Here is a 57671-nt window from a genome sequence, read left to right on the forward strand (position 1 = left end):
AGGCTTTCGCCCATTGTGCAATATTCCCCACTGCTGCCTCCCGTAGGAGTCTGGGCCGTGTCTCAGTCCCAGTGTGGCCGGTCGCCCTCTCAGGCCGGCTACCCGTCGTCGCCTTGGTGAGCCGTTACCTCACCAACAAGCTGATAGGCCGCGGGCTCATCCCTCACCGCCGGAGCTTTTAACCCCCACCCATGCGAGTGGAAGTGTTATCCGGTATTAGACCCCGTTTCCAGGGCTTGTCCCGGAGTGAAGGGCAGATTGCCCACGTGTTACTCACCCGTTCGCCACTAATCCCCACCGAAGTGGTTCATCGTTCGACTTGCATGTGTTAAGCACGCCGCCAGCGTTCGTCCTGAGCCAGGATCAAACTCTCCGTGAATGTTTTCCCGTGATCGGGAGAGCACACACGAGAGCGGAACGGTCGGGCGGAATGGGCCCGGCCGTTCACAGCGTCCTCGCTGTGTTTGTTTCAAAGGAACCTCGTCCCGGCCGAACGGCCGGAGACGGGGTATCAACATATCTGGCGTTGATTTTTGGCACGCTGTTGAGTTCTCAAGGAACGGACGCTTCCTTCGTACTCACCCTCTCGGGCTTTCCTCCGGGCGCTTCCCTTCGGTGTCTCCAACACTACCAGTGTTTCTCCGGCCCCCTGACCACCGTCCTGCGAGCACGCAGAAGATGACCCCGGGATAGGATCTGCAAGTTGGATTTACTGCGGGACAGTGACGTGAGATCACGTCGTTCGGCCCCAGGCAGGTCCTCGACTGTACAGGGGGCCGCGCGGCGGGTGCAAATCAGCAAGAAGATGTGGTCTAGACCTCTAATCGGGCCTCTCGCACGGAACCGGTACTACCGGTGACATACGCTGCATCACAGTGCGCCGTCCGAGACCGACAGTGACGGGCCCCTATGAATCTCCGCCCCTGGGAGGCTTCCCATGACCACCGTGACGTCCCCGCTCGCAGGACGGGCGATCGGACTCGACTCCGTGCCCGATCCCGTCTTCTCCGGGGCCATGGTCGGCCCGGGTGTGGCGATCGACCCCGTACGGGAGCCGTCCACGGCTGTCTCACCCGTCGACGGTGTCGTCGTCTCTCTGCACCCGCACGCGTTCGTCGTGGTCGACGAGAACGGGCACGGCGTGCTCACCCATCTCGGCATCGACACCGTGCAGCTCAACGGTGACGGCTTCGAACTGCTCGTCCACAAGGGCGACACCGTGACCCGCGGTCAGGGCATCGTGCGCTGGGACCCTGCCGCAGTCGAGGCCTCCGGTAAGTCCCCGGTGTGCCCGGTCGTGGCCCTGGACGCCATGGTGGAGGCCCTCTCCGAACTGCGCGACGACAGCGAGGTGAAGGCCGGCGAACGCCTCTTCCTCTGGAAGTAACACCGATGCCGTCTCCCGACGGCCGGCAGGGCAACCCACACAGCGGCGGAAACGTCGCACTACCGGAGACAGTGAGATGGAGACAACGCTGCAAGGCGTCGGCGTGAGCCATGGTGTGGCGATCGGCGAGGTTCGGCACATGGGAACGGCGGTGCTCGAGCCGCCGGCCAGGCAGATCCCGACTGAGGAGGCGGAGCGTGAGCAGGGGCGCGCCCGCAAGGCCGTGGAGGCGGTGGCGGCCGATCTGATGGCGCGCGGCAACCTCGCGGGCGGAGAAGCCCAGGCGGTGCTCGAGGCCCAGGCCATGATGGCCCAGGACCCCGAGCTGATGACGGACGTGGAACGTCGCATCGCCGAAGGCAGCACCGCCGAGCGTGCGGTGTACGACGCGTTCGCCGCCTACCGTGACCTGCTGGCCGCTGCCGGTGAGTATCTGGCGGGCCGTGTGGCCGACCTCGACGACGTGCGGAACCGCATCGTCGCCCGGCTGCTCGGCGTGCCGATGCCGGGTGTCCCGGACAGCGACAAGCCCTACGTTCTGGTGGCCCGTGACCTCGCGCCGGCGGACACGGCGCTGCTGGACCCGGCCCTGGTGCTCGGTTTCGTGACCGAGGAAGGGGGGCCCACCAGTCACAGCGCGATCCTGGCCCGGGCGCTCGGTGTGCCTGCCGTGGTGGCCCTGCCCGGTGCCGGTGAACTCCCCGAGGGGACGCTGATCGCCGTCGACGGCAGTACCGGTGAGATCTTCGTGAACCCGAGCGAGGAGAAGAAGGGGCAGCTCGAGGCCGCTGCGGCCGAGCGCCGGGCGGCGCTCGGCGCGTCGACCGGCCCCGGTGTGACCGCGGACGGTCACACGGTGCCGCTGCTGGCGAACATCGGCGGTCCGGCGGACGTGCCGGCCGCGGTCGAGGCGGGCGCGGAGGGTGTCGGTCTCTTCCGTACCGAGTTCCTCTTTCTGGACGACAGCAGGAACGCTCCCTCCGAGGAGAAGCAGGTCTCGGCCTACCGTCAGGTGCTCGAAGCGTTCCCCGAGGGCCGTGTGGTCGTGCGGGTGCTGGATGCGGGCGCGGACAAACCTCTGGACTTCCTCACCCCGTCGGACGAGCCCAACCCGGCACTGGGCGTACGCGGTCTGCGGTCGCTGCTCGACCACCCCGAGGTGCTGCGCACCCAGCTTTCGGCCCTGGTCAAGGCCTCGGAGGGGCTGCCCGTCCACCTTGAGGTGATGGCCCCGATGGTGGCGGACCGCGCGGACGCCAAGGCCTTCGCCGACGCGTGCCGTGAGGCGGGCCTGCACGCGAAGTTCGGCGCGATGGTCGAGATTCCGTCGGCCGCGCTGCGGGCGCGCTCGATCCTGCGGGAGGTGGAGTTCCTGTCGCTGGGGACGAACGACCTCGCGCAGTACACGTTCGCCGCGGACCGTCAGGTGGGTGCGGTGTCCCGGCTGCAGGATCCGTGGCAGCCCGCGCTGCTCGACCTGATCGCGCTGTCGGCGGAGGCCGCGAAGGCCGAGGGCAAGAGCTGTGGTGTCTGCGGCGAGGCCGCGTCCGACCCGCTGCTCGCCTCGGTGCTGACCGGTCTGGGTGTCACCTCCCTCTCCATGGGGGCGGCGTCCATTCCCTATGTGCGGGCGGCGCTGGCGAAGTTCACTCTGGCGCAGTGCGAGCGGGCCGCGGCGGCGGCCCGTGCGACGGACAGCGCCGAGGAGGCCCGTAGAGCTGCTCAGGCCGTACTGTCGGGCGAGTAGCGGGCAAGCAGGATGCGTCGGGCGGACCGACGACCGCCGCTGCTGTTCCCGGAGGGGCGCTCCGCTCAAGGGGCGCCCCTTTCCGTGGCCCCGCCACCCGCTACCCGCTCAGGGTTCAGTGGCGGTGGCTCGGAGGCGGGCCTTCCCCGAGGTCGGGTGGCTCGCAGTAGTCGACGTTGGACTCCGGCGAGATGAGGTCTCCCGATTCGACGTCGGTGCAGTAGGCGTCGAACACCTCGCCCGCGGTGAGGGGTTCGAGACCCTGGACGCGCAACCGCCAGCCGTGAACGCGGTCGGGGGCGCCCGGGGCGGTGGTCCGCATGACGAGCCCGCCCGGGCTGTCGGTGGCAAGGCCGACGGCCAGCACCGTGGTGAATTCGAGGATCTCGGCGTCGTCCAGTTCGAGATGCCCGCCGTTGTCGTCGGCGTGGAGGACTGCGACCAGGGTCTCGGGGGGTCCGGCGACGCTGCAGACGAGGTGCCGACTTCCAGGACCTGCCGTTTCGAGGATGCGGACGACCAGCTGGGAGGCGCGGGCGAAGGCCTCGCCTCCCAGGTCCTCTCCGCACGTGGGGCAGGCGCCGAGACGGGCGAGCAGCATGGCCGCGTACTCCCAGGTCGCCTGGCGGACGCCCTCGTCGACGAGGGCGGGCAGGAGGTCGGTCAGGGGCTGTCCCTCGTAGGAGACGGTGGGGCCGGTGGCCGCCAGTTCGGCCGTGAAGCGGGTGCGGCTGGCGTGGCTGTCCGGGTCGAGGCCGCGTTGTGCGCAGAACTCCGCGTACTCCTCGGGGTCGAAGAGGGCCAGTGTGGTGTGGCTGCCCTGCAGGGCACGGGACCTGAGGAGGGCCTCCATGTGCTCGAGATACGTACGGTGGTCGTCGAAGGTGAAGCTCCGGTAGTGCCGCATGGCGCGGAAGTCGTGTTCGTCGGTGAGCAGCCCGATGGTGCCCGCGATTTCGCGGCGCAGGACGCGTCGCATGGTTCGGTGGTCGGCGTACGTCATGTCTCCCCCTGCACGGTCGATCAATGCTCACTCACAGTAATCGGGGGTACTGACAACGGCGTCGGGGACCCGGCGGCCGGGGTGGGTTCAGGCTCGTTCGCGGGCCAGGTCCTCGTAGAAGGTGAGCAGATCCAGATTGTCGACGGAGCCGGCGTTGACCGCCTTCTCCAGCGGGGTGCCCTGGAGAAGGCGTTTGACCGGGACCTCGATGCGTTTGCCCGTCAGGGTGTGCGGGACGCCGGGCACCTCGATGATCTCGTCGGGGACGTGGCGTGGGGACAGCTCCTCACGGATGGTTTGCCGGATGCGGCCCGCCAGGTCCTCGTCAAGTACGGCTCCCGGTGCCAGGTGGACGAACAGGGGCATCCAGTAGCCGCCGTCGGGCTGTTCGATGCCGATGACGAGGGATTCCTTGATCTCGGGAAGGCGCTCGACGGCCTCGTAGATGTCCGCCGACCCCATGCGGACGCCCTGGCGGTTGAGCGTGGAATCGGAGCGGCCGTGAATGACGACGGACCCCCGGGAGGTGAGGGTGGTCCAGTCGCCGTGGCGCCAGACGCCGGGGTAGGTGTCGAAGTAGCTGTCGTGGTAGCGGCTGCCGTCGGGGTCGTTCCAGAAGCGGATCGGCATGGACGGCATCGGGTTGGTGACAACGAGCTCGCCGACCTCGTCGGTCAGGGACCTGCCGCCCGGGTCCCAGGACTGCAGGTCGGTGCCGAGACAGGGTGCCTGCAGCTCGCCGACATGGACGGGAAGGGTGGGTACGGCACCGGCGAAGCAGGAGCACACGTCCGTACCACCGCTGACGGAGGCGATCCACAGGTCGTCACGCACCTCGTCGTGCAGCCAGCGGAAACCGTCGGGCGGCAGGGGGGAGCCGGTGGTGGCGACGCACTGCACCGCTGAGAGGTCGAAGTCGCGCGAGGGGTGCACGCCCGCCTTGCGGCAGGCCATGACGTATGCGGCGGAGGTGCCGTAGAGGGTGGCGCCGGTGCGTTCGGCGATCCGCCACTGGGCACCCGTGTCCGGGTAGCCGGGGCTGCCGTCGTACAGGACGACCGTCGTTCCGGTGAGCAGGCCGGAGACGAGGAAGTTCCACATCATCCAGCCGGTCGACGTGTACCAGAAGAAGCGGTCCTCGGGGCCCAGGTCGCAGTGGAGTCCGAGCTGCTTGAGGTGTTCGACCAGGATGCCGCCCTGGGACTGGACGATCGCCTTCGGCAGCCCGGTGGTGCCGGAGGAGTAGAGCACCCAGAGGGGGTGCTCGAAGGGCACCTGCTCGAAGACCGGTTCGGTGTCCGCGGAGGTCAGGGCCTGCCAGTCGAGTGTGCCGTCGGGGGCGTCCGTGCCGAGCAGGGGGATGTGCACGACGGCGCGCAGGGTGGGCAGTTCTCGGCGCAGTTCGGCGACGACGTCCCGGCGGTCGTGCTCCTTGCCCCCGTAGCGGTAGCCGTCGACGGTGAACAGGACGACCGGCTCGACCTGCTGGAAGCGGTCGAGCACGCTGCGGGCGCCGAAGTCGGGCGCACAGGAGGTCCACACGCCGCCCACGGCCGCGGTGGCCAGGAAGGCGACTACGGCCTGCGGGATGTTGGGCAGGTAGCCGCTGACGCGGTCGCCGGGACGTACGCCGAGGGCGCGCAGTCGGGCGGCGAGGGAGCCGACCTGGCGGCGCAGTTCGGTCCAGGTGACAGGTTTCGGGTCGTGGGTCTCGTCGACGTGGAGGAGCGCCGGCTCCTCTGCGCGGGCCGCGGCCGCGCGGAGGGCGTGTTCGGCGTAGTTGAGGGTGGCACCGGGGAACCACTGGGCGCCGGGCATCGAGCGGTCGCCCAGCACGCGCGTGTAGGGGGTCGAGAAGCGGACGTCGAACCACTCCGTGACGGCCTTCCAGAAGGTTTCCGGCTCGTCCACGGACCAGCGGTGCAGTTCCGCGTAGCCGCCCTCGGCGGGCGCGCCGTGGTGCTCGGCCGCCCATGTGTGGAACCGGGTGATCCGGGCACGGGCGATGCGTTCCGGATCTGGCTGCCAGAGCGGCTGGGGGTTCACGGTCGACATGGGCGGCTCCCGGACTGTGCGCGTCGTGTGCGTCCCGCGCGCACGGGCTGGGGTGTGCGCGTGACGCGGCTGACAGGGACGATGCCACGTGATCGTCTTCCGTACCAGAGGACGGCCCACACGGTCCCGGTCGTGAAGATGTGGTCCGATCATGGGTGAACGGCAGTTGAACGACACTCCCGCGAGGTGCCGGCAGTGGCAGGGTGAGCACCATGGACGGTCGTGACCTGGTGCGTTCGGTGAAATCGGTGGGCTCGGTGGGGACGGCGCAGGGTTTGCGTACCGTACGGGCAGCGTGGCGCAGGCGGCGGGCCGATGCCACCGGGCTGCCGCCCCGCGGTGCGGAGCGCGCGCGTGTTCCCGGGCCGGTGCGGGAGGTGGAGCCCGGGCCCGGAGGGGGTGTCGTCCGGTTCGGCCGTGCCGAGCTGCGGATCCGGGTCGCCGTGAACGGGGCCGTCTTCTGGGGCTGGGACGGGGCGGCTCCGGAGCCGTCGTACGCACTGGCCGGGCGCTGTCCCGAACCGGATCCGCGAGCGGTGCTGGAGCCGGACACCGACGGCGGCTGGCGGGTGGTCGCCGAGCGGGTGACGGTCGCCGTCTCGAGGCACGGCGCGGTGGAGGTACTCACTCCGGGAGGCGTGGTGCTGCGTCGGGAGCTGCCACCGCGGTGGTGGGAGCCGGTGGCAGGAGGCCCGCCACGCTGGATGCAGCGGTCCGAGGTACGTGCCGACGCACGGTTCTTCGGGCTCGGTGGGCGGGCCTCGGGGCCGTGGCTGCGGGACGGTACCTACCGGCTGTGGAACACGGGTCCCGGTCTCGGTTTCGGGCCTGGCGACGCTCCGCCGCCCGTCACGATGCCGGTGCAGCTGGTGGTGGCCGACGCGGGCACGCATCTCGCGTTCCACGACAGTTCGTGGGACGGCACCGTCACGTTGCGGGAGGGAGAGGAGGGCTCCGGTTCCGGGCACGACCGGGCGGGGACCAGCGAGCTGCGGATGGACGGAGGGCCGCTGCGCTGCTGGGTGGTGGTGGGCACTCCCGCGCGGGTGCTGCTCGCCTGGGCGTCACTGACCGGTGCTCCCGCGCTGCCGCCCGCGTGGGCCCTCGGACATCATCACGCGCGGTGGGGCGACGACGGTGAGCAGGAGGTGCGGCGGACCGTCGCCGGCCACCAGGAGCACGGGCTGCCGCTCGACGCCGTCCACCTCGGCAGCGGCCACCACGACGCCCACCAGGGGTTCACCGTGGACCAGGAGCGGTTTCCCAAGCTGTCGGCGCTGGCCGACGAGCTGCGGCGGGACGGGATCCGGCTGGTGTCGGTCGTCGGCCCTGCGGTCCCTGCCGGGGACGGCCGTGCCGTGTACGACGCGGGGGCGGCCCGGGACGCGTTCGTGCGCGACGCGTCGGGAGACGTCGTCCAGGGTGTGTCCCGGCCCGGGGACGTGGTCTTCCCCGACTTCACCCACCCGCGCGTGCGCGCGTGGTGGGGCGATCTGTACGCGGAGCGGCTGGAGCAGGGGTTCGCGGGCTTCTGGCACGACATGAACGAGCCGATGTCGTTCACCGCGTTCGGGGAGCCGACGCTCCCCCGCTCGGCCCGTCACGCCCTGGACGGACGGGACGGTGATCACCGCGAGGCGCACAACGTGTACGCACTGTGCATGGCCAGGGCGGCTCACGAGGGCCTGCGGGCGCTGCTGCCCGAGGAGCGGCCGTTCCTGTTCTCGCGCTCGGGCTGGGCCGGCATGCAGCGCTACGGCGGGATCCTGTCGGGGGAAGTGGCCACGGGCTGGCCCGGTCTGCGGGCCTCGCTGGCCCTGGTGCTGGGGCTCGGGCTGTGCGGGGTCCCTTACACGGGGCCGGACGTCGGCGGCACCGGCGGACATCCGTCTCCCGAGCTGTATCTGCGGTGGCTCCAGCTGGGCGCCCATCTGCCGCTGTTCCGCACCCGCGCGGGGACGGGTACAGGACACAGGGAGCCGTGGGAGTCCGGTACCGAGGTGCTGGCGCACGCGCGCGCGGTCCTCGTCGAGCGCCGGCGGCTGCAACCGTACTTCGTGACTCTGGCGCATCTGGCCCGGCGTACCGGGGCTCCCTATGTGCGGCCGCTGTGGTGGTCGGCGCCGGAGGACCGGGGGCTGCGCGACTGCGAGGACGCCTTCCTGCTGGGCGACAGCCTGCTGGTGGCACCGGTGCTGGATCCGGGTGTGGAGCGGCGTACGGTACGGCTGCCCGGCGGGCGCTGGTACGAGACGGCGACGGGCCGGGCGTTCGACGGGCCTGCTCAGGTGGTGGTCGATGCGCCCCTGGACCGCGCTCCGGTGTTCGCCCGCGCGGGCTCCGTCATTCCCGTGTGCGGGGAGGACGGGGGGCTGGAACTGGAGGTGTGGGCGCCCGTCAGGGGGCGGACCGGCGGCGGGACGGTCGTCGCGGACGCCGGCGACGGCTGGGAGGAGCCGGACCTCGAGCGGTACACCGCCCGCCGGGCGGGCTCCCGGATCGTGGTCGAGCGGGAGAGCGAGAACGGCACCGGCCGCTTCCCCCACCCGGTGCGCGTCCGTGGGCTGGGGCCCGACTGATCGGGGCGGGGCACGGCCCGCCTCCCGGCCGGGCCTGCGGACGGCGGGACCGAGGCGCGGCGTCGCGTCAGATGTACCGTCCCTCGAACCAGGCCCGCACGGCACGCGTGTGCAGCGGGAAGGCGAGTTCCTCCGCGCGCCGCAGCAGGCGCCGGCCCTCCGTCTCGTCCGTGGCGTCCGGCGGCGGCAGCCCTTCCGCGGGACGTTCCGGGAGCAGCCCGAACAGCAGCAGGTGTCCGTCGGGCGAGCTCATGGCGTCGGCAAGTCGTACCTCCCGGCTCGCCACGTCGATGCCGGTCTCCTCCCGGAGTTCGCGGACGACGGCCTGGCGCCAGTCCTCCCGGTCGTCGATGTAACCGCCGGGCAGGGCCGTGCCTCCGCGCGCGGGGGCGATGGTCCGGGTGACGACGACGAGGGCGGTGCCCTTCGGGTCGTACACGGGCTGGAGGGCGACCGCGACCGGCAGCGGGTTGCGATAGGTGGCGGTGCCGCATGCCGGGCAGGTGCGGGGCCAGCCCGAGACGCCCTCGCCGAAGGGCGTGCCGCAGCTCGAGCAGTGGGAGTCCGGCACGGGATCAGGGCCGGGGGTCTGGGTTCTGGGCACGCGCGGACTGTAGCCGATCGGGGCGGAGGCGTCTCCGGGGAGTGTCCGGGGGCTGTTCAGCGGTGGCCGGTGAGCGGCCCCCGGGACACCGGAGAGCGGCGGAGAGTCGTGTCATGTCTTCTGCGTCCATCAGGCTGCGGGGTCTGCGGGGAAGCGTCCTGCCCTTGCCCGCTCGGTCATGGCACGCTCCTGACGACCCGTCGGGAGTTCTGGTCGGGGTGCCGGTGTCAAAGCTGTGCCCCGTGGAGGTGCTGTGACACGTGAGCGCACACCGGTGACCGCGGGATGGTCCGCCGAGGACGAGGGCGGATTCCGGCTCCTCGGCACCCGCTGTTCGGGCTGCGCCCGGGTCTTCTTCCCACGAGGGGAAGGCCGTTGCCGCAATGCGTGATGCCGGGAAGGCGGCCTGGTGGAGGCGTCGTCATGCTCCCGTGCGCTCCTGGACGGGCGGCCTTCGCTTCACCCTCCCGCCGGTGGCCGACCTGACGACCGGCGGGGCGGCGGGCCTGGAGACACGCGCCCGTCCGGAGGCAGGCGAGGGCCTGGCCCGTGCCTGCTGCCCCCGAGCAGCGGTCCGCAGGAGACGCTGTCTCCCCTTCACGTCAACGTGTTCGCCGGCACCCCCGCCGGCCTCGGTGGGCCGGCCGCACTGTACGACGCCGCGTGCGCGAGGCGGACGCTGTGCGACGAGTCGGGGCGGTGCCCGCCGCGGAGGGCGTGGAGACGAAGAGCCAGTACGCGGCAGCGCCGGCGCACGGTGCCCGGTTGACGCGGGGCGAGCTGTTCGCGCCGTCCGCGCGGCTGTCCGTACCCGTCCGGTCCCGCACGGTACGGAGAGGGCCGTGGCACTGGCCGGAGAAGGTCCGGGACCGCCTCCGGTTCAGGTGGTGACGGCCTGGCGGCGCTGCGCCGCCTGTGCCATGGCGTGCTGGACGACGCCGACGAGGACGGTCTTGACCGACTCGCGGTCCCGGGCGTCACCCATCAGGAGCGGTACGTCCGGGTCGAGATCGAGCGCCCGGCGGACGTCCTCGGCCGGGTAACGCGCTGCTCCCTCGAAGCAGTTGACGCCGACGAGGAACGGTATGGAGCGCCGCTCGAAGTAGTCGACGGCCGCGAAGCAGTCCTCCAGCCGCCGGGTGTCGGCGAGGACGACGGCGCCGAGGGCGCCCTCGGCGAGCTCGTCCCACATGAACCAGAACCGCTCCTGGCCGGGCGTGCCGAAGAGGTACAGCACCAGATCCTCGCGGAGCGTGATGCGTCCGAAGTCCATGGCCACCGTGGTGGTGTTCTTGGCCTCCACCCCGCTGAGGTCGTCGACCGGGCGCCCTGCCTCGGTGAGCAGTTCCTCGGTGCGCAGCGGCCTGATCTCACTGACCGCGCCGACGAGCGTGGTCTTGCCCACGCCGAAGCCGCCGGCCACCAGGATCTTGAGTGTGACGGGCTCGACCGGTGGCTTGCCGCGCTCAGAACGCCCGAAGATCATCGTACTTTTCTCCTGCTCGGTGAAGGTCCCGCGGTGGACCGTAGCCGCCACCGCCGGGGGTTTCGACGACGAGCACGTCGCCGGGGTGGACGTCCGCCGAATCGCTGCCGTCGAGTGGGGTGACGCAACCGTCCGCGCGGTCGATCCGGTTGGCGCCGAGCGCCCCGGGGGCGCCGCCCGCCATGCCGTACGGGGGGACCCTGCGGTGCTGGGACAACGTGGAAACGGTCATGGGTTCCAGGAACCGGATGCGGCGGACCGCGCCGTCCCCGCCGCGCCACCGGCCTGCTCCGCCGCTGCCCGCGCGCACGGCGAACGCGTCGACGCGGACGGGCAGTCGCCACTCCAGGACCTCGGGGTCGGTGAGGCGCGAGTTGGTCATGTGGGTCTGCACGACGGAGGATCCGGGAAAACCGTCCCCCGCGCCCGAGCCGGAGGCGACGGTCTCGTAGTACTGGTGGCGGTCGTTGCCGAAGGTGACGTTGTTCATGGTGCCGGAGCCCTCGGCCTGGATGCCGAGCGCCGCGTAGAGAGCGCCGGTGATGCTCTGGGAGGTCTCCACGTTGCCCGCGACGACGGCGGCGGGTGACCGGGGGGCCAGCATGGAGCCGGGCGGCACGATGATCCGCAGCGGCCGCAGGCAGCCGTCGTTGAGCGGGATGTCGTCGCCGACCAGGGTGCGGAAGACGTACAGGACTGCCGCGTTGACGACCGAGAAGGGAGCGTTGAAGTTGGTGGGCAACTGCGCTGTGGTGCCCGTGAAGTCGATGGTGGCGGAGCGGTCCGCGCGGTCCACGCGCACGCTCACGCGGATGACGGCGCCGGAGTCGGTCTCGTAGGCGTACTCGCCGTCCCCGAGGGTGTCGATGACGCGGCGTACCGAGTCCTCGGCGTGGTCCTGGACGTGCCGCATGTACGCCTGGACCACGTCGAGGCCGAAGTTCTCGATCATCCGGCCGACCTCGTCGACGCCCTTCCGATTGGCGGCGATCTGGGCGCGCAGGTCGGCGAGGTTGGTCTGCGGGTTGCGGGAGGGGTACCGGGCGTCGGTCAGGAGGCCGAGGGTCTCCTCCTCGCGGAACCGGCCGTTCTCGGCGAGCAGCCAGTTGTCGAAGAGGACGCCTTCCTCGTCGATGCTGCGGCTGCCGGCGGGCATGGACCCCGGGGCGATGCCGCCGATCTCGGCGTGATGGCCGCGGGAGGCGACGTGGAAGAGGACCTTCCTGTCACCCCGCGTGGTGCCGACGGGCCCGGTGCCGAAGACCGGGGTGATCACGGTGACGTCGGGGAGATGGGTGCCGCCGTGATACGGGTCGTTCACGGCGTAGGTGTCACCCGGGCGCATGGTGGAGCCGCGCCGCCGGATGACCTCCTTGACGCCGGTGCCCATCGAGCCCAGGTGGACGGGGATGTGGGGGGCGTTGGCCACCAGGTTTCCGTCCGGGTCGAAGAGGGCGCAGGAGAAGTCCAGGCGCTCCTTGATGTTGACGGACTGGGCGGTGGACTCGAGGCGGGCGCCCATCTGTTCGGCGATGGACATGAAGAGGTTGTTGAAGATCTCAAGCATCACCGGGTCGACTTCCGGGGCGGCCCCCCTGTCCGTTTCCGTGCCCGGACCGGAACTCCGCGTCATCTCGACGCGTTCCATGACCAGATGCCCGTCCTGGTTCGGAGCGGCCCGCCAGCCTTCGTCGACGACGGTCGTGGCGCCGGCCTCGGTGATGATCGCCGGGCCGGTGACCGCCTCGCCGGGCGGAAGGTCCTCGCGGCGGTGGAGGGGGACGTCGCGCCAGGTGCCGCCGGTGTGGAGGCGGACGGGGCGCGCAACGGCGGGGCGGCCTTCGTAGGGGGCGAGGGCGGAGAGATCGGGGGGCTCGGTGATGCCCGTGGCTTCGACGGAGAGGGCTTCGACGACGATCGGGCGGTCGAGCGTGAAGGAGTAGGTGGCGCGATGACGTTCTTCGAAGGCGCGGCGCATGACGGTGGGGTCGGTCAGTTCGACCGTGAGGGTGGTGTCGGTGCCGTCGTAGCAGAGCTGTGCGCGCCGGGTGGCCTCGATCCGGTCCTCGGGGACGTCCTCGGCAAGGAGTTCGGCGCGGGCCGCCGCTTCCAGGTCGTCGGCGATCCGGTGGATGCCGGGCATCTCGGCGGGTTCCAGGGGTGCCTCGACGGAGTGTTCGCGCATGGCCGTGGTGTCGGCCAGACCGATGCCGAGCGCGGAGAGGACACCCGCCATGGGCGGCACCAGGACGGTACGGACACCGAGGGAGTCGGCGACTTTGCACGCGTGCTGTCCGCCCGCACCGCCGAAGGTGGTGAGGGTGTAACGGGTGATGTCGTGGCCCTTCTGGACGGAGATCCGCTTCACCGCGACGGCGATGTCGGCGACGGCGATCCGCAGGTAGCCCTCGGCGACCTGCTCCGGGGTGCGGTCGTCGCCGGTCCGTTCGCGGATCTCGCGCGCGAGGATGGTGAAGCGGTCGCGGACGAGTCCGGCGTCGAGGGGCTGGTCGCCGTTCGGGCCGAACACCGCGGGGAAGTGGGCGGGCTGGATGCGTCCGAGCATGACGTTGGCGTCGGTGACGGCGAGCGGTCCGCCGGCCCGGTAGCAGGCGGGGCCGGGGTCGGCGCCGGCCGAGTCCGGGCCCACGCGGTAGCGGGAGCCGTCGAAGTGGAGGACCGAGCCGCCGCCTGCGGCGACGGTGTGGATGTCCAGCATGGGAGCGCGCAGCCGGACACCGGAGATCTGTGTGGTGAAGACGCGTTCGTAGTCCCCGGCGAAGTGGGAGACGTCGGTGGAGGTGCCGCCCATGTCGAAGCCGATGACCCGGTCGAAGCCGGCGAGCTGCGACATGCGGGCCATCCCGACGATGCCGCCGGCCGGACCGGACAGGACAGCGTCCTTGCCGCGGAACTGGGCGGCTTCGGCGAGGCCGCCGTTGGACTGCATGAACATCAGCCGTACGCCGTCGAGTGCGTCGGCCACCTGCCGGACGTGGCGGCGCAGCACGGGCGAGAGGTAGGCGTCGACGACGGCCGTGTCCCCGCGCGGGACGAGTCGCATCAGCGGGCTGACCTCGCTGGACAGCGAGATCTGCGGGAAGCCGATGCGGGCGGCGAGTTCCCCGACCGCCTGTTCGTGGGCAGGGTGGAGGTGACTGTGCATGCAGACCACGGCGACGGCGCGGATGCCGTCGGCGTGGGCCCGCTGCAACGGCCCGCCGAGGGCGGCGAGGTCGGGGGCGCGCAGGACGGTGCCGTCGGCGGCGACACGTTCGTCCACTTCGACGACCCGTTCGTACAGCAGCTCGGGCAGTTCGATGCGGCGGGCGAAGATGGCGGGGCGGTCCTGGTAGGCGATGCGCAGGGCGTCGCGGAAGCCGCGGGTGACGACCAGGAGGGTGCGTTCGCCGGTGCGCTCCAGGAGGGCGTTGGTGGCGACCGTGGTTCCCATGCGTACGGACTCGACAGGATCGCGGGAGCCGGCCAGCAGTTCGCGGACGCCCGCGACCGCCGCGTCGGCGGCGGGTTGCGCCTCGCCGGGGGGAGGTCCGGGCCGGTCGGGGGCCGGGTTGTCCGACAGCAGTTTGCGGGTGAGGAGCCGCCCGTCGGGGCGGCGGGCGACAATGTCGGTGAAGGTGCCGCCCCGGTCGACCCAGAACTGCCAGCCTGTCACGTCAGTACCTCGCTTCCGTGCCGCTCACAGCGCCCGGAGGCCGTTGATCACGTCGCGCAGAATACTCTCGTCCGGCAGTTCGGCAGGGGGGACGGGCCGGTTCACGTGGACGGTTTCCAGGTCGACGAGATCACCGACGAGGACGCGTACCACTCCGATCGGCAGGTCCAGTTCCGCCGCGAGTTCCGCGACCGTCTGCGGAGTGGCACGGCACAGTTCGACGATGTCGACGTGTTCCGGGGAGAGTGTGGGGTCCGTCTCCGGATCGTCGGCGTCGGGTTCGGTGACGACCACTGCGATCAGGTCGAGGCGGTGCTGGGCCGCACTCGAGGTGCGGCCCCGCGTCATGGCATACGGACGGACGACCGGTCCGGCCTCGTCGTCGAACCAGTGGCTTCTTCCCTCGCCGTCAGCGCTCATGCCGTCCCACTACCCACCCGGGGGCAGATCGGTACGCGGTTCGGAATCCAGATGCGGCCCGACCCGCTTCACCAGGAGGGTCATCTCGTAGGCGACCTGCCCGACGTCCGAGTCGGCGTCGGCGAATACGGCGAGACAGCTGCCGTCTCCGGCGGCGGTGACGAACAGGAACGCCTCGTCGAGTTCGACGATGGTCTGGCGGACGCTGCCTGCCTCGAAGTGGCGGCCCACCCCCTTGGCGAGGCTGTGGAATCCGGAGGCGACGGCGGCCAGATGTTCGCTGTCCTCGCGGGTGAGGTCCTGGGAGGCCCCTGTGGCGAGGCCGTCGCCGGAGAGCACGACGGCCTTTCGGATACTCGCGACGCGGGCCACGAGGTCGTCGAGGAGCCAGTTGAGCTCCCCCTTGCCGTCGCCGGCGTGGCCGGTCGTGTGCGGTGCGGTCATCGACCGTCCCCCTTAGCCGTTCCTGGTCGGTTCTGGTCGGTTCTGGTCGTTTCTCGTGGGACTGCCCCGCCGGAGGTGTTGTCGCGCGTGGCGTTCTCCTCACGGCCGCGCTGCCAGCCGCGCTGGAGCGAGGCCATGCGGCTGCGCACTTCCTCCGCATCCCGTTCGACGGGCTGGGATCTCTCCTCGTTCCGTCGTGGCGCGCTCCGTTTGAGCTGAGTAGAGAGGCTGGCCTGCCGTACGCGCCGGGGCAGCGAGGCGGGGCCGGCCGGGCCTCCGGTGCCTGTGTCCTGCGGGGCGCTGCCCGAGCCCGGATCCGCCGCGGAGTGTTCCTGGCGGGGGTCGGCCGCGACCGCGGGGCGTGCGGGACCGTCCGGGAAGTCACCGGCGGCCGGGGCGACGGGGCCGTGGGGCGCCCGGTCCGCGGGACGGTCTCCGGCGTGTGCGCCGATGCGGGGACGGGACGCCGCCCCCCGCCGACGGGCGGGCAGGGGCGGCGGCTTCTCGCCCTCGGAGGGCCCCGGATCCCGGTTCGGGGAGGGTTGCTCACCTCGGCGGCGGGCCGGCAGTACGGGCGCCGGTTCCTGCTCCGGGCGGGCGGACGGGGTGCCGGTGTCCTGGTCCGTCCGTTCCCGGCGGGCGTGCTCGTCGCCGACGGGGCGTCCGTGGGAGCTGACCAGCTTGGGCGTTCCCCTGCGGAACGGGGCCTCCGTCCGTCCTTCCGTGTCCAGGTCCGCTCCGACGCCGTTGCCCTTGCCGGGGGCCTGCTGCTGGGGCTCGTGGCGGTGGCCCGGCCGGTCCTCCTTGGTGCGGGACGGGAAGCGGCGGCGCCCGAACAGGCCGCCGTGCTCGTCGTCCTCGTCCGCGGGCGCGTCCGGGTAGTCGTCGAGGGCGTCCAGACCGACGGGTGCCTCGAGTTCGACCGGGCCGTCCAGGAGCGCGGCGGGCAGTCCCGGCGGTTGGGCGGGCACCTGGGAGAGCGCGAGGCGGCGGCTGTCCTCCGGCTGCCGGTCCTTGGCGCGCCGGGGCCGGTCGAGACGGAAGCCGACGCCGTTGGTGTCGGGGACGTCGTCGGTGAGGAGCGCGTCCGGGATGAAGACGACCGCGGTGGTGCCGCCGTAGGGAGACGGCTGCAGCGAGACCCGGACGTTCTGCCGCTGTGCGAGACGGCTGACCACGAACAGTCCGAGCCGGTCGGTGTCGGAGAGCTCGAACTCCGGTGTCTCGGCGAGCCGCAGGTTGGCGTCGAGCAGCGCCTCGGCGGCCATGCCGAGACCCCGGTCGTGGATCTCCAGGGTGAAGCCGTTGGCCACGCGCTCCCCCAGGACCTGGACTGCGGTGTGCGGCGGGGAGAACACCGTCGCGTTCTCCAGGAGTTCGGCCACCAGATGGGTCAGGTCGGCGACGGCGGGGCCGGTGACGGCGACCCGCGGCAGCCGGCGGACCTCGATGCGCTCGTAGTCCTCGACCTCGGCGACGGCGGCGCGCACGACGTCCATGAGCTGGACGGGCTTGCGCCACTGCCGGGAGGGCGCGGCGCCGGACAGGATCACCAGACCCTCGGCGTGCCGGCGCATACGGGTGGTGAGGTGGTCCAGGCGGAACAGGTCGGCGAGTTCCTCGGTGTCGTCGGTCCTGCGCTCCATGGTGTCGAGGAGGGTGAGCTGCTTGTGCAGCAGGACCTGGCTGCGACGGGCGAGGTTGACGAAGACCTCCGAAACGCCCGCGCGCAGTTCGGACTGCTTGACGGCCGCCTCCACGGCGGCGCGCTGCAGGGTGTTGAGGGCCTGGCCCACCTCGCCGATCTCGTTCCTGTCGTACTCCAGGCGGGGTACCTCGGTCTCGACGTCCACCTGTTCGCCCGCGGAGAGGCGGCGCATCACACCGGGCAGTCGCACCCCGGACGCCTCGTGGGCCTCCAGACGCAGGTGCCGCAGGTCGCGGATGAGGCCGCGGCCGACGCGCACGGACAGGACGAGCGAGACCAGCAGGGCGACGAGTCCGAGGAGGCCGGCGACGACGGCCTGGGTGATGACGCCCATGGCGACGGGGCGGACGCGGTCCTGGTAGCGGTCACTCGCCTGGTCGTTGAGGGTGGCGAGTTCCCCGAGCACATGACCGGCCGCGGTGTCCCAGCTCTTCGCGGTGATCCCGCGGGGCGGACCGGTGCCGGAGGAGACGGCCGCTTCCTCGGCGACCCGCAGCGGAGCGGACGCCGCGTTCTTCCAGAAGCTCTCGTAGCGGTCCCGTTCCGACGCGGGCAGCTGCGGCAGGCCGACGCCGTACAGCAGCGTGCGCTGGGCCATGAAGTCGGAGATGTCCCGGACCTCGGAGGGGGAGAGCGTACCGACGATGAGGGCGGAGCCGAGCAGGGCGTCCTCGCGGGCGAGGAGTTCACGGGCGCGGGCGAGACTGACGAGGGCGCGGTACTGCTTGTCCAGCCCGACGTCGTCGACCACGTGCAAATCGGCCAACAGGATGTAGCACGGGTCGACCAGCCCGTTGTAGAGGTCGAGGGCCTGGGAGCGGTCGACGGTGCCGTCCTCGACACTGCGGCGCAGGGACTCGATGCCCTCGAGGGAGTCCAGTACCGCGTTCAGTGCTTCGGTGTCCTGGCCCATCGCCTCACGCACATCGGGTTTCGCCGCGTTCTCCCGCACGCTGTCGACGGCCTTGTCGGTGGCGATCCGGCTGCGGCGGAGTGCGGCGAGTCCGTCGGAGGCACGCGGGTCGGCAAGGTGGACGAGGGTCTGGCGGCGTTCCTGCTGGAGGACGCGGACGGTGTCCTCCACGGGGTAACCGACCTCTTCCATCACCGACGACACATCGAACAGATGGCTTGCCTCACGGCCCGTCAGCACGGTGGTGAAGGCCCAGATCGTCGTCAGGGACACCAGCGGCACGAGAAGCAGCGCCACGATCTTCCGGCGGATGGACTTCCCGCGAAAGCGCATGGCCTCCCCCAGCTCGGCTCCCGGAACAGCCAGGAGCACACATGTGCGTCAATAAACGGCGCGAGCCTACTACCGCGTCACGGCCAACTCGAAGAGCTCTCCGGAATCCGAACTTCCGCACCGACGGCGAGACATGGCGAGTTGTCCGGGCATTGTGTGAGATTGACTCCCGGTTCACAGGGGGCCGACGGGCTGGGCCGTAGCGCCCGCGGGTAGGGTTTTGGCCGATTCCTTTCCATACGCGGGAATCTTTGTGACGTGCCGTTCGTCCTTCTCTGTGGGCGGTGGGGACGGAATCGGCCACAGGAGCCACGTCCCGCATCCGGGCGGCTTAAATCAGTGCAAGCCGGGCAGTCGTTGGGGAACCGGGTCTTCGAGCCCGGGAAAGCGGTCTGCCGGCGGTGGGGAGTGACACGTTGATGGGCACGGCGGAGCGGTACAGGTCGCCCGAGGGCGACGCGGGGGCACGGGTGGTGGAGCGGCCGGACACCGGGACTCCGAACCGCGGCGAGCCCTCGGCCGGAAGAGGGGCGGCCGGCGCCCGGGACCTTCCGGCGACCGGGACCGACCGGGTGCCGGCGGGTGCGACCGGGACACCGCCTGCCGGAACCACCGGTGGGAACGACCGCGTTCGGACCGAGGCCCCCCGGCGGCCGAACCACCGGCCGTTGTGGGCCGAGGAGCCCGCGCGGCGGCGCCGGTTGCCGGATCCGGTGCGTACGTCGGCCGTGCGGGCGGTCATCATCGTCGCGATCACGCTGATTCAGGCCATGGTGGCCTTCCTCTGCACGCTCGCCGGTTCCTGGCTCGCGTTCCCCATGGTCATCAGCAGTGTCGTCAGCACCATCCTGGCCACCTGGGGTGTCCTCGACGTGTGGGTGACCCGCCAGGTCTGGAACCAGCGCAACGGCGTGGTGTCCGCACCCAGCAGCACCGCGCGGGGCCTGCGGCGCGAGCGGCGCCATGCCCGTCGCCAGGAGCGGTCCGCGCAGCGTGCGCAGGCGCGCATACGCCGGCAGGGCGGCGGCACCGGTCAGCTGTCCCACCCCTGATCCCGCCCTCCCCCTGCTGCTCCGCCGGGCTGCGGGAACACGCGGGCAGGCCCGGGGCAGCGGGGAGAGCCTGCCCGGTCAACCGTTCGCCGGGGCGGGCCTCTTGAACATCCGGGTGGCCGTGATCTCGCTGTGCACGGCTTCCTCCTCGGAGGTCTCCCGGGGCAGGCCCGGCCTCAAGTGCTCCTCGACGCTGATGTACTTGAGGCCCGCTCGCAGGTCTGCGTCGTTCCGCAGGCGGATGACCAGGGGGAACTCCGCGAGGGCCGTCGTGTCGAACAGGCCGGTGGTGTAGAGGAGCTGCACCCCGAGCGCGTCGGCCACGGCCCTCTGGAGCTCCAGCAGGTAGGTGGCGTTGGCGCGGCCGATGGGGTTGTCGAGGAACAGGGTCCCGGCGTGCCGGTGCCGGTCGCGTCCCCGGTCGTTGGAGCGCAGCGCGGCCATCGTGCAGTACAGGGCGATGGCGGCGGTGAGCAGCTGCCCTCCGGAGAACACGTCGCCCATCTGTCCGACGGGCACCCGCTCCGCGCGCAGCACCGCGTCCGGTTTGAGGATCTCGACGGCGATGCCCTTCGGCCGGACGGCGGCGGCGACTCCGCGCAGCAGCAGGGACATCCCGTCGCGGCGCAGGTCGGAGTTCTTACGGACGGCCGCGCGGGTCGCCTCGTCGACGACCTCGCCGAGCCGCTCGGTGAGGGTCGCCTGGTCGGGTTCCTCGAAGCGGATGCGCAGAAATTCCTGCCCGGACCACTCGCCGAGCCCTTCGGGCAGCCGGGACAGCCGCTGGGCGGAGCGCAGAGTGGCGAGGGCCGACTCGACGAGCCCTCTGAGCCGGTCCACGATCGAGTCGCGGTTGCGTTCCAGCTGTTCCAGTTCGTCGCTGAGGACCCGGAGCCGGGGCGCGAAGGCGTCCGCCCACTTCTGGGCGTGCTCGGGCAGCGCGGAGGCGGGCAGTTCCCGGATCTGCTGCCGCGCCGGGGTGCGGACCTGCTCGTAGCGTGTGGAGTTGGCGTGCCGCACCAGGATATCGCTCGCTTCACGCACCGCGGACTCGGCGGCCGACAGGTCGGCGGCGCAGCCGCGGAGTGACCTGCGGGCCTCCGCGGCGGACCGGCGGGCCTCCTCCGGGTTGCCGGAATAGGGGTCGGGCTGCTCCGGCTCCTCCTCGGATGCGTGTTCCCGCAGCAGGTCGCGGAGCATGGCGGCGATCTCGTCGAATCCTCCGGCCGCGTCCTCGGCGGCGCGGTGCGCGTCGAGGAGTTCGCCGTGGATCTCCCTGGCGTTGTCCAGCTCCTCCGTCCGGGTGGCCAGTTCGGCCGTGGCGTTCCGCAGCAGCGCCTGTGCGTGCTCGGCGTCGCGCGGCACCATCTCCTCGGGAAGCGCGGTGTGCCGGTCGCCGCCCTCGGGCGCCAGCCGCTCGGCCTCGCCGCGCAGCCGCCCGAGCTGCTCGCTCGCGCTCGTCATGCGGGTCTCCAGGAGCTGCACCAGTTCCTCGGCACGGGCGGCGGCGGCCTGCCGGCTGGGGCCGTCCGAGCCGTCGGTGGACTCGAGCAGCTGCTCCGCGCGGTTGCGGACCTTGTTGCTCAGTCGGTCCAGCTCCGCGCGGGCCGCGCTCTCGTCGCTCTCCGCGCGTGCCTGCTCGGCGCGCAGGTCGGCGCCGACACCGACCTTCTCGTACACCTGGGACGCGGCACGGTAGGCCTCCCGGAGGGCAGGCAGAGAGATCCGCGGCGGCTCGGTGCCGGCCCCGGGTACGTCGTCGGACACGTCGTCGGGGGCGCCGGCGATCTCGGAACGCTCGGCACGCAGCGCACGCGCGGTGCGCCGGGCGTCGTCGGCGGCCCGCTGTGCGCCGCGCCGGTCCTCGTCGGCGGCCCGCGCCCGCTCCAGGCAGGCCTGGGCGCGGGCCTCCGCCTCGGTGGCGTCGTCGGCCAGTTCGCGCAGACCGGCCTGCCAGCCTGCCCGTTCGCGGAGCCGGAAGGCGAGTCCGGCGAGAGCGTCGGCGGCGCGCCTGGCCTTCTGCGCGGCCTCCTGGCGCTCGTCACGCACCCGGGCGGCCTCGGCCGCGGCCTCCTCGGCCTCCGCCCGCACGGCGCGTGCCTCGGCCAGCTCCGCCTCCGACTCCTGCGCGAAGACGCGGGCCTCGTGGGCGGCGCGGGCCAGTTCGGTGAGCCGGCCGGCCGGGCAGCCGGTGCGCCAGGAGGTGAGCCGCGCGGTCAGTTCGCGGTCCTTGGCGAGCCGTGCCGCGAGCGCCCGGATCTCCTCGTCACGGGCGGTCGCACGGGCGCGCAGTGTCTGCCGTTCCTCGTCGGCGGCGTGTTCGTCGTGCATGGCCGGGTTCGGCGGTACGAGGAAGACATCGCCGGTGTCCGCCTCCGGTGCCGGTGCCGGGGTCGGCGCGAGGAGGGCGGCAGCCGTGCCGACGGCGACCGCGGAGCGGGGCAGCAGGGCGGCGCCGCTCAGGACCTCACGGGCACGGGTGTGGGAGTCCGGGTCGGTGATGACGACGCCGTCGACCAGTTCAGGGCGGGCGGCGAGCACGCGCGCGTGGTCGGCGGGGTCGACCGCCTGGGCGAGGTAACGCCAGCCGGGCAGGGCGGGGATGCCGTGCTCGCCGAGGAACTCGACCGTGGCCAGCACATCCGGCCCCGGCGGCAGCAATCCGCCGTCGCCGAGGGCGCCGAGGATGCGGGCGTCGTCGGCGGCGGCGGTGCGCAGTTCGAACAGCTGCCGTTCGGCGGAGGAGACCGCCTCCTCGAGCAGTTCGCGCAGGTCGTCGGCGAAGCGGTCCAGTTCCGTGGCGGTGAGGGCGCCTTCGGTGACGGGGGTGCCGCCCGGTTCGGTGTCCGTGCCGGGCCGGGGCATCGGAACGGACGGGCGGGGCCCGGTACCGGCCAGGCCGAGCAGTTCGGCCGGGCGTTCCTCGGCGGCCAGGGCCTGGGCGGTGCGCAGCTCGCCCTCGTGGGCGCGGCCGGCCGCCGTGGCCGCGTCCGCCGCGCGGGCGGCGGTGAGTTCTGCGCGGGCCTCGCCCGCGGCGGCCTCACGCGCGTGCTCGGTCGCCCGGTGGGAGGCCTCACGGGCCGCCTCCCAGGCGGCGACCGCGGTCTTCTCCGCGTCGCTGGCCGCGAGGGCGGCGCGGGCCGGGTCGGCGTCGGGGGCGCTGTCGTCGAGCCAGCCGGCCCGGACGGCCTCGGTGGTCTCCTGCTCGACCTCGGCAAGCCGTTGCCGGAGGTGGCCGATCTCGCTGCGGGCGCGCTGCGTCTCGGTCGCGGCGGAGGTGGCGTCGCGGTGGGCCGTGTCGCTGACCTCCTGGAGAGCGGCGGACCGCTCCTCCTCCTCGTTGGCGAGGTTCTCGGCGTTCCGGGCCGCCGTGTGCAGGGCATGTACGAGGTCGACGGCGGCCTTGGCACGGGCGGCGAGTGCGGGCGCCGCGTCCCGCTCGGCCTCCTGGATCGCGGCGGAGACCCTGGCGACCCTGTCGGCGGCGGCCCGGTGGCGCAGCGCCGCCTCGGCGGCCTGCCAGGCCGCGTACAGGGTGCGTGCGTCGGCGAGTTCACGCTTCTGGGCGGCGGCGGACTTCTCGGTCGCGGCCAGCGCCAGGGAGGCGTGCCGGTAGGCGATCTCCGCGGAGATCAGCGCGCTGTGCTCGCGCTCCGCCCCGGCCCTGGTCACGGTGCGGGCGGCGGTGGTGACCCGGTGGGCGAGGTCGGCGGCGCGGACGCGTTCCTGGTGGCCGCGCGCGGAGAGCCTGCGGGCCAGGGTGCGGGTACGGCGCTCGGCGGCGGTGTGGATCTCGCGCGCCCGGGTACGGGCGCCGGCGGCTTCGACGATCCGGCCGAGCAGTTCGACGGACCCGGCGGTGAAGTCCCGTTCGGCGATCAGCTCGGCGCGTCGGCCGAGTTTGTTGCCGAAGCCGCCGACCAGGTCGGCGAGACCGTCGGTGTCACGGGTGTCGGTGACCGCGCGCAGCAGCAGGTCGGTGAAGTCGGAGTCCTTCTTGACCGCGAAGAGGCCGGCGGCCTCGCCCTCGTCGGCGTTCATCTCCCTCTGGTAGCGGAAGAGTTCGGGGTCGAGTCCCAGCTCGCCGAGGTGCTCGGTCCAGCGCTCGTGGGTCTCTTCCCAGTGGACCTCCAGGTGCGGATACGTCCGGCCCGCCTCCGTGAGCGCGTCCCGGAAGCCCTTCATGGTGCGGCGGCGGCCCCGCGCGCCCGACTGGCCGTCGGCGGGCGGCCGTACGGAGGTGGCCTCGGCGACGGGAAGGTTGTCCAGGCTGAGCCCCGGGCCGGGCCGCAGGGAGTACCAGGCCTCGGCGAACTTCCTCGGGTCGTTGGAGACCTGGCGCCCGCGCCATTCGCTGGCCTTGCCGACGACGACGCACTCGCCGGTCAGCACGTGCTGCCACTCCAGGGCCACGTGGCCGCAGTCGTCGGCCAGCAGAAACTTGCGCAGCACACCGGAGCTGGCACCGCCGAGGGTGTTGCGGTGGCCCGGGAGCATCACGGAGAAGATCAGCTTCAGCAGGACGGACTTGCCACCGCCGTTCTCCAGGAAGAGCACCCCGGCGGGTGCGGGCCGACGGAGCGGGCCGACGGGCTCCTCCGCGAAGAACTCCGCCTGCGTCGGCGCGGGTTGCGGCACGGTCTCGCCGACACCGCGCAGGTCAAGCACGGTGTCGGCGTAGCGCGCACCGGCGGGTCCGATGGAGTAGAGGCGGACCCGGGACAGCTCGTACATGGCGGACTCTCGAAGTCTTCGGCAGGTCGGGGTGGCTCGGAAGGAAGAAACGGGGACGGAGGACAGGGGGACGCGAAGGCGGGCGGCGGGGCCGCGGTGTCGGCGGGGTCGGCGGCTCAGGTGGAGTGGAAGGGCAGTCCTGCGTCGGCCACCAGGTCCAGCTCCTCTCCGCTGTCTGCGGGCAGCAGGGTCGGGGTGCCGTCGGTGACCGGGACGACGCCCAGCTCCAGCAGTTCGGCCAGGGCCGCGCTGCCGGCCAGGTCGCGTACCTGCAGCTGGTAGCGGGCCGTTGTGCGGTAGGTGCCGCCGTTGTCGTCGCCGGTGCGTTGCAGGAAGCCGGAGTCGGTGAGGAAGGTGACGGCCTTGGCGACGATGCCGGTGGTCGAGCCCGCGAGCCTGCGGGCGTCCTTGGTGGCGCCGGTCGCGCTGCGTCTCGCCCAGATCCGCCAGGCCGTCTCCAGCCCGGGGGCGTCACTGGCCGGGTCGGTGTTCTCGCCCTGCTCCGCGGCGCGTTCCTCGAGCCGGTGGCAGGTCTGGCGCACGAAGGCGTCGACGCCGTTGACGGTGACCCGCCCGATGTAGCCGTCGTCGGCGAGGTCCTCGGGGCGCGGGAACGCCATGACGGCGACGGCGAGGTGCGCGAGTCCGTGCAGGAACCTGTCCCCGCCGTCGGCGGAGGTGCGCCGCGCGTAGTCGCCCATGCGGATGGCGAACACCGAGTCCTCGGCGGCGGTCACGGCCATTCCCGCGCGTGGGGACACTTCCAGGACGATCAGGCCGAGGCCGGTGGCCACGGCGTCGGCGAGCCGCGCGAACGGCGGGTCCTCGCGGTAGCGGCGCAGCAAATCCGCGTACTTTTGGTCACGGGCCGGCTGGAGCCTGGGCTGGAGGCCGAAGGCGACGAGCCGTGCCGCGTCGGCGGCGTCGGCGGGGGTGACGGCCCCGCCCGCCGGTGCGGCGGAGGACTCCGCCTCGCTCCACTCGGCATGCTCGGTCACGGACACGGGTCCTCCTCGCGCAGGACGACGACGGGGGCGGAAGGGACGACAGGAAGGCCGGGGAAGGCGGCGCGGCCCGTGCGAGCGGCACGGTGCGTGCGGACAGCGCGGAGCATGCGGACGGCTGTCCCGGGGCAGTCGGCCGCGACCGGTGACCGGACCTCCGGCGAAGGCGTCGTCACGCGGCCTCCGTCCGGTCCGCGGCCATGCCCGCCGCGTCGAGCAGGGCCGTACCGACGATGAGGTCGGCACCGCCGAACTCGGGGTCGTCCAGCTCGACGCCGTCGTCCACCGCGAAGAGCAGCCGCCGCTCGCCCTGGCGGTAGGCGGTGCCGACCGGCGGGCTGGCGGCGTGCACCGCCAACAGGGCCACCAGGTAAGGCAGTTCGGGGTCCTGACGGCGTGCCTCGGCGAGCAGTCCGGACAGCCGGCGGGGCGCGTCGGCCGGCAGTGCCAGCAATGTGGTCGCGGCCGCCAGCTGCCCCTCGGTGAAGCGGCTGTCGTCCGGCGTGGCGATCAGGTCCGGTTCCGGCATCTCGGCGCCCAGGTGCTCCCGCTCCACCGGCGGGGTCAGCAGGATGCCGACGAGGTCGGCGACCCGGACGGACACCGGTGTACGCAGTCCGGTGCCGCGGGCGAAGAAGGCGTCGGTGACCCGGACCGCCTGCTCCAGGGGCAGCGGGAGCAGCGGTGCCAGGAGGTGTCCGTAGAGGTCCGTACCCGAGGACGACGCGGGGGTGGCGAAGGCCTGTCGGTCCTGTTCGGCGCGGAACAGCGGGCCGGCCTCCAGCAGCCGGGACTGCAGCTGGGTGTGCCTGCGGATGCAGTCCTTGACGATGTCCACCAGTTCGGCGGCCCTGCGCTTGTGCTCCGGGTCCTCCGACTCGTCGCGGGCTCTGCGGATGTTGGTGAGGATCGCGTTCTCGTGGCGGTACCGGTCCGCGACGTGGTCCAGGGCCTCGGCGATCATGTCCGGGACGGCACTCAGCCAGTCCACCGCGCGCACATTGCGCCGGGTGGCATCCAGCGCGCGGCGCAGGGACTCGGAGTACTGCACGGTCCGGTAGCGGGCCTGCTCGGCGGCGAGCTGGGCGTCGGCGAGCCTGCCGCGGTTGATGAGTACCTCGAGCTTGACCTCGGCGGCGATCTGGGCGCTGGCGACGTCGGTGTCCAGGGCGCCGACCAGGACGTTGACCGCCTCGTCCGTGGTGCGGAGGTAGACCGTGCCGCCGGTACCGGGGACCTCCTCGATGAGCTTGAAGTCGTAGTCGCGGCGGACGTAGGTGCCGTCCGCGCCGAACACGCCGTACACGGCGCGGAAGCCGCGGTCGACGCTGCCGACGTTGATCAGGTTCTCCAGGACCCAGCGGGCCACCCGCTCGTGCTCACCGGCGGGCCGGCGCGGGGCCTGGGCGGCGATGCGCGGGATGAGCCGGGCCACTATCTGTTCGTGGTCGGCGCCCGTGTCGAAGTCCATGTTCAGCGTGACCAGGTCGATGGCCGCCAGGGCGATCTCCGCCATGCCGTACACCGAGTACTCGCCGGCCAGGTTGGCCTTGCGCGCGTCGAGGTCGTGCAACGGCGCGGTGCAGGCGAGCGCGCGCAGCCGCCGGGCCAGCCCCTCGTCGGCCGCCGGGCCCAAAGCGGGCCGCGGCCCCGCGCTGAGCTGGGGCGGAGCACTGTCCGTCGATGCTGGTGAAGTCACGGTGCACAGACTAGGTCCTCGGTCTGACAACCACCCAAACGACGCAGATGCGTCACGGTGTCGCGGTGGTCACACACCCTGTTCCGCCGTCCCCGCCCCGCGCCGGCAGACCTCCGTCATGCGCTCGAGCGAGTCGTCGAGGTACCCCGCCAGCAGCGCCTCGGCCCGGTCCCGCTCCCCGGACCGCAGAGCCCGGAGGATGTCCGCATTGCGAGCCATGTACGGTTCGTGCAGCCGGCGGGGCTCGTCCACCACATGGAAAGCCAGCCTCAGTTCGGCGAACACGCTGCGCATCAGCTCGTTCGTGCGTTCGCTGCCGGCCAGCGCCACCAGTTCCCGGTGGAAGTGGATGTCGGCCGTACCCACTGCGTTCCAGTCGCCTTCGCGCGCCGCAGCGCGCGCTTCGCGCACCGCCTCGGAGAGCGCGTCGAACCGGCGGGGCGACTCCCGGAGCCCTCGTACGACGGCGCACTCGACGAGGCGGCGGGTGCGGTGGATGTCCTCGACGTCCTCGACGGTCAGGACCCGCACGAAGACGCCCCGGTTCAACTCGTGGACGAGCAGGCGCTCGTGGGTGAGCAGCCGGAACGCCTCGCGCAGGGTGTTGCGGGAGACGCCGAGCGCGCCGCCGATGCTGTCCTCCGGCAGACGTGTCCCGGGCGGGAAGTACCCCTCGGTGATCCGGCTCCTGAGGATGTCCGAGACCCGTTCGGCAGTGCTGGTGCGGCCCAACAGGGCGCGGTCGCCGGCCAGTCCGCTCAGCTGCTCTGCCATGCCCGGAATTCAATCGCACGGGTGAGAACGAGACAACACGGGTATTGAAGGATCGTTGAACGATATCTACCGTGCTTTCCACGGCCCGGTCCGGCTCCACGGCCCCGGCCCGACGAGGGGAGACGGGCCTTCCATGATCTCGATCGACCTGAACGCCGACCTCGGTGAGGGCTTCGGCCGCTGGCGGCTCACCGACGACGAGCGGCTGCTGTCCGTCGTCACCAGCGCCAACGTGGCCTGCGGCTTCCACGCCGGCGACGCGGCCACCATGCGCCGGGTGTGCGAGCTGGCCGCCGCACGCGGGGTGCGGATCGGCGCCCAGGTCTCCTACCGGGACCTCGCGGGCTTCGGACGGCGCGCGATGGATGTGCCGTCCGCCGAACTGACGGCCGAAGTGGCCTACCAGATCGGCGCCCTGGAGGTGTTCGCACGCGCGGCGGGGGCCCGCGTGGCCTACGTCAAACCGCACGGGGCGCTCTACAACCGGGTCGTGTGCGACGAGGACCAGGCCGGAGCGGTCGTCGACGGGGTGCTCCTCGCCGATGCCGCGCTGCCCGTCCTCGGCCTGCCCGGGTCACGACTGCTGGAGCTGGCCGGAAAGGCGGGGCTGCCTGTCGTCCCGGAGGCGTTCGCCGACCGCGCGTACGGCGACGAGGGGACGTTGGTGCCCCGCCACCGGGAAGGCGCCTTGGTGAGCAACCCGGAAGCCGTCGTGGCACGCTCGGTGGACCTGGCCCGGTCCGGAGAGGTCGACGCGCACTCGGGGCGGCGCATCGTGGTGCGGGCACGTTCCCTGTGCCTGCACGGCGACACCCCCGGAGCGGTGGAGCTGGCCCGACGGGTCCGCGCGCGTCTGGAGGCGTCGGGCATCCGGGTGGAGGCGTTCGCATGAGGGTTCTGCCCGTCGGTGCGGACGCCCTGCTCGTCGAGGTCTCCTCGGACGGCGAGGCGCAGGCGCTCCATTCCGCGTTGCTGCGGCGCCGGGCGGAGGGCTCGCTGCCGGTCGGCGAGCTCGTTCCGGCGGCGCGCACGGTCCTGCTCGACGGCCTGGCGGACCCCGGCCGGCTGGCCGCCGAGCTGACGGCCGTGGCGTTGCCTCCCGTGCCCCCGCGCGCGGGGAGAACGGTCAAGGTCCCGGTGCGCTACGACGGCCCGGACCTGGCCGCCGTCGCGGCGCACTGGGGCGTCACCGCTCGGGAGGCGGCCCGTATCCACGCGGGTACCGAGTTCCGTGTCGCCTTCTGCGGTTTCGCGCCCGGCTTCGGCTATCTCACGGGGCTGCCGAGCCACTACGGCGTGCCCCGCCGGGCGACCCCGCGTACCTCGGTGCCAGAGGGCTCGGTGGCGCTGGCGGGTTCCTACACGGGCGTGTACCCGCGGTCGTCGCCGGGCGGCTGGCAGCTGATCGGTACGACGGACCTGGTGCTGTGGGACCCCGGCCGGGCACCCGCGGCGCTCCTCTCCCCCGGCACCCGTGTGCGCTTCGTCCCGGTGGAACCGTCGCAGCCCACGGGCGTACAGGAGACCTGGAACGCGCCGGGACCCGCAAAAGCCCCGAAAGCAACCGGCCCCTCGGACACTCCATGCCCCACGAACACGTCAGAACCCGCCGTATGAAGGACCGTGCGCTCGTCGTCGTACGGGCGGGAGCCCTGACCACCGTGCAGGACCGCGGGCGCCCCGGGCACGCCCATCTCGGGGTGCCCCGCTCCGGTGCCCTGGACGGACCCGCCGCAGCCCTCGTCAACCGGCTGGTCGGCAATCCGCCCGACGCCGCGGTCCTCGAGACCACCCTCACCGGCTGCGCCGTACGCCCCCGCGCGGAGGTGGTCGTCGCGGTCGGCGGCGCCCCCTGCCCCGTCACCGTGGACGGCCGCCCGGCCGCCTGGGGCGCACCGGTGCGCGTGGGTGCCGGATCGCTGCTGGACGTCGGACCCGCGGTCGCCGGCGTGCGCGCCTATGTGGCCGTCTTTGGGGGGATCGCCGTCGAGCCGGTACTCGGCAGCCGCTCCACCGACCTGCTCTCGGGCCTCGGTCCGGCGCCCCTCGCGGACGGCGCCGTCCTCCCTCTGGGGGCGCCGCGCGGGCTCCTCGCGCGCGTGGATGTCGCCCCGCAGCCGGCGCCTCCGGACGAGCTGATCCTGCGGGTGACACCGGGGCCGCGCGACGACTGGTTCACCTCGGACGCGCTACGGACCCTGACCTCCCGCGCTTATCACGTGTCCCCCGCGAGCAACCGCATCGGGCTGCGCACGGTCGGCCCCTCTCTGGAACGGGCCCGGTCGGACGAACTGCCCAGCGAGGGCATGGTGCTGGGCGCGGTGCAGGTTCCGCCGGACGGCAGGCCGGTGGTGTTCCTGGCCGACCATCCGACAACCGGGGGCTATCCGGTGATCGCGGTGGTCCGCCCCGCCGACCTCCCGGCCGCCGCTCAGGCCGTCCCGGGCACCCCGGTCCGCTTCACTGCGGTAGGGCGCCGCTGAATCCCTGGGAGGTGCCCGGCCGTTGCTCCCCCGCCGACAGGGCGGCCAGTGCCGCCGACACCGAGGCGGAGGCCCGCAGGTCGAGCCGGATGCTCGTGCCCCGCGCGCGGTGCCGCAGTTCGTCGGCGGCGAGCGTGAGGAGCTGGGGCAGCAGGTCGGTGCACCGGCGGGCCACCCATCCGGTGCCGGCGGTGACCATCCACCACAGGCTCGCCCCCGGGGCGGGCGCCGCGGACTGCGGCTCCGGCGAGGGCGCCGGTCCGGCCGCGAGGCCACGTTCCGCCAGCAGTGCGTGGAACCTCAGTGCCAGTTGACGGTGTCCCCGCTCTCCGGGATGCATCCGGTCCACGCTCCACATCGCGCGGTCGGTGACCCAGTCGCCCTCACCGGCGTGCAGGTGGACCGCGCCGTACCGGTCGGACAGTGCGTGGACGACGGTGTTGACCGCACGCTGCCGCCGGGCCAGCGGCCTGGCCAGTGCCCCGGGCAGGCCCATGACGCCGCCGGGGTCGGGCAGACACGCGGTGAGCAGCACGGCCCCCTGGGCGGTGCAGGCCGCGTACACCTGGTCCAGTCGTCTGGCGACGGCGTGGATGTCGAAGCTCTGGCGCAGCGTGTCGTTGACCCCGACGACGACCGAGACCAGCTCGGGCTCCAGGGTCAGCGCCACGGGCAGCTGCGCTTCGAGCACGTCGCACGTCCGCGCCCCGCTCCTCGCGAGGTTGGTGAACCGCGCGGGCTGCTCGCCGAGCGACCCGGCGAGCAGCGCGGCCCAGCCCCGCCATCCACCGGCGGTGCGATCCCCCACGCCCTCGGTCAGTGAGTCTCCGAGGGCCACGAAGCGCACGGGTCTCACAGCGGGCCTCCCGGCAGCACCGCGGGCACGTACCGGGCCGGCACCACGCCCTCCCGTCCGTTCTCCAGGGCGCTCTCCCGCAGGCCGTCCCGTACGGTCACCTGCCGCGGGGCCTCGTGGGCGTCGAGGAAGGCCGTCACCGCCGCCTCCCACCCGAAGCGTTCCGCACGCGCGCGTGCCGCCTCGCGCCGCTCCGTCTCCGGCCGTCCCAGCAGGAGTTCGACGGCGTCCGCGAACGACTCTCCCCGGTCCGCGGCAATCGCCCCGGCGGGGCCGAGCACCTCCGGCAGCGCGGACGAGGTGCTCGCCACCACGGGCGTCCCGCAGGCCATCGCCTCCAGCGCGGCGAGCCCGAAGGTCTCCGCGGGGCCCGGCGCCAGGCACACGTCGGCACAGGCCTGGAGGGCGCCGAGGAACGTCCGGTCGAGGACGTGGCCCAGGAAGACGACGGGCAGTCCGCGTTCCCGCGCACGCTGTTCGAGCCGCTTCCGCAGCGGACCGTCCCCGGCCACCACCAGCACCGCCTGCCGTCCACGCCGCCGCAGCGCCTCGAGCGCGTCCAGCGCCGTACCGGGCCGCTTCTCCACGGACAGCCGGGTGCAGGTCAGCAGCAGTGTCTCCGCCGCGCGCGCGTAGCGGGCCCGCACCGAGGGGTCGCGCAGCGCGGGGTGCCGCTCCGTCAGGTCGACACCGAGCGGCGCCCGTACGACGTTGCGGGCGCCGATCCGGGCGAACTCCCTCTCGGCGAACTCGGTGGTGCACACGACGCGCGCGTAGGTGTGGGCGGTACGGATGTTGAGGGCGTCGGCGGTGCGCCGCGCGACCCCCTCCGGCATGCCCCAGGTGCGCAGCACGCCGTCGGCGGTCTCGTGGGAGACCATGACCGCGGGCACCCGCGCCCGCCGCGCCCATCTCCCGGTCCAGCGCAGGGTCGTACGGTCGGACACCTCGAGCCGGTCGGGCGCCAGTTCCTCGAGCAGGGCGGTCAGCCGTCGCTTGTCGGTGAGGACGCGGTAGCCGCCGGTGCCGGGCAACAGCGGTCCCGGCAGGGTGATCACCCGCCCCTGCCCGGTCTGCCGGTCGCCCGCCCGGTCGCCGGGGACGATGAGCACGGGCTCGTGCCCCGCCGCCCGGTAGCCCTTGCCGAGTTCCCGCAGGGCGGTGCGCAGTCCGCCGGAGGCCGGTGCGACGAAGTTCGCGAGCCGTACGATCCGCAGCGGGCCTTCGGCCCTCTGGAAGCCGTTTGCCGTCGCCGGCACCGGGCGGAGCGCCGGGCCCCCTGCAGGCGGAGCACCGGTCGGCCGAGCGCCCGTTCCCGCGGTCGCGTTCATGCCGCCACCGCCGTCCGGCGCCCGGCGAGCACGTCCGCGTAGTGGCCGATCAGCTGGTCCCCGACGGCGGCCCAGGTACGTCCCTCGACCATGGCGCGCCCCGCCGCCCCGTAGGAGGCCCGCAGTCCGGGGTCCGCGGCCAGGGACCACACCGCGTCCCGGACCGCGGCGGCGTCGCGCGGCGGCACCAGGAACCCGGTTCGCCCGTGGACGACCAGGTCGAGCGGGCCGCCCACGGCGGGCGCGACCACGGGTACACCGCTCGCCATGGCCTCCTGCACGGTCTGGCAGAAGGTCTCGAAGGGGCCTGTGTGGGCGAAGACGTCCAGCGAGGCGAAGAGGCGGGCGAGTTCGTCGCCGGTGCGGCGTCCCAGGAAGACCGCGCCGGGCATGGCCTGTTCCAGGCTCGGCCGACTCGGTCCGTCGCCCACGACGACGACCCGTACTCCGGGCAGGGTGCTCGCCCCGGCCAGCAGCTCGACCTGCTTCTCGGGGGCGAGCCGGCCGACATAGCCGACGATCAGCTCACCGTTCGGGGCGAGTTCCCGGCGCAGCGCCTCGTCGCGCAGGTCGGGCCGGAAGCGGACGGTGTCCACGCCGCGCGGCCACAGCTTGACCCTGGGGATGCCATGCGCCTGGAGGTCGCTCTGTGCGGCGCCGGACGGGGCGAGGGTGAGGTCGGCGGCCGAGTGCACGGACCTGATACGGCGCCAGGCCGTGGCCTGACCGGCGCCCATGTACGTGCGGGCGTAGCCGGCGAGATCGGTCTGGTAGACGGCGACGGCGGGCAGACCGAGACGCGAGGCCGACGCCATGCCGCGTACCCCGAGCACGAAGGGGCTGGCCAGGTGGACGAGGTCGGCCCCGTGCGCGGCGATCGCCGCGGTGACGCGTCGGCTGGGGAGAGCGACGCGGACCTGCGGGTAACCCGGGAGCGGAAGGGAGGGGACCCGGACGACGGGGCACGGAGCCTGGCCGTCGGGCTCGTGGCCCGCGGTGGCGGGGGCGACGACGACAGGGGTGTGACCGCGGTCGACGAGGTGCCGGGCGGTCTGGAGCGCGCAGTGGGCCACGCCGTTCACATCGGGGGGAAAGGATTCGGTCACGATGACGACTCGCATACGGGTGTTCTCGCCGCACCGGACGTGGCCACGTCAACGTGGATCTTTCCGGTGGGGGAACGTCCCGTGAGCGTTGCCCCGCGCACCCACTCGGGCCGAACGCCCTCCACGCGCGCCTGGCCCGCGGGTCATCCCTTGTTCACGCTGCGCGCGTCCGGGCGGTCACACGACGGTCTCCCCGGGACCCATCCGGCTGCGTACGGCGGTCTGCACCTCGGCCTCCTCTGCGGGGTCGGCGGCGAGCCGGCGCAGGCGCTCGACGACCCGGGCGTCGCCGGTCTCGGCGTGCCGCGCGGCGATCTCGCGGGTGGACTCCTCGCAGTCCCAGAGACACTCGACGGCGAAACCGCTGCCGTAGGAGGGGTCGGTGGCGGCGAGGGCACGGGCGGCCCGGCCGCGCAGGTGGGAGGAGGCGGTCTCGCGGTAGATGTGCCGGAGCACGGGAGCGGCGCAGGCGATGTCCAGGCGTCCGGCACCGTCGACGAGAGTCCACAGGGTCGGCGCGTCGGGGCCCTCGCCCCGCACCGCCTCGCGCAGGGCGGCGAGGACCATGTCGCGGTCCTGGACACCGCCCCGGCAGGCGAGGACGCGGCCGGCGGCGGCGCCCAGGGCGTCGGGCCGGCAGGCCCAGCGGCGCGCGCGGTCGACGGCGGCGGGACTCCGCATCCGTTCGAAGGCGTCGACGGCGGCCTCCGCCACGGGCGCGGGCCCGGCGGCCACGGCCCGCTCGATCAGGGTGAGGGCGTCCGGGTCGTTGCCGTCGGCCAGGTAGCGCAGGGCGGTGCAGCGGGCGCCCTCCGTGCCGTCCTCGGCGGCGCGGACGATCTCGGGCCGGTCCTCGGGGCCCGCGACGGCGGTGAGGCAGCGGGCGGCCGGGACGTGCAGAGCAGCACCACGCTCGATCCCTTGCTGGGCCCATGCGAACACGGCCTGCACGCTCCACCCGGGGCGGGGCCCGGCGGGGCGCATCTGCCGCTGCCAACGGTCGAAGCAGCCGGCCTCCTGGGCGGCCCGCACGCGCGTGGCGACGGATTCACGCGGGTCGTCGGCCCACAAACGCCAGGGGCGCGGTTCGAAGGCGTCGCGGACGGTGGCGGCCAGTTCGGCCTCGCCCTCGGGGTCGGTGGCGAATCGCGCGAGCACGGGGGCGGCGAGGGCGCGCAGGCCCGCGTCGTCGTCCCGGAGGGCCAGTTCGTCCAGGGCCCAGGCCCAGTTGGCCCCCCGGGCGGCGTACCTGCGCAACAGGGCGAGCGCGTCCCGCCTGCCGTAGGAGGCCAGGTGTCCGAGCACGGCGAGGGCGAGGCCGGTGCGGGACTCGTCGGTGTCGAGGATGTCCTCGGCACCGAAGAGGTGGGCCTCGATGGCGTCCAGTTCGCCGTGCAGGTCCAGGTAGAGGCGGGCGTAGTAGAGGGAGCGGTTCTCCACCTGCCAGTCGTGGCGCGGGTCGTGGAGCACGCAGTGATTCAGCGCCTCGAGCGTTTCGGAGCGCGGGGCGGTGAGCGCGTGCAGCGTGCCGTCGCCGCGACCCCGCTGGAGCAGGCCGAGCAGCGTACCGCTGGGCGCTATGACCGGATCGAACATGGGAAACAGCCTCACATCAAGCGTCGACGCAACCGGGGACGTGCATTACCTGGCCGCGTGCCAACACGTCGGGGCGCCCGCCGTTTCCTGCTTGCTGCAGACCATCTTCCTCTGCCTCTCGTCGGGGCCCTCGCGGACCACGTCACGGCCCGCGCGGTGCGGCAACACCTGCCCAGCCATCGCGTCCGTGAATCACGTCGTCATGATGACCCGGCGGTCACATCTGCCGCGACCGAATTCCGGCGGCCTTCCACCGCCTCCCCCGTTTGCCGTGCGTTTCCGCCGCCGTTTCCGCGCCTTCGCCGGTCGGAGCGTGCGCGCCCGCGCGGTCCAGGGCCGTTCAGTGCGCTTCTTCATCGCGCCGCCTCCCGTCCGCCGCGTTCGTCCGCTGCGGCGGCGCGCCTCAGTTCGCGCCGAACAGCTCGAGCAGCTCCGCGCGGGCGAACATCCGGGCCGTGTCGACGGCCGAGGGAGTGCCGGCGGCCGGATCGGCACCGCCCCGCAGGAGGGCCTTGACCACTTCGGTGTCACCCTTGAAGGCGGCTCCCGCGAGCGGGGTCTGCCCCCGGTCGTTGATCCGGTCGACGTCGGCGCCGCGTTCCAGCAGCGCGCGGACCGCGTCGGCGTGACCGTGGTACGCGGCGAGCATCACGAGCGAGTCGCCCCGGTCATTGGTGAGGTTGGCCGGCACGCCCGCGTCGACGTAGGCCACGAGTTCCTCGGTCCGGCCGCTCCGGGCCATGTCGAAGATCCTGGTCGCCAGCTCCACGACCTCGGGGTCGGGGGCTTCAGTCATATCGGCCGAACCGCCTCTCACCACGGATCACTCCGCGCATCGGGGACAGGGCGTACGTCTGCGAGCGGGGCAGAGCCGTACGGGTGAATCGCCAGGGTACTGGCTCGCCCGGCACGTGGGCCGACGTGCCCGAGGCAAAGATCACGGCATACCCGGCCGTGCGCAACCGCCCACGTCGTTCGGGCCGGGAACGATCCGCCGACCGGGCGAAATCAGCCCGTGTTCACCCGCTTGCACCTTTTGTCGTATAGATACATTCTGTGAGCCTGGAAGTACTCATGGTGACTGTCCCCCGCGAACCAGGAGAACTCGCATGATCCTCTCGATCTCAGGCGTCGTCCTGCTCGGCATCGTCCTCTTCATCCTCTGCCGCAAGGACGGCCTGAAGCCGTTGCACGCCGTGGTGGCGATGCTGTTCGGCTTCTATCTGGCCAGTACGGCCATCGCGCCGAGCATCAAGGCCGGCGGCGAGAGCCTGGCCGGCCTCCTCGGCGGCATCAGGTTCTGACCCCGTCCCCAAGTCCTCGCCCCCCTCACCCACGCCCTGGAGGCAGCAGTGGCCCGGCGTCCCCTTCCCCGCATCCTGAGCAACCGCGGCGCCCACCTCGCCCGGAGCCGGGAGCTGGCCCGGACGGCGGCCGACGGCGCCACCGACGTCCTCCACCCGCTGATCACGATCGCGCGCGGACTGCGTCGGCTGGCCTCGGCCGGGCGGCGCAGGTGGCTCGCCACTCCCAAGGACCGGCGAGGTGCGCTGCTCTTCCTGGTGGCGTCGGTGATGCTGGCCGTCGCACTGCTCCCGTACGGTCCGCTGCTCGCCGCCATCACCCTGATGGCGGCGGCGGCCTGGCAGGGCCGGGACCGTGCCCCGGCCGCACCGGACGGCCCCGACGAGTCACAGGCCCAGCGCCTCAAGTCGCTGTACGACGCCCTGGTGCCGTACTTCTCCTCGGCGGGCGACCCCAACCCCCTGTACACCCACGGCGGCACGTGGGAGAAAGCCTTCCCGGCGTACGAGTTCGACGGCACCGGCCGCATCGAGCACCTGGTGATCGCCTACCCCGCCTACTACACCGACGGCGAGGCGGAGTCCCGCGCACGGATCGAGCATCTGCTCGCCGCCAAGTCGGGGCGTGGCCGCGAATACCACTTCGCCTGGGACGAGGAGGGCAATGAACTCACGGTCCGGGTTCTCACCCCGCTGCCCGCCGACATCACCGCCCAGCGTTTCGTCACGTCTCCCGGTGAGACGGTCCTCGGTTTCACCGACCCCCTGCAGGTGCGCCGGACTCTGCCGCTCACCCATGGCGAGGAGCGGCGCGACGTCCCCCCGGTCGTCTGGCGCACCGGCATCCGCTCCACCGAACCTCACCTGCTGGCGGCCGGGCAGCCCGGCAGCGGCACCACCACCCTGCTGCGCTCGGTCGCCCTCCAGGCGCTGCGCCACGGCGACGTGGTGATCGTCGACGGCGGCGGCACCGGTGAGTACGCGTGCCTGACCGGCCGGGACGGCGTGCTCGCCGTCGAGTGCGGCCTGGCGGGCGCGCTGGAGAGTCTCCAGTGGGCCGCGCACGAGACGGAGCGCCGCCTGGTCGCGGCCAACCGTGCTCACCAGGCGGGCGATCCGCCGCCCGAAGACACCAAGCGGCCCCTGTGGATCCTGCTGGACCGCCCCGGCTCGTTCACGCACCTCGCCGCCGCCGACGGGCGGGAGGACCCCCAGTCGCTGCTCCAGGTCCCGCTGCGGCACGGCCGCCCGGCGAACGTCACGGTCGTCGTCGTCGATCAGCTCGACGGTCTGGAGACCCTCAGCGCCGCGGTACGGCAGCACACCCGCGCGCGTGTCGTCCTCGGCCCCGCGACTCCGGAACAGGTGACGGCCGTCCTGGGTGCTCCCCCGCACACCACCCCCCTCGATCACGTCCCCGCGGGCCGCGGCTACGCCCGCCTGGGCACCGGCCCGGTGCACCGTCTCCAGGTCCCGGCCACGCCGAACCCGTACGACGACGCGACCGGCGACGACCAGCGGCAGGCGGTCCTGGACCTGCTCCCGGCCCGCTCCGCCCAGGACCGCGCACGGGCGGTGCGGGAGCGCACGGCACCGGAACCCGGCCCCGTGCGCGGGGTCACGGCGGACGCGACGCCCGTGGACAAGCACTCCATGGACAAGAACCCCCTGGACCTGACCACCACGGACAAGACCGCCACGGGCACGCGTGCGGCGGACGCGGACAAGACCCCTCTGGAGCCGGTCCCCGCGGAGGCGGCCGCCACCGAGTCCTCCTCCTGACCGTCCGCCGCGCGCCGACCGTGTCGGCACACCTCACCGCCCGTCCGGCATGATCCTCCGGACCGGCCCTACGCCACGAAGGTGCGCGGCGCCTCCACCCCCGACGTCCCGCCGTTCTCGACCATCCGTGCCGCCGCGGCCAGCCGCAGCGCCGCTTCCTCGGCCACCGCGCCGCCCACGGTGAACGGCAGCCGCACATACCCCTCGAACGCACCGTCGACCCCGAAGCGGGGTCCCGAGGGCGCTCGTACACCGACCCGCTCCCCCGCCTCGGCGATCCGCGACCCCGAGAGCCCTCCGGTGCGTACCCACAGGGTGAGCCCGCCGCGCGGGACCTCGAACTGCCAGTCGGGCAGTTCCCGGCGCACCGCGCCGACCAGCGCGTCCCGGTTCTCCCGGGCCTGTGCGCGCCGGATCTCCACGGCCCGCTCCCAGCCGTCCGTGCCGAACAGCCAGTTCACCGCCAGTTGCTCCAGGACGGGCGTGCCCAGATCGGCGTAGGCGCGCGCGGCGACGAGGCTGCGGATCACGTCGGGGGCCGCGCGCACCCAGCCGATGCGCAGGCCGGCCCAGAAGGCCTTGCTCGCCGAGCCGACCGTGATCACCGTGGACCCGGCCGGGTCGAAGGCGCACACGGGGCGCGGCATCTCCACGTCCGGGTCGAGCCAGAGCTCGCTCATCGTCTCGTCGGCGACCAGCACCGTCCCCGCCGACCGCGCCGCGTCCACGAGCCGGCGGCGCTGGTCCTCGTCGGCGAGCGCGCCGGTCGGGTTGTGGAAGTCGGCGACGACGTACGCGATGCGCGGTGCCGCCTCCCGCAGCACCCGGCGCCAGTGGTCCACGTCCCAGCCGGCCAGCCCTTCCGCCATGGCCACGGGGACCAGCCGGGCCCCGGCCTCGCGCATCAGCTGGAGGATGTTGGCGTAGGACGGCGATTCGACGGCGATGCGCTCGCCGCGGCCGCCGAAGAGGTGACAGATGGCGTCGATGGCGCCCATCGCCCCGGTCGTCACCATGATCTGCTCGGGCATGGTCGGGATGCCCCGTGCGGTGTACCGGTCGGCGATCGTCGCGCGCAGCGCGGGCAGTCCGGCCGGGTAGTCGCCGTGGGTGTGCGCGTAGGGCGGCAGTTCCTCCAGAGCGCCCTGCACGGCGCGGGTGAGCCAGGGCTCGGGCGCGGGCAGCGCGGCGCAGCCGAGGTCGATCATCGAGCCGAGCGTCTCGGGGGGCAGCGGTTCCAGTCCTCGCGCGGGGACCGGGTTTCCGGCCGGGACGGCGGTCCAGCTGCCGGCACCGCGCCGTGACTCCAGGAAGCCCTCGCCGCGCAGCGCCTCGTAGGCGGCGGCGACGGTGGTGCGGCTGACGGACAGGGACAGGGCGAGTTCCCGCTCGGCGGGCAGCCGGGCGGCCACGGGGACGCGTCCTTCGAGCACCAGGAGCCGGATGCCGTCGGCGAGGGCCCGGTAGGCGGGTGGGCGGCGGGTCCCGGGGCCGGCGGGGCGGTCCTGCTGGGAGTTGAGCAGCCGGGCGAGCTGCGCCGCCCCCACCGCCGAGGTCCACTGCGCCATCGCGATCAGTCCACCTTCCCTGAATTGGCCATGGATGAGATCTCCATCCACGCCACAGGGTGTCATGCGTCGGTCCACTTCCACCACAGGGGGACATCTTGTCCAGCCACCCGCCCCGGTACGGGCACCTCGCACGGCGGCTGCTCCAGCTCTACGCCGGCCTGGCGCTGTACGGTGCGAGCTCGGCACTGCTGGTCAGGTCCGGGCTCGGTCTGGAGCCGTGGAACGTGCTGCACCAGGGTCTGTCCGAGCGCACGGGCCTGTCGATGGGCGTGGTGCTGACCGTCCTGGGCGCGGCGGTGCTGCTGCTCTGGATCCCGCTGCGCCAGCGCCCGGGGCTGGGAACCGTCTCCAACGTCCTGGTGATCGGGGCGGCCATGGACGCGACCCTGACCGTGGTGCCCGAAGCGCACGGCACGGGCCTCCGGGTGGCGATGACGGCGGCCGGCATCGTGCTGAACGGCGCTGCGACGGGGCTGTACATCGCGGCACGCTTCGGTCCCGGCCCGCGCGACGGGCTGATGACGGGGCTGAACCGGCGCACGGGGGTGTCGATCCGGCTGGTGCGTACGGTGATCGAGGTCACACTGGTCGTCACGGGCTTCGCCCTCGGCGGCACCGTGGGCGTGGCGACCCTGCTGTACGCGGTGTTGATCGGCCCGCTCGCCCAGCTGTTCCTACGGGTGTTCGCCGTCCCCCCGGCATCCGGCGGCAGCACGGTCGTTGCCACGGGTCAACCGCGTGGAGCGATACTGCGTCCGTGACTTCGCCGATACGCCACCCGTACCTCGACCATCCCGGCCCGATCGCCTTCGCCCACCGGGGCGGGGCGGCGGACGGTCTGGAGAACACCGCGCGCCAGTTCCGGTGCGCCGTCGAGGCGGGCTATCGCTACATCGAGACCGATGTCCACGTCACCCGCGACGGCCGGCTCGTCGCGTTCCACGACACGACCCTGGACCGGGTGACGGACGGAGCCGGCCTGATCGCCGACCTGCCGTGGCGGGACGTGGAGCAGGCGCGGGTGGCGGGCCAGGAGCCGGTGCCCCTGTTCGAGGAGCTGCTCGGCGACTTCCCCGAGGTGCGGTGGAACGTCGACGTCAAGGCAGAGCCGGCCCTCCTGCCCCTTCTGGATCTGATCGGGCGGACGGACGCCTGGGACCGGGTCTGCCTGGGCTCGTTCTCGGAGGCACGCCTGGTGCGCGCCCAGCGGCTGGCCGGCCCCCGGCTCGCGACGTCGTACGGCACGCGGGGGGTGCTGAACCTCCGGCTGCGCTCGTGGGGTGTGCCGGTGGCGGTGCGCCGGTCGGCCGTCGCCGCCCAGGTGCCCCACGCCCGGTCCGGCGTCCCGGTGGTGGACCGTCGCTTCGTGCGCACCGCCCACGCGCGGGGGCTTCAGGTGCACGTGTGGACGGTCAACGAGCCGGAGCGGATGCACCGGCTCCTGGACCTGGGGGTGGATGGCATCATGACCGATCACATCGGCACACTGCGCGAGGTCATGGAGGACCGCGGCATCTGGGTCTGAGACCCCGCCCGGCCGCCGAGCGCGTTCACGGGGAAGCGAGGGCTCGGGTGGGCAACGACACCGTGCGGTCACCGGCGGCGGACGAGGCGGCCGGCCGGCGGTACGAGCAGCGCGGCTGGTACGTCTACGACTGGGCGTGTTCCGTGTACTCCACGAGCGTGCTCACCGTGTTCCTCGGCCCCTACCTGACCTCGGTCGCCGAGGCCGCCGCGGACGCGGACGGCTTCGTGCATCCGTTCGGCGTTCCGGTGCGCGCGGGGTCCTTCTTCGCGTACGCGGTCTCCCTGTCGGTGGTCATGGCGGTGCTCGCGATGCCGCTGGTGGGCGCCGCCGCGGACCGCACCGGCCGCAAGAAGCCGCTGCTCGCGGCCGCCGCCTACACCGGGGCCGCCGCGACGGCGTGCATGTTCTTCCTCGACGGCGAGCGGTACCTGCTGGGCGGTGCGCTGCTGATCGTGGCGAACGCGGCGCAGTCCGTGGCGATGATGCTCTACAACTCCTACCTGCCGCAGATCGCGACGCCCCAGGAGCGGGACGCGGTCTCCTCACGGGGCTGGGCCTTCGGCTACGCGGCGGGCGCCCTGGTGCTCGTCGCCAACCTGGTCCTCTACACCGCCCATGACGGTTTCGGGCTTTCCGAGGGCATGGCGGTCCGTGTCTGCCTGGCGTCGGCGGGCCTGTGGTGGGGCGCCTTCACCCTGGTGCCGCTGCGGCGGCTGCGCGACCGCCGCGCTCCCGCACGGGAGGCGGGCGCCCCGACCGGTTTCCGGCAGCTCGCGGCGACCCTCCGCGACATGCGCCGCCACCCTCTGACGCTCGCCTTCCTCCTGGCGTACCTGGTCTACAACGACGGCATCCAGACGGTGATCTCGCAGGCCTCGGTCTACGGCTCGAAGGAGCTGGGGCTCGGGCAGTCCACCCTCATCGTGGCCGTGCTGCTGGTCCAGGTACTGGCGGTGGTGGGCGCGCTGGCGCTGGGCCGGCTGGCCCGGGTCCACGGGGCGAAGCGCACGATCCTCGGCTCGCTGGCCGCCTGGACGGTGACGCTGGCCGCCGGCTATTTCCTGCCCGCCGGGGAGCCGGTGTGGTTCTTCGTCCTGGCCGCGGGGATCGGCCTGGTTCTCGGCGGCAGCCAGGCGCTGTCCCGGTCGCTGTTCTCGCACCTCGTACCTCCCGGCAAGGAGGCCGAGTACTTCTCGGCGTACGAGCTGAGCGACCGCGGGACGAGCTGGCTCGGGCCGCTGCTGTTCGGGCTGACCTACCAGCTGACGGGCAGCTACCGGGACGCGATCCTCTCGCTGGTGGCCTTCTTCGTCCTCGGTTTCGCGCTGCTCGCGCGGGTGCCGGTGCGCCGGGCGATCGCCCACGCGGGGAATCCCGTTCCGGAGAGGATTTAGCACTCGGCGCGAAAGGGCTGTAGTGTACGCGTTTGGCCTGCCAGGTGTACCGTTACTGCGCGTCAAAGATGCCGAAACGCTGTGTCATGTCTTTCATCAGATGTGACAAACCGGGCGCCGGTGGGTACTGCACTGGTTGACAAGGCTGCGGCTACAACGGCGACACATGGCCCGGAACGGGAATCTTTACCGCCGACCGGACGTTGACCGGATGACGACGACAGCGACACCTGTCCTGTGGGCGACAAGCCCGGGAGGCACGATTCATGAGTGAGCGAGCTCTTCGCGGCACGCGCCTCGTGGTGACCAGCTACGAGACGGACCGCGGCATCGACCTGGCCCCGCGCCAGGCCGTGGAGTACGCATGCGAGAAGGGGCACCGCTTTGAGATGCCCTTCTCGGTCGAGGCGGAGATCCCGCCGGAGTGGGAGTGCAAGGTCTGCGGTGCCCAGGCACTCCTGGTCGACGGCAACGGCCCTGAGGAGAAGAAGGCCAAGCCCGCGCGTACGCATTGGGACATGCTGATGGAGCGACGTACCCGAGAGGAACTCGAAGAGGTCCTCGAGGAGCGTCTCGCCGTTCTGCGCTCCGGTGCGATGAACATTGCGGTTCATCCCCGGGACAGCCGAAAGTCGGCTTGATCCCGGCGAAGGACCGACGGGAGAACTGAGCACAGCGGCACACAGGACCGGGGGCGTCGTACCAGTTGGTACGACGCCCCCGGTCCTGTGTGCGTTCGGCCGCCTGTCGGCGTCGTGGCGCCGCCCCCGTTCTCGGCGTCAGCGGGAGAGCGGGGGGCGGGGCTCCTGCGGGAAGTCGCCCGGTGCGGTCCCGGGCTCGTTCCGGATCACCTCGCCCTGGACGACCTTTCCGTCGGGCCGGTGCACACGCGCGTGCTGGAAGGCGTCCCCCAGCGGGCCCCGGGTGGCCTCGCGGAGCTTGCGCTCGAGGGTGCGCTCGGCATGGCGGCTCACGGCCTTCTGGACCGGGGGCACCAGCAGGAGCAGACCGACGGCGTCGGAGACCATGCCGGGAATGATCAGCAGCAGTCCGCCCAGCATCATCAGGCCGTTGCCCTCGCTGTTCGGCCGGGGCTCGGTCGGCATGCCGTTCTGCTGTTGCTGCAGCGTCTCGGTGAGCTTCTTGAAGGCGCGCCGGCCGGCGCGCTTGATGACCACCGAGCCGAGAAGGAGACCGGCCAGCAGTACCAGGAGCACCACCAGCCCGTTGGACGCCCCGGCGACGACCGTGAGCAGCCAGATCTCCAGCACCAGCCACGCGGCGACGCCGAGCGGCAGGAAAGTGCGCAGCCGGGAGCGCCGGGGCCGGGCGGGGTTCGGGGTCTGAGCACCAGTCGTCATGGTCCCAGTGTGCCGAACACCGGCTCAGTTCGGGATAAGCGGTGCCTCCCGCGACAACGGGCCACCGGGAACGCGCGGCACCGGGACGATCCGAGCGGCAGGCCGGCCTACGGCGTGACCTGTTCCGTGTGTCCGGACCTCTCCCCCTCCGCGTCCGTCGCCACCGGCCCGGCGGCCTGCTCGGCCCGCCCACCCCGCTTCGGCTGCCCGGCCCGCTTGTCGTCCTCGCGTCCGAGGACCTTGCCCACCCGCTCCCCCACGCCCCACGCCGTGACCCGCCACAGCGCCTCGACCAGGATGTCGCGACTCATCTTCGAATCGCCGTGTTCCCGCTCGACGAAGGTGATGGGCACCTCGACGACGTGGTAGCCGGCCTTGATCGCGCGACGGGCGAGGTCGACCTGGAAGCAGTAGCCCTGGGAAGCCACCTCGTCCAGACCGAGACCCTCCAGGGCCTCGCGACGGAACGCGCGGAAGCCGCCGGTGATGTCGCGCAGCGGCAGATCGAGCGCCATGCGCGAGTAGAGGCTGCCGCCGCGCGAGATGTACTCACGGGACTTCGGCCAGTTGACCACCCGGCCGCCGGGCACCCAGCGCGAACCGAGCACCAGGTCGGCGCCCTTGAGAGCGGTGAGCAGACGGGGCAGTTCCTCGGGCTGGTGGGAGCCGTCGGCGTCCATCTCGACGAGTACGCCGTAGCCGCGCTCCGCGCCCCAGCGGAAGCCCGCGAGGTAAGCGGCACCCAGGCCTTCCTTCCCCTTGCGGTGCAGCACCTGGACCTGGTCGTCCCCGGCGGCCAGGTCGTCGGCGAGCGTGCCGGTGCCGTCGGGGCTGTTGTCGTCGGCCACGAGGACGTCCGCCCCGGGGACGGCCTTGCGCACCCGGCCGACGATCGCCTTGATGTTCTCCGCCTCGTTGTAGGTCGGGATGATCACCAGGGTCTTGCCGAGCGGGCCGAAGGTCCTCCCCTGGGTCTCCGCCACGCGGGTCCCGTCGCCGTCGTTCACTGCAGCCCCTTCATCTCCTGTGCAGGGTCCCACCATAGTGGCCACGGCCGCCGACGATGCGTAAAAGGGCGTTCATACGGTGCTGTTGTTGCCGGACGATCGGACAGCGGTGCGCCGTTGTGCGCACATCGGATGGGGGCCCGGCGCCCTTCGGGCCGACCTGGGACCCGCTGGCTGCGAGTCGACCTGAAGCCGTTGTCTACTGAGCGACCGGGCCCCACCCGGGTCACACCTTCCGGTCGACCCGCCGGAACCTTCCCTCGGTGCCGCGCCGTCGCTGAGCCTGGCTCCCAGTGGCGATGGGCCGTACGGCACACCGTCCCTGACCCAGCGGCGCTGCCACGAGTGGGCGGAAGTCCCCGGTCGGGCGTCCGGTGGTGGACCCGGCCGAACCTACCGGCCTCCCGCCGCCTGTCAACATCCGCCCGATCTACGCAATGCGATTTTCATACCTGACCGGCGGGAGGACGTGCAGGTCGCGCGACGCGGGCGCGCCGCCGGGCGCGCCGCCGGGCGGCCCGCGTAGATCACTCGCCCGGCCGTACGAAGACCGTGCGTCCGCCGACCACCGTGCGCCGGCAGACGGGCAGGTCACCGCCCGGGGTCAGGTCCGGCAGGCCGGGGGTGCCGGAGCGGGGGTCGGTGGACCAGCGCGCCACCCGGTCGTCGGGCGCCTGCACCACGAGAGCGCCGGTGTGCCAGACCGCGTAGTCGGCGGGCGCGCCCGGCACCAGGACGCCCGCGTCGTCACGTCCGACCGCCCGCCAGCCGCCGCGCGTGTGGGCGGTGAACGCGGCCCGCACCGAGATGCGGTGCTCCGGCGTGCGGTGGAAGGCGGCGGCGCGGACGGTGCCCCACGGATCGAGGGGGGTGACCGGGCTGTCGGACCCGAAGGCGAGCGGGACACCGGCACGCAGCAGGGCCGCGAAGGGGTTCAGGGTGCGGGCCCGCGCCGCGCCCAGGCGCCGGGCGTACATGCCGTCCTCGCCGCCCCACAGGGCGTCGAAGGCGGGCTGGACGGAGGCGGTCAGGCCCAGTTCGGCGAAGGCGGCGGTGGTCCGGGGGACGAGCATTTCGGCGTGTTCGACACGGTGCCGGGCGGCCCGGACGCGGTCGAGGCCGACCTTCTCCGCGGCGGCGCGCACGCCCTCGGTCACCGCGGCGACGGCGGCGTCGCCGATGGCGTGGAAGCCCGCCTGAAGACCCGCCTCGGTGCAGTCGACGACATGGGCGGCGATCGCGGCGGCATCCAGCCGGCCGGTGCCGGTGTGGCCGGCATCGGCGTACGGGGCGTGCAGGCAGGCGGTGTGCGAGCCGAGGGCACCGTCGGCGAACAGGTCGCCCGCGGCACCGGCCGCGCCCAGTTCGCGCGCCTTGGCGACGTTCCGCTCGGCCCAGTAGCCGACGACGCGCGGGCCGGGACTCTCGGCGGCGAGCCGCAGCAGGCCGGTGAAGTCGTCCTCGGAGGAGATCTCCGGGCCGCCGCACTCGTGGACGGTGCCGATGCCGAGCGAGGCGGCACGCGCCAGCGCGGCGCGCTGGGCCTCGGTGCGCTGGGCGGGCGTGACGGCATCCAGGGCGGCGGCGCGTACGGCGTGATGGGCGTCGCCGGTGAGCGGTCCGTCCGGCCCGTCCTCCCCGGCCTGCCCACGATCGACGAGGGCGAGCAGCGCGGTGCTGACGACCGCGGAGTGGACGTCGATCCGGCTGAGGTAGAGAGGGCGCCCGCCGGTGGCCGCGTCGAGTTCGGCACGGGTCGGTGGACGGCCGCCGGACCAGCGGGCGGTGTCCCAGCCGTGCCCGAGCAGGACCCTGTCGGCCGGGCGGGCGGCGGCGAACTCCCGTACCCGGGCCAGCGCGGCCTCCAGTGAGGGCGCCTCGGACAGGTCGAGACCGGTGAGGGCCAGTCCGGTGGCCGTGGTGTGCACATGAGCGTCGGTGAACGCCGGGGTGACCAGCGCCCCGTCGAGGTCGATCACCTCGTCCACCCCGTCCGCGAAGGAGTCGGCGGCACCCTCGGAACCGACCCAGGCCACCTGGCCGCCCTCGACGACCATCGCGGTGGCGAAGGGGTCGGCGGGGCTGTGGACCTCTCCGCGGCGGAGCAGGACGGTGCGCGGCGGGTCCGTGGGCTGCGGGTCCGCGGACGGCGGGACGGTGCGTTCACTCATGCCCCACAGTCTCGCCCCTCGGTGGACCCGGCCCGCGCCCAGGGCCGCTGTTCACACCCTGGGCGCGCCGCGTACGCCCGCGCGCGCCGACGCTCCCGCGCGCGACGGTTTCAGACACGCGGCGGACGGGCCTCGTACGGTGTGGACAGGACCACGGTCGTCCGGGTGGAGACGCCCGCGAGCGAGCGCACGCGCGCCAGCAGTTCCTCCAGTTGGTGCGGGGTGGCCACGCGCACCTTGAGGATGTAGTTCTCGTCGCCCGCGACGCTGTGGCAGGCCTCGATCTCGGGCACGCCGGCGAGCCGGTCCGCGATGTCGTCGGGGGCGCTGGGGTCGAACGGTTTGACCGAGATGAAGGCGGTCATGGGCAGGCCGACGGCATCGGGGTCGACGACCGCGGCGTAGCCGCGGATGACGCCACGCTGTTCCAGTCTGCGCACCCGCTGGTGCACGGCCGACGTGGACAGGCCCGTGGCCTTGCCCAGGTCTGTGTAGCTCATCCGCCCGTCCTTGACGAGCAGCTGCACGATCTGTCGGTCCAGCTCCTCCATGGCGCAAGAACCTACAGTGCCGTCGATCTCGTCGGACACCCGAGCCGTCCAGGTCATGGCCGGTTCGTGACGGGCCGGGTGCCCGTCCCGGGCCGGGCGGGGTGACAAAGCCGTCGCAGGGGACACCTGCGACCGCGTGTGACGAACACCACAGCCTTCGAACGGTCTCCGTGATGCCCTCGTGATTACCCCTGACGGGGGACGGGAAGTGCTTGCTGTGGTCGAGGTCGCAGTGCCTTCACGACCCAGCCCGAGGGGGAGAACCCATGCAGAGCCTTAAGCGTCCCGGTCGCAGCACGTCCAAGCGGCAGCAGCCGGTCGTCGAACTCGTCCCGGAGTACGTCGATCCCGACGCGCTCGACGACGAACTCGACGCGTACGACACCTTCGAGATGTACCGGGTCGTGTGCCCGGACTGCGCTCAGCCCATCGCCCTGCTGGCGGACGAGGAGGTCCTGCCGGAACACGCGCTGTGCGCCACGCCGTGGAACCCGTTCGGGCTGACGGTCTGCGCCGGCACGGGCCGCAGCGCCGACGACGCGCGGCCGGCGGGCGAGTCCGCCACGCCCCAGGAGCAGGACACGGCGCTCCTGCTGACGCTCCCTCAGGGGCTCGACTGGCGCACCCAGCCGTTCTCTCACGTCGGGGGCCCGGCTTCGCGCCCGATGCGGGTCCCCGTCATACAGCGCCACGCGGCCTGAGCCGCCCGCGCGGTCCGGGCGGTCGGCGACCCGCCCGCTCGCTCCCGCGCTGCCCGGGTATGACGCCCCCACGCACGCGGTGACCGGGCGCCGGCACCTTGCCCTCGTCCCACCACCCGAACCACGGCCTGCACCGCAGGCCACGGCGCGCACCGCGGTCGCGGCGTTGTCCGTACCGCCACTCCACCGGCGCCGTCCCGGCTTCCGGACCCGCCGATCCACCGGGAGCCGACGCGGGCCCGGGCCGGCAAGGTCCGCCCGGGCGGCACGATCCGGAGTGGTCCCGGCTCGCGGCGCCCCGGCGGGGGCCCGGCCGGTTCAGCTCGTCTGCGGCCCCGCGAGATGGCGGGCGATGACCATGCGCTGGATCTGGTTCGTCCCCTCGACGATCTGCAGGACCTTGGCCTCGCGCATGTAGCGTTCGGCCGGGAAGTCCGCGGTGTAGCCGTAGCCGCCGAGGATCTGGACGGCGTCGGTGGTGACCCGCATCGCGGTGTCGGTGCAGTGCAGCTTCGCCATGGCCGCCTGCTTGGCGAACGGCCGCCCGGCGTCGCGCAGTCGGGCCGCCGCGAGGTACAGCGCGCGCCCGGCCTCGATCTGCGTGGCCATGTCCGCGAGCATGAACCGCAGCCCCTGGAAGTCGGCGATCGGCCGCCCGAACTGCCGTCGCCCGGACGCGTAACCGAGCGCCTCGTCGAGCGCCGCCTGTGCCAGACCGATCGCGCAGGCGGCGATGCCGAGCCGGCCACCGTCCAGCGCCGACAGGGCGATCGCGAAACCCTGGCCCTCCTCACCGATCCGCCGGCGGTCGGGGACCCGTACGCCGTCGAAGTGGACCTGCGCGGTGGGTGAGCCCTTCATGCCCATCTTCTTCTCCGGCACGGCGGCGCTCAGCCCTTCGGCGTCGCCGGGCACCAGGAACGCGGTGATCCCGCGGGGGCCGTCCTCACCGGTGCGGGCCATGACGGTGTAGAAGTCCGCGATGCCGCCGTGCGTGATCCACGCCTTGGTTCCGGTGAGCACCCAGTCCCCCCCGCTCTCGCGCACCGCTCTGGTGCGCAGGGAGGCCGCGTCCGACCCGGAGGCGGGTTCGGAGAGGCAGTAGGCGCCGAGCAGGCCGCCGCCGAGCATCGCCGGCAGGTGCTCGGCCTGCTGCTCCTTGGTGCCGTGGGTGGCGAGTGCGTAGCAGGCGAGGGTGTGCACGCTGACTCCGAGGCCGACGGTCAGCCGGGCCGCGGCGAGCTCCTCGAGGACCTGGAGGTAGACCTCGTACGGCTGCTCCCCGCCGCCGTACGCGGAGTCGTAGGGCAGGCCGAGCAGTCCGGATTCGGAGAGCAGGGTGAAGACCTCGTGCGGGAAGCGGGCCCCGTCCTCCTCCTTTGCCGCCTCCGGGGCGATCTCACGCTGCGCGATGTCGCGGACGAGCGAGATCAGGTCCCGTGCCTCGTCCGTGGGCAGTTGCCGGTCCACCGGCTGCGGGGCGTGGTCGGACATGGCGACGCTCTCCTCCCTGTTCGGGCACGTCGGCGGCTCTGCACCTCGGGTCGGGGGCGGCTCCGCCGGATCGTTCCGGGGCCTGGCCGAGGCATGCGCCTCCGGGTCTCGGAGACAGCCGGCCAGCCGCTGTGAGCTGTGAGTATGCCCGATCGAACAGTGCACGTCACTTGTTAACGACCGCTTACTCCAAGAATTTTCCGGACGCCAGGATTGGTCCGCACCATTGACCGCACCGGCCTGGTTCTCCTGCTGTTTCGCTCCACCGAAGCACCGCGTTCATGCCAAGCGGCTCATGTTCCCCCTGCCCCACGAGGAGACACACCGGATGCCGTCCCCCGCCGCCACCGCGCCCTGCGGGCGCTCGTGTCCGCGGCATGCGCCGTCGTGCTCGGCGCGCCGGACTGCTCGCCGGCGCGGGCGCCCCGACCGCCGGCGCGGCAGCCCCGGATCAGGAGGCCGCCGCAGGTTCCAAGGTCATCGGGTACTTCACCGAACGGGGCACCTACGACCGCGCCCACCACGTCGAGAACATCACGGCCTCGGGATCCGCGGACAGACGCACGCCTTCCGGGAGCCGAGCGGCGACACCGCGATCGGTGAGCCGACCGGCGCGGTCAGGCAACCGCGGGCGGGTGCGCGGGGGCGGAGGTTCCACGGGGTACTCCCGCCCCCGCGCGGTGCCCGGCGCGTCAGCCGTCGCGGCGGGCGGGCGCCGGGGCCGGGTGCGCGGGGTCCAGTTCCTCGATGGCCCGCATGGCTCCGCCGAGCGTCTTCACCAGCAGCTCGCACATGGTCGTGCGGGGCAGCCCCGGGCGGTCGATCCAGTCGAGGGTGGCGCCCTCGACGCTGCAGACCCAGGAGAGCAGGCCCATGCGCGCCACCGGCGTGATGTCGGCGGTCCCGTACGCGCCCTCGGCGATGGTCGCGACGATCGCCTCGCGCACCCCGTCCCGGACGGCGTGCACCTCGGCGTCGAAGCCGACGCCGCCGCTGACGATCGTGCGGTACGCGGCCTGGTTGTGCTCGGCGTAGCGCAGATAGCTGTCGACGGTGCGGTGCACCCGCTGGGCGGACGGCAGTTCGACACCGCCCGAGGCGAAGGTGACCAGGCCGGCGACCGAGTCCTGGATGATGGCGAGGTAGTAGCCCCGCTTGGAGTGGAAGTAGTAGTAGATCAGCCCCTTGGCGACATGCGCCTGACGTGCGATGTCGTCCATGGAGAGCGCGTCGTACGACGTGTCGGCGAACAGTTTCCGCCCGATGGCGATGAGTTCGGCACGGCGTGCCAGCGAGCGCTCGGTGCTGCGCGCTCCGGGGCGCACGGCAGATTGCTGACTGGTATTCAATCCTGACCTGGTTTCCTGCGGGGGGCGGGACATCCGCAGTATGGCAGGCCGGCCCTGGCGGCAGGCCGGAGCGGCCCGAAGCCGCAGCGGCCCGGGAGACAAAGGACTCCGAAGGTCAGAGGAGTCCGAGCTGCGTCACGAGCATCGCAACGACCACGACGAGGGTCCACCCCATGACGTGCTCGAGGATCTTCGGGCCGTCCTCCCGGGGGCCCCCGGTGCGGGTACCGGGGAGGACGGCAGGGGCGATGGCGGCGGCGTTCGCGGTCATGGCTTCTCGCTGGTCTCGGGGTCCGTGGACTCCCCCACGGCGCTGTCCACCTTGCCACCGTGAGCGGCTTTTACGGCCGAGAGCTTGGTCACACGGTACGCACGGGGCGGTGCGGCGGACCTCCGACGGCTGTCGGAGGTCCGGCGGGAGCCCGCCGCACGGACCGGTTCAGCGCACGCCGACGGCCGCGAGCGCCCGGCGCACGCGCGGGGTGGGGTGCGCCGGGAAGAAGAGGTAACAGACCCCGCCGGTGCCGGAGGCGACCTTGCCGGAGGCGTTGTACCGCTTGGTCCTGAGCCAGGCGTTCTCCCATTCGCGACGCCGGTAGACACGCCGGACGGACTCGTTGTCCGGGGAGGCGGGGTCGTTGGCGATGACGTCGCCGTCGGGCGTGAAGCCGGTCACGGCCATCAGGTGCCCGGCGGTGCCGTACCCCGCTCCGGTCAGCTCCTCCTCGAGGAAGGACTGGGACGTGATGGCCGGGATGCCCGCCGTGATCAGCGTCTCCAGGTCGGTCAGCGAGCCGAGCCGGGTGACGACTGCCTGAAGACCCTCGAAGGTGGCCGCGTAGGCGGCGTTGAACGGCCAGTTGCCGCAGCCCGCGTACTGGTGGTCGTAGGTGTGGCGGGCCGCGTGGCACACCTGCGGGTCGGTGTAGGACGGGTCGACCCAGGACAGCTGCTCCTCGGTGAGCCGGCCGCCCCAGTACTCGGCGACCATCTGCGAGGAGGCCGGACTGCACCAGGCCTCGCCGCCGTTGTCGTACTCCGGGTACCGGCCCTTGTGGAGCTCCTGCGAGTAGCGCGGGACGATCAGCTCCCGGGCCGCGCCGGGCGTGGACGCCGGGACCGTGAAGCGGTCGGGCACGTCGGAGCCCATCGCGCCGATCCGCCACACGGTCGGGGTGAGTTCCGTGCCGGGACGGCGGTGGAGGGTCAGCCGCAGCCGGTACGAGACCAGGCGCAGGCCCGAGGCCGCGTCGTCGACGGCGAGGGTGTCGGTCCAGACCGTGCTCCGGCCGTCGCTCTGGCCGTCCACCGAGGTGCGGAGGATGTCCTGGTCGCCGGCCGCCCAACGGCCCATCACGTACCAGGGCGTGTCGGTGCCGTCCGTGTACGTGCCCTGCAGCTCGGCCTGGATCCAGGTGCCGTCGGGGGTGCGCGCGTTCCAGGAGACGACGGCCTCCGTCGCCGGCACGGTGAGCCGGTGGACGGGCGAGGTCCAGGTCGCGTACTCCCAGGCGGCGGTCCGGCCGGTGTGCGGATCGGTGTGCTCGGTGGTGCCGGCCGCCTGCGCGATCACCAGGCCGGGGCGGACGCCCGCGACGGCGCGGGTGCCCTCGGCGCCGCCGGTGCGCCAGTCGCTGTACGAGGTCCAGGCCCGGTTGTCGACGTGGCGGGCCGCGGCCGCGTCGGGGTCCGTGGAGCCGCCTGCCGGGCCGGCGGGCCGGCCGGGTGCGGTGTGGGCGGACGCCGGGCCCGTGCTCGACACGACGGCGGCGACGACCGCTGCGGACAGGAGGGTTCTGCGGGAAGGCTGTTCGGCTCTGCTCATGGGTGAAGGGCCCCCAGGTGTCGGAGTCGGGCTCGGGGTCGGTGCGGGTCCGGTGCCCGGCGGGCCGGGCGGACCGCGTCCACCGGGTGGAGCGACGTCCGCCCACTATGGACGCACCGGGTGGGCCCCGCCAGCACCCCGGGTCGTGCCGCGCCGACCGTCATCGGCCTCGGCCCGCGGCAACCGGGTTGGCAGGCCGTCGGCTCCGGGGCGGCGGGCAGGTCCTAGAGTGGGACGCCGCCACCGCCTCTCCCCTCCCCGCTCCGACCGCCCCGCCTCACCCCGGAAACCAGCCATGCACGATCTCGTCTCCCGCATCCGCCGGCTCGGCCCCTCCTGTGGCCCGGTCCGGCTCGTCGGGGTCGACGGGCACGCCGGCTCGGGGAAGTCCACGTTCGCCGGGCGGCTGGCCGACGCGCTGGACGGCGCCCCCGTGCTGCGGCTCGACGACGTCGCCAGCCACGAGGAGCTCTTCGGCTGGACCGGGCGGCTGCTGAGTCAGGTGATCGGTCCGCTCGGCCGCGGCGAACAGGCGTCCTACGCCCCCTACGACTGGCGGGCCCATGACTTCGGGCCGCCGCGCCCGCTGCCGCCCGCCCCGGTGGTCGTCGTCGAGGGCGTCGGCGCGGGGCGGCGGGCGCTGCGGCCGTACCTGGCGCTGCTGCTGTGGATGGAACTGCCCGCGGAGGCCTCCTGGTCGCGAGGGCGGGCGCGGGACGGGGAGGAGCAGCGGGAGTTCTGGGACGGGTGGGTCGGGGCGGAACAGCGGCATTTCGCCGACGATCCGTCACGTCCCTTCGCCGATCTGCTGGTTCGGGAGTGCGGGAAGGGATATGAGGTGCTTCCCGGAGCTGCCGGGACCGCTGGCCCGAACCCGCCCCTCACACACGGTGACGGACCGTCCGCGGTGTGCTGAACGCGTGAAGACCCTCCGCCGGGCAGGCCGCCGGAGCGCCCCGGCGCCGCTTGACCGGGGGGCCGTACAGGTCTTACGTTCTCAACGTGCGGCCGTTCGGAGCCGCCCGCAGACGCGAAGCCCCCGGTTGTTCCCCCGTGATCGGGGGCTTCGTTCTGCCTTCCTCACCCCTTCCGGATGCCCAGCGGCACATGACGGTCACCCTCGGTCACGGCACGGTGGGGCGTTCCCCTTCCCGCGTCGTCCCGCTGCGGGTACCGCCCTCTACGGAGGTGACGGCGCCGCAGGTACGATGCCCTCGGTGCGACCTACGGACGCTGCTTCGCGCACCGTGCAACTCCGGTCCGCGGTACAGCGGTTCGCCCCAGGGCAGCCGGCGGGCGAGGGCCGGTGGGGCATACCGACGGGGCACGGTTTGTGAGGGACGTGATGGACTTCGGCACGCAGGGCCCGCAGGCCCCTGCCGACCTCGCCTGGCTGCGGGGCGTGGACGCCTACACGATGGGTGCCTATCCGCAGGCCGAGGAGGAGTTCCGGGCCGCGGTACGGATCGACCCGGGGATGGCGGACGGCTGGCTCGGGCTGCACGCGCTGCGCGTCGACACGACGGCCTCGCTGCTACGGATGTTCCGGCACCGGGACCGCTTCGGTGAACAGCGCGCGCGGCACCGCCGCACCCTCAACTCCTGGTACTGGCTCGGCTGGTGGGTGCAGCCGGTGCTGGAGAACCCGCGCGATCTGCTGCTCGCGCACGCCTCCCACTGGCTGGACGGCCGGCACGTCCCCGAACTGGACCGCGCGCTCGCCGGACTTCCTCCGGTGGACGCCGACCCGCAGGTCCGCTTCCTGCACGCCTGCCGCGCCTACCTGGTCAAGGACTGGGAGCAGTTGGTCCGGCACACCGACCCGCTGCACGGCGATCCGCTGCTCGGGATCGAGACAGGCCTGTTCGGCGGGATGGCCCGGGTACGTCTGGAGATGTACGGGCAGGCCGAGCCGCTGCTGTCGGCGGCCCTGATGCGCTGCCGCAGCGAGCAGCCGCAGCGCAAGGAGCTGCGCTACTGGCTGGCGCGCGCCCACGAGGGCACCGGCCGCAGCGCCGCCGCACTCCCCCTGTACCGGGCCGTGCACCGGGTCGATCCCGCCTTCATGGACACCTCGGCCCGGCTCGCCGCCATCGCCGAGGGGGACGGCTACGACGATTCGGCCGACCCCGGCGCGGTCTCGCCGGGCGGTGCGGGCGCGGATCTGCTGGACGGCCCGGACACCCTCGACCCGCTGTTCGACGCCGAGGGCCGCGATCTGATGCTGTCCGAGCAGGAGCCGCCGCCTCCGCCCCTGCCACCGGTCACGGGCCCTTCGGTGCGCGCGAGGGCCGGCGATCCTGTGACTCCGCTGCCCACGGGCCCCACCGATCCCGCCTTACTGGAGGAGGCGCTCGCCGAGCTGGAGCGCATGGTCGGGCTGGAACCGGTGAAGCGCCAGGTCAAGGCGTTGTCGGCACAGCTGAACATGGCGCGGCTGCGGGCCGGGCAGGGGCTGCCGGTGCAGCCGCCGAAACGGCACTTCGTCTTCTCCGGGCCGTCCGGCACCGGCAAGACCACGGTGGCCCGCATCCTGGGCCGGGTCTTCTACGCTCTCGGGCTGCTCGGCGGCGACCATCTCGTGGAGGCCCAGCGCGCCGATCTGGTCGGCGAGTACCTGGGCCAGACAGCGGTGAAGGCCAACGAGCTGATCGACTCGGCCCTCGGCGGGGTCCTCTTCGTCGACGAGGCGTACGCGCTCTCCAACTCCGGCTACGGCAAGGGCGACGCGTACGGCGACGAGGCGCTCCAGGTACTGCTGAAGCGGGCCGAGGACAACCGCGACCATCTGGTGGTCATACTGGCCGGTTACCCGGAGGGCATGGACCGCCTGCTGGGCGCCAACCCGGGCCTGTCGTCCCGTTTCACCACCCGCGTCGACTTCCCCTCCTACCGGCCCCTCGAACTCACCGCGATCGGCGAGGTACTGGCCGCCGAGAACGGCGACGCGTGGGACGAGGAGGCGCTGGACGAACTGCGGTCCATCGCCGGGCACGTGGTGGACCAGGGGTGGATCGACGAGCTGGGCAACGGGCGGTTCCTGCGGACGCTGTACGAGAAGAGCTGCGCGTACCGGGATCTGCGGCTGTCGGCGTACCCGGCGTATCCGGGCGCGCTGACCCGGGAGGACCTGGCGACGCTGCGGCTGCCGGATCTGATGCAGGCGTACGGGGAGGTCCTGTCCGGGCGAGGTCCGCAGGACCCGCCGACGGCGTGACGCCGTCGGCGGGTCCTGCGGCTGCGCTCCGTGCCCGGCCGGAGGCGTGCGGCGCACGACAACAAGGGCGCCGTCCGGCGGCAGTCCGGGGGCCGGCCGGCGCGTCAGAGCTGCCGCAGGACGATCCGTCCCTCCCCGGAGAAGGTCACGGGGACGCTTCGGGGCCGGTGGCCGTGGTCCGTGCCTCGGCGAGCACCCGCAGGGCCCGCGCGTCGGCGATGGCACGCTCCCTGGCGATGCCCGGCTGGATGCCGAGCACCGGCAGGCTGGTGCCGTCGCTGAGGTCGAGGAAGACCCAGGGGTCACCCGGGCGGAGGTTCACCCGAAGGATCTGGGCCCAGTCCAGGCGGCGCCGGGTCGTGATGTTGACGACGGTGACGCCCGTCTCGTCGGCGTCGACCTTCGGCCGGGCCAGCAGGACCAGGACTCCGGCCAGCAGGGCGGCGGTGAACACGAAGCTGAGGCGCTCGCCGGGGCTGAGCTGCTCCAGCAGCAGCGCGATCAGGGATATGGCCGCGAAGAGCCCGACGGCCGCGGCGAGCAGCACCGCGCGGGTGCGGCCCGGCCGGAAGGTGACGGGCAGGGAGGGCAGGTGACCCGACGGAGGGACCGGGGTGGCGTCCGGGGAGGGCTCGGGGGTGGCGTCCGGCATGGTGCGGCTCCGGGATCGGTCCGGGTCAGAGGCGGCAGGCGTGGATGGCCGTGGTGAGGATGGCACGGGCGCCGAGGTCGTAGAGGTCGTCCATGATCCGCTGGGCCTCCTTGGAGGGGACCATGGCGCGGACGGCGACCCAGCCCTCGTTGTGCAGCGGGGACACGGTCGGGGACTCCAGACCGGGGGTCAGCGCGACGGCCTTCTCCAGCTGCTCGACCCGGCAGTCGTAGTCCATCATCACGTAGGTACGGGCGACGAGGACGCCCTGGAGGCGCCGCAGGAACTGGCCCACCTTGGACTCGACGGTGCCGTCGTCCCCGGTGCCGGTGCGGCGGATGACGACGGCCTCGGAGGTCATGATCGGTTCGCCGACGACCTCCAGGCCCGCGTTGCGCAGGGAGGTGCCGGTCTCGACCACGTCCGCGATGACCTCGGCGACACCGAGTTCGATGGCGGTCTCGACGGCACCGTCGAGGTGGACCACGGAGGCGTCGATGCCCTGCTCGGTGAGGTACCGCGCGACGATGCCCTCGTAGGAGGTGGCGACCGTGCTGCCGTTCAGGTCCGCAACGCTCCTGGCGGCGCTGGGCTTGGCGGCGAAGCGGAAGGTGGAGCGGGCGAAGCCGAGGGGCAGGATCTCCTCCGCCTCGGCACCGGAGTCGATCAGGAGGTCGCGGCCGGTGATGCCGATGTCGAGGCGGCCGGACGAGACGTAGATGGCGATGTCGCGGGGGCGGAGGTAGAAGAACTCGACCTCGTTGACCGGGTCGA

Annotated in this window: 44 protein-coding genes, 1 rRNA gene and 1 pseudogene (1 of these 46 running past the window's edge); 17 read left to right on the forward strand and 29 right to left on the reverse strand. The window is 72.8% G+C overall.

What is annotated here, in order from left to right; translation table 11 throughout:
- Positions 1-379 (reverse strand): 16S ribosomal RNA (locus TU30_RS25085); the annotation flags it as partial.
- A 558-nt stretch (positions 380-937) separates the two neighbouring features.
- On the opposite strand from TU30_RS25085, the gene TU30_RS25090 reads away from it, so the two are divergent.
- Positions 938-1387: a PTS glucose transporter subunit IIA gene (locus TU30_RS25090; RefSeq protein WP_042173926.1), complete on the forward strand. Its 450-nt coding sequence runs from the start codon at positions 938-940 to the stop codon at positions 1385-1387.
- Between the two features lie 76 nt (positions 1388-1463).
- Positions 1464-3134 carry a phosphoenolpyruvate--protein phosphotransferase gene (gene ptsP / locus TU30_RS25095; protein ID WP_042173928.1) on the forward strand — a complete coding sequence of 557 codons (1671 nt, stop codon included), beginning with the start codon at positions 1464-1466 and terminating at the stop codon, positions 3132-3134.
- A 115-nt stretch (positions 3135-3249) separates the two neighbouring features.
- On the opposite strand, the gene TU30_RS25100 is transcribed toward ptsP, so the two are convergent.
- A complete protein-coding gene (locus TU30_RS25100) occupies positions 3250-4137 on the reverse strand; it encodes a hypothetical protein (protein WP_042173930.1) in 888 nt (295 codons plus the stop codon).
- 87 nt (positions 4138-4224) lie between these two features.
- On the reverse strand, positions 4225-6192 hold the full coding sequence (locus tag TU30_RS25105; RefSeq protein WP_042173932.1) for an acetoacetate--CoA ligase: 1968 nt from the start codon (positions 6190-6192) through the stop codon (positions 4225-4227).
- 212 nt (positions 6193-6404) lie between these two features.
- Between TU30_RS25105 and TU30_RS25110 the strand changes: the two genes are divergently transcribed.
- Positions 6405-8771, forward strand: coding sequence for a glycoside hydrolase family 31 protein (locus TU30_RS25110; RefSeq protein WP_078878504.1), 2367 nt, complete (start codon positions 6405-6407; stop codon positions 8769-8771).
- A gap of 67 nt (positions 8772-8838) precedes the next feature.
- Here the strand turns inward: TU30_RS25110 and TU30_RS25115 are convergent, their stop codons facing one another.
- The 6 genes from TU30_RS25115 to TU30_RS25145 form a co-directional block, all read right to left on the reverse strand.
- The gene (locus TU30_RS25115; protein WP_042173937.1) at positions 8839-9375 is read right to left on the reverse strand and encodes an NUDIX domain-containing protein; all 537 of its coding nucleotides are present in this window, start codon (positions 9373-9375) and stop codon (positions 8839-8841) included.
- 880 nt (positions 9376-10255) lie between these two features.
- The gene (locus tag TU30_RS25125; RefSeq protein ID WP_042173940.1) at positions 10256-10861 is read right to left on the reverse strand and encodes an ATP/GTP-binding protein; all 606 of its coding nucleotides are present in this window, start codon (positions 10859-10861) and stop codon (positions 10256-10258) included.
- Positions 10842-14537 (reverse strand): hydantoinase B/oxoprolinase family protein, encoded by a 3696-nt coding sequence (locus tag TU30_RS25130; RefSeq protein ID WP_042173942.1) that lies wholly within the window; start codon positions 14535-14537, stop codon positions 10842-10844. Before TU30_RS25130 ends, TU30_RS25125 begins: the two co-directional genes overlap by 20 nt.
- A gap of 24 nt (positions 14538-14561) precedes the next feature.
- A complete protein-coding gene (locus TU30_RS25135; RefSeq protein ID WP_042173944.1) occupies positions 14562-14957 on the reverse strand; it encodes a DUF742 domain-containing protein in 396 nt (131 codons plus the stop codon).
- A gap of 9 nt (positions 14958-14966) precedes the next feature.
- The gene (locus tag TU30_RS25140; RefSeq protein ID WP_042173946.1) at positions 14967-15401 is read right to left on the reverse strand and encodes a roadblock/LC7 domain-containing protein; all 435 of its coding nucleotides are present in this window, start codon (positions 15399-15401) and stop codon (positions 14967-14969) included.
- Complete coding sequence (locus TU30_RS25145; RefSeq protein ID WP_042173948.1) at positions 15398-18355, reverse strand: nitrate- and nitrite sensing domain-containing protein; 2958 nt, start codon at positions 18353-18355, stop codon at positions 15398-15400. The genes TU30_RS25140 and TU30_RS25145 overlap by 4 nt, the downstream gene beginning before the upstream one ends.
- A gap of 419 nt (positions 18356-18774) precedes the next feature.
- Between TU30_RS25145 and TU30_RS25150 the strand changes: the two genes are divergently transcribed.
- Positions 18775-19407 (forward strand): hypothetical protein, encoded by a 633-nt coding sequence (locus TU30_RS25150; RefSeq protein WP_042173950.1) that lies wholly within the window; start codon positions 18775-18777, stop codon positions 19405-19407.
- A 78-nt stretch (positions 19408-19485) separates the two neighbouring features.
- Here TU30_RS25150 and TU30_RS25155 read toward each other — a convergent pair whose 3' ends face one another.
- The 4 genes from TU30_RS25155 to TU30_RS25170 all read right to left on the reverse strand — a co-directional run bounded on the left by TU30_RS25155 (position 19486) and on the right by TU30_RS25170 (position 27618).
- The gene (locus TU30_RS25155; protein ID WP_042173953.1) at positions 19486-24141 is read right to left on the reverse strand and encodes a hypothetical protein; all 4656 of its coding nucleotides are present in this window, start codon (positions 24139-24141) and stop codon (positions 19486-19488) included.
- A 116-nt stretch (positions 24142-24257) separates the two neighbouring features.
- A complete protein-coding gene (locus tag TU30_RS25160) occupies positions 24258-25139 on the reverse strand; it encodes a hypothetical protein (RefSeq protein WP_042174152.1) in 882 nt (293 codons plus the stop codon).
- A 178-nt stretch (positions 25140-25317) separates the two neighbouring features.
- Positions 25318-26844: a hypothetical protein gene (locus tag TU30_RS25165; RefSeq protein WP_042173955.1), complete on the reverse strand. Its 1527-nt coding sequence runs from the start codon at positions 26842-26844 to the stop codon at positions 25318-25320.
- Between the two features lie 69 nt (positions 26845-26913).
- The gene (locus TU30_RS25170; RefSeq protein ID WP_042173957.1) at positions 26914-27618 is read right to left on the reverse strand and encodes a GntR family transcriptional regulator; all 705 of its coding nucleotides are present in this window, start codon (positions 27616-27618) and stop codon (positions 26914-26916) included.
- A 133-nt stretch (positions 27619-27751) separates the two neighbouring features.
- On the opposite strand from TU30_RS25170, the gene TU30_RS25175 reads away from it, so the two are divergent.
- The 3 genes from TU30_RS25175 to TU30_RS25185 are packed head-to-tail and all read left to right on the forward strand — an operon-like array spanning position 27752 to position 30101.
- The gene (locus TU30_RS25175; RefSeq protein WP_042173959.1) at positions 27752-28510 is read left to right on the forward strand and encodes a LamB/YcsF family protein; all 759 of its coding nucleotides are present in this window, start codon (positions 27752-27754) and stop codon (positions 28508-28510) included.
- Positions 28507-29235 (forward strand): allophanate hydrolase subunit 1, encoded by a 729-nt coding sequence (locus TU30_RS25180; RefSeq protein WP_078878506.1) that lies wholly within the window; start codon positions 28507-28509, stop codon positions 29233-29235. The genes TU30_RS25175 and TU30_RS25180 overlap by 4 nt, the downstream gene beginning before the upstream one ends.
- The gene (locus tag TU30_RS25185; RefSeq protein ID WP_042173961.1) at positions 29232-30101 is read left to right on the forward strand and encodes a biotin-dependent carboxyltransferase family protein; all 870 of its coding nucleotides are present in this window, start codon (positions 29232-29234) and stop codon (positions 30099-30101) included. Before TU30_RS25180 ends, TU30_RS25185 begins: the two co-directional genes overlap by 4 nt.
- Here TU30_RS25185 and TU30_RS25190 read toward each other — a convergent pair.
- The 5 genes from TU30_RS25190 to TU30_RS25210 form a co-directional block, all read right to left on the reverse strand.
- Entirely contained in the window at positions 30079-30957 is an 879-nt protein-coding gene (locus tag TU30_RS25190; protein WP_042173963.1) for an SGNH/GDSL hydrolase family protein, read from the reverse strand. The genes TU30_RS25185 and TU30_RS25190 overlap by 23 nt on opposite strands.
- Positions 30954-32288: a glycosyltransferase gene (locus TU30_RS25195; RefSeq protein ID WP_078878507.1), complete on the reverse strand. Its 1335-nt coding sequence runs from the start codon at positions 32286-32288 to the stop codon at positions 30954-30956. Before TU30_RS25195 ends, TU30_RS25190 begins: the two co-directional genes overlap by 4 nt.
- Positions 32285-33409: a glycosyltransferase family 1 protein gene (locus TU30_RS25200; RefSeq protein WP_042173965.1), complete on the reverse strand. Its 1125-nt coding sequence runs from the start codon at positions 33407-33409 to the stop codon at positions 32285-32287. Before TU30_RS25200 ends, TU30_RS25195 begins: the two co-directional genes overlap by 4 nt.
- Positions 33410-33571: 162 nt before the next feature.
- Entirely contained in the window at positions 33572-34990 is a 1419-nt protein-coding gene (locus TU30_RS25205; protein WP_042173967.1) for a hypothetical protein, read from the reverse strand.
- A 403-nt stretch (positions 34991-35393) separates the two neighbouring features.
- Positions 35394-35786, reverse strand: a complete 393-nt coding sequence (locus TU30_RS25210; protein ID WP_042173970.1) for an ankyrin repeat domain-containing protein — start codon at positions 35784-35786, stop codon at positions 35394-35396.
- A gap of 313 nt (positions 35787-36099) precedes the next feature.
- Between TU30_RS25210 and TU30_RS25215 the strand changes: the two genes are divergently transcribed.
- Positions 36100-36294 carry a membrane protein gene (locus TU30_RS25215; RefSeq protein ID WP_042173973.1) on the forward strand — a complete coding sequence of 65 codons (195 nt, stop codon included), beginning with the start codon at positions 36100-36102 and terminating at the stop codon, positions 36292-36294.
- Positions 36295-36342: 48 nt separating this feature from the next.
- Positions 36343-38076, forward strand: a complete 1734-nt coding sequence (locus TU30_RS25220) for a membrane protein (RefSeq protein ID WP_042173975.1) — start codon at positions 36343-36345, stop codon at positions 38074-38076.
- A gap of 68 nt (positions 38077-38144) precedes the next feature.
- Here the strand turns inward: TU30_RS25220 and TU30_RS25225 are convergent, their stop codons facing one another.
- Complete coding sequence (locus tag TU30_RS25225; RefSeq protein ID WP_042173977.1) at positions 38145-39644, reverse strand: PLP-dependent aminotransferase family protein; 1500 nt, start codon at positions 39642-39644, stop codon at positions 38145-38147.
- Positions 39645-39742: 98 nt separating this feature from the next.
- On the opposite strand from TU30_RS25225, the gene TU30_RS25230 reads away from it, so the two are divergent.
- From TU30_RS25230 to TU30_RS25245, 4 genes are all read left to right on the forward strand, one after another.
- Positions 39743-40408, forward strand: coding sequence for a YitT family protein (locus TU30_RS25230; protein WP_042173979.1), 666 nt, complete (start codon positions 39743-39745; stop codon positions 40406-40408).
- Positions 40405-41172 carry a glycerophosphodiester phosphodiesterase gene (locus TU30_RS25235; protein WP_042173981.1) on the forward strand — a complete coding sequence of 256 codons (768 nt, stop codon included), beginning with the start codon at positions 40405-40407 and terminating at the stop codon, positions 41170-41172. Before TU30_RS25230 ends, TU30_RS25235 begins: the two co-directional genes overlap by 4 nt.
- A gap of 47 nt (positions 41173-41219) precedes the next feature.
- Positions 41220-42569 carry an MFS transporter gene (locus TU30_RS25240; protein WP_042173982.1) on the forward strand — a complete coding sequence of 450 codons (1350 nt, stop codon included), beginning with the start codon at positions 41220-41222 and terminating at the stop codon, positions 42567-42569.
- A gap of 266 nt (positions 42570-42835) precedes the next feature.
- Positions 42836-43210 (forward strand): RNA polymerase-binding protein RbpA, encoded by a 375-nt coding sequence (locus TU30_RS25245; protein ID WP_042173984.1) that lies wholly within the window; start codon positions 42836-42838, stop codon positions 43208-43210.
- Between the two features lie 138 nt (positions 43211-43348).
- On the opposite strand, the gene fxsA is transcribed toward TU30_RS25245, so the two are convergent.
- From fxsA to TU30_RS25265, 4 genes are all read right to left on the reverse strand, one after another.
- On the reverse strand, positions 43349-43930 hold the full coding sequence (gene fxsA, locus TU30_RS25250) for an FxsA family membrane protein (protein ID WP_042173986.1): 582 nt from the start codon (positions 43928-43930) through the stop codon (positions 43349-43351).
- 107 nt (positions 43931-44037) lie between these two features.
- Positions 44038-44937, reverse strand: coding sequence for a polyprenol monophosphomannose synthase (locus TU30_RS25255; protein WP_042173988.1), 900 nt, complete (start codon positions 44935-44937; stop codon positions 44038-44040).
- Between the two features lie 527 nt (positions 44938-45464).
- A complete protein-coding gene (locus TU30_RS25260; RefSeq protein WP_042173990.1) occupies positions 45465-47108 on the reverse strand; it encodes an amidohydrolase in 1644 nt (547 codons plus the stop codon).
- A gap of 110 nt (positions 47109-47218) precedes the next feature.
- Positions 47219-47659 (reverse strand): Lrp/AsnC family transcriptional regulator, encoded by a 441-nt coding sequence (locus TU30_RS25265; protein WP_042173992.1) that lies wholly within the window; start codon positions 47657-47659, stop codon positions 47219-47221.
- A gap of 266 nt (positions 47660-47925) precedes the next feature.
- Between TU30_RS25265 and TU30_RS25270 the strand changes: the two genes are divergently transcribed.
- The gene (locus TU30_RS25270; protein WP_042173994.1) at positions 47926-48360 is read left to right on the forward strand and encodes a hypothetical protein; all 435 of its coding nucleotides are present in this window, start codon (positions 47926-47928) and stop codon (positions 48358-48360) included.
- 318 nt (positions 48361-48678) lie between these two features.
- Here the strand turns inward: TU30_RS25270 and TU30_RS25275 are convergent, their stop codons facing one another.
- Positions 48679-49854 carry an acyl-CoA dehydrogenase family protein gene (locus TU30_RS25275; RefSeq protein WP_042173996.1) on the reverse strand — a complete coding sequence of 392 codons (1176 nt, stop codon included), beginning with the start codon at positions 49852-49854 and terminating at the stop codon, positions 48679-48681.
- A 354-nt stretch (positions 49855-50208) separates the two neighbouring features.
- On the opposite strand from TU30_RS25275, the pseudogene TU30_RS37635 reads away from it, so the two are divergent.
- Positions 50209-50420 (forward strand): annotated as a pseudogene (locus TU30_RS37635) (chitinase); the annotation flags it as partial.
- A gap of 126 nt (positions 50421-50546) precedes the next feature.
- On the opposite strand, the gene TU30_RS25280 reads toward TU30_RS37635, so the two are convergent.
- The 3 genes from TU30_RS25280 to TU30_RS25285 all read right to left on the reverse strand — a co-directional run bounded on the left by TU30_RS25280 (position 50547) and on the right by TU30_RS25285 (position 53028).
- Positions 50547-51203: a TetR/AcrR family transcriptional regulator gene (locus TU30_RS25280; protein WP_042173997.1), complete on the reverse strand. Its 657-nt coding sequence runs from the start codon at positions 51201-51203 to the stop codon at positions 50547-50549.
- A gap of 115 nt (positions 51204-51318) precedes the next feature.
- A complete protein-coding gene (locus TU30_RS35630; RefSeq protein ID WP_107068569.1) occupies positions 51319-51474 on the reverse strand; it encodes an SCO1431 family membrane protein in 156 nt (51 codons plus the stop codon).
- A gap of 168 nt (positions 51475-51642) precedes the next feature.
- A complete protein-coding gene (locus TU30_RS25285; RefSeq protein WP_042173999.1) occupies positions 51643-53028 on the reverse strand; it encodes a peptidase C39 family protein in 1386 nt (461 codons plus the stop codon).
- Positions 53029-53323: 295 nt separating this feature from the next.
- Here TU30_RS25285 and TU30_RS36150 point away from each other — a divergent pair, with 295 nt between their 5' ends.
- A complete protein-coding gene (locus tag TU30_RS36150) occupies positions 53324-53944 on the forward strand; it encodes a hypothetical protein (RefSeq protein WP_042174001.1) in 621 nt (206 codons plus the stop codon).
- A gap of 429 nt (positions 53945-54373) precedes the next feature.
- Complete coding sequence (locus TU30_RS25295; RefSeq protein WP_042174003.1) at positions 54374-56245, forward strand: AAA family ATPase; 1872 nt, start codon at positions 54374-54376, stop codon at positions 56243-56245.
- 145 nt (positions 56246-56390) lie between these two features.
- On the opposite strand, the gene TU30_RS25300 is transcribed toward TU30_RS25295, so the two are convergent.
- Both TU30_RS25300 and hisG read right to left on the reverse strand, forming a co-directional pair.
- The gene (locus TU30_RS25300) at positions 56391-56897 is read right to left on the reverse strand and encodes a PH domain-containing protein (protein ID WP_078878508.1); all 507 of its coding nucleotides are present in this window, start codon (positions 56895-56897) and stop codon (positions 56391-56393) included.
- Positions 56898-56922: 25 nt separating this feature from the next.
- Positions 56923-57671 carry the 3' portion of an ATP phosphoribosyltransferase gene (hisG, locus tag TU30_RS25305; protein ID WP_042174005.1) on the reverse strand. It continues 109 nt past the right edge of the window, so only the last 749 of its 858 coding nucleotides appear in the window; its start codon lies beyond the right edge, outside the window — the gene reads right to left on this strand; the stop codon is at positions 56923-56925.

The sequence above is a fragment of the Streptomyces sp. NBRC 110035 genome (genome assembly GCF_000829695.1).
Lineage (GTDB): Bacteria > Actinomycetota > Actinomycetes > Streptomycetales > Streptomycetaceae > Streptomyces.

Bases quoted from the DNA above. Each gene is read 5' to 3' on its own strand.
- TU30_RS25125 (WP_042173940.1), bottom strand. From the start codon at position 10,861: ATGATCTTCGGGCGTTCTGAGCGCGGCAAGCCACCGGTCGAGCCCGTC.
- TU30_RS25300 (WP_078878508.1), bottom strand. From the start codon at position 56,897: ATGCCGGACGCCACCCCCGAGCCCTCCCCGGACGCCACCCCGGTCCCT.
- TU30_RS25275 (WP_042173996.1), bottom strand. From the start codon at position 49,854: ATGTCCGACCACGCCCCGCAGCCGGTGGACCGGCAACTGCCCACGGAC.
- TU30_RS25285 (WP_042173999.1), bottom strand. From the start codon at position 53,028: ATGAGCAGAGCCGAACAGCCTTCCCGCAGAACCCTCCTGTCCGCAGCG.
- TU30_RS25265 (WP_042173992.1), bottom strand. From the start codon at position 47,659: ATGGAGGAGCTGGACCGACAGATCGTGCAGCTGCTCGTCAAGGACGGG.
- TU30_RS25200 (WP_042173965.1), bottom strand. From the start codon at position 33,409: ATGCGAGTCGTCATCGTGACCGAATCCTTTCCCCCCGATGTGAACGGC.
- ptsP (WP_042173928.1), top strand. From the start codon at position 1,464: ATGGAGACAACGCTGCAAGGCGTCGGCGTGAGCCATGGTGTGGCGATC.
- TU30_RS25180 (WP_078878506.1), top strand. From the start codon at position 28,507: ATGAGGGTTCTGCCCGTCGGTGCGGACGCCCTGCTCGTCGAGGTCTCC.
- TU30_RS35630 (WP_107068569.1), bottom strand. From the start codon at position 51,474: ATGACCGCGAACGCCGCCGCCATCGCCCCTGCCGTCCTCCCCGGTACC.
- TU30_RS25140 (WP_042173946.1), bottom strand. From the start codon at position 15,401: ATGACCGCACCGCACACGACCGGCCACGCCGGCGACGGCAAGGGGGAG.
- TU30_RS25100 (WP_042173930.1), bottom strand. From the start codon at position 4,137: ATGACGTACGCCGACCACCGAACCATGCGACGCGTCCTGCGCCGCGAA.
- fxsA (WP_042173986.1), bottom strand. From the start codon at position 43,930: ATGACGACTGGTGCTCAGACCCCGAACCCCGCCCGGCCCCGGCGCTCC.
- TU30_RS25145 (WP_042173948.1), bottom strand. From the start codon at position 18,355: ATGCGCTTTCGCGGGAAGTCCATCCGCCGGAAGATCGTGGCGCTGCTT.
- TU30_RS25155 (WP_042173953.1), bottom strand. From the start codon at position 24,141: ATGTACGAGCTGTCCCGGGTCCGCCTCTACTCCATCGGACCCGCCGGT.
- TU30_RS25105 (WP_042173932.1), bottom strand. From the start codon at position 6,192: ATGTCGACCGTGAACCCCCAGCCGCTCTGGCAGCCAGATCCGGAACGC.
- TU30_RS25135 (WP_042173944.1), bottom strand. From the start codon at position 14,957: ATGAGCGCTGACGGCGAGGGAAGAAGCCACTGGTTCGACGACGAGGCC.
- TU30_RS25205 (WP_042173967.1), bottom strand. From the start codon at position 34,990: ATGTTCGATCCGGTCATAGCGCCCAGCGGTACGCTGCTCGGCCTGCTC.
- TU30_RS25215 (WP_042173973.1), top strand. From the start codon at position 36,100: ATGATCCTCTCGATCTCAGGCGTCGTCCTGCTCGGCATCGTCCTCTTC.
- TU30_RS25170 (WP_042173957.1), bottom strand. From the start codon at position 27,618: ATGGCAGAGCAGCTGAGCGGACTGGCCGGCGACCGCGCCCTGTTGGGC.
- TU30_RS36150 (WP_042174001.1), top strand. From the start codon at position 53,324: ATGCACGATCTCGTCTCCCGCATCCGCCGGCTCGGCCCCTCCTGTGGC.
- TU30_RS25195 (WP_078878507.1), bottom strand. From the start codon at position 32,288: ATGAACGCGACCGCGGGAACGGGCGCTCGGCCGACCGGTGCTCCGCCT.
- TU30_RS25295 (WP_042174003.1), top strand. From the start codon at position 54,374: ATGGACTTCGGCACGCAGGGCCCGCAGGCCCCTGCCGACCTCGCCTGG.
- TU30_RS25260 (WP_042173990.1), bottom strand. From the start codon at position 47,108: ATGAGTGAACGCACCGTCCCGCCGTCCGCGGACCCGCAGCCCACGGAC.
- TU30_RS25245 (WP_042173984.1), top strand. From the start codon at position 42,836: ATGAGTGAGCGAGCTCTTCGCGGCACGCGCCTCGTGGTGACCAGCTAC.
- TU30_RS25150 (WP_042173950.1), top strand. From the start codon at position 18,775: ATGGGCACGGCGGAGCGGTACAGGTCGCCCGAGGGCGACGCGGGGGCA.
- TU30_RS25090 (WP_042173926.1), top strand. From the start codon at position 938: ATGACCACCGTGACGTCCCCGCTCGCAGGACGGGCGATCGGACTCGAC.
- TU30_RS25185 (WP_042173961.1), top strand. From the start codon at position 29,232: ATGAAGGACCGTGCGCTCGTCGTCGTACGGGCGGGAGCCCTGACCACC.
- TU30_RS25225 (WP_042173977.1), bottom strand. From the start codon at position 39,644: ATGGCGCAGTGGACCTCGGCGGTGGGGGCGGCGCAGCTCGCCCGGCTG.
- TU30_RS25210 (WP_042173970.1), bottom strand. From the start codon at position 35,786: ATGACTGAAGCCCCCGACCCCGAGGTCGTGGAGCTGGCGACCAGGATC.
- TU30_RS25270 (WP_042173994.1), top strand. From the start codon at position 47,926: ATGCAGAGCCTTAAGCGTCCCGGTCGCAGCACGTCCAAGCGGCAGCAG.
- TU30_RS25110 (WP_078878504.1), top strand. From the start codon at position 6,405: ATGGACGGTCGTGACCTGGTGCGTTCGGTGAAATCGGTGGGCTCGGTG.
- TU30_RS25175 (WP_042173959.1), top strand. From the start codon at position 27,752: ATGATCTCGATCGACCTGAACGCCGACCTCGGTGAGGGCTTCGGCCGC.